Origin of the sequence: Streptomyces sp. NPDC050433, assembly GCF_044458565.1 — a bacterium.
Lineage (GTDB): Bacteria > Actinomycetota > Actinomycetes > Streptomycetales > Streptomycetaceae > Streptomyces.
Genome location: NZ_JBITIB010000001.1, coordinates 56393 through 111493, shown reverse-complemented (window position 1 = coordinate 111493; position 55101 = coordinate 56393). Strand labels below are relative to the sequence as shown.

The following is a 55101-nucleotide window of genomic DNA, read 5'->3' as shown; positions in this document are numbered from 1 at the left end:
GCCAGGCGGCTGTTGATGATGGTGGAGATCTTGGTGCCCGGCGCGGTGACGTCCTTGGTGTCCTTCACGTACTTGAACAGTTTCCAGGAGTTACTCAGGGTCCCGCCGACCGCGGCGGCGAAAGCGCCGGCGGTGATCGTGCCCTTCTGGACGGCGGCGAAAAGGTCCGCCAGCCGCTTACTGCCGGTCCCCTTCTCCACAACCTCCCTCTGGAGACGCTGAATGTAGTCGTCCAGGGTCTCGTTGTCCCGCATCCCCAGCGAAGCGAGCTCCATGCGCTCCCGCTTCTGCTGGTCGTCCGCCTTCGCGACGTTGTCGGCGTTGCCGTTGAAGCCGCCCGCTGTGCCGTCGTTCTTGGCGCCACCGCTGTCCTTGACAACGGCTTCGAGGTCCTTCTGGAAGTCCTTGTCCGCGTCGTTGACGGCCTTCACACAGGACTTGATGTAGTCGGCCCAGGACTGCTCGCTGTCCCGGACGCTCTTGGCGTAGTCCGGGTCGTTACGGAGCGCGTTGCGCTCGCTCTCGGTGGCACTCTCGTAGTCGAAGGCGACATTGCCCTGCTCCGAGACCTTCATGCCCGCCTTGATGGCGTCGGCGCGCGCGGTCTCCAGCCGCTTCTTCAACTCGACGAACTGGTCGTGCGCGTTGCGCAGCAGTGTCGACGTCGCTTTCGCCTGCGTCTGGGCGGCCTGGTACTCGTACCGGGTGGCCGCGAAGTTCAAGGACGCCGCGCTCGCGCTCTCCCCCAGCCACACGTCACCGAGCGTGATTTTCTGCACGCCGTCCCGGTAGCGCTTCTCGACCTTCCCGAATTCCTCGGCCATCGACTTCCACATGTCGGCGGCGGAGGAGAGCTTCCCGAAGTCGGTGGTCATGACTTCGCGATATGTCAGCATGCTCATTTCCCCTGGGGCGCTTCAGAGTTCTGCGATGGCGGTGGCCTGCGGTGGCTCACTGGTAACCGTCGAACGCCGACGGTGTCTTGATGCCGTACAGCTCGGAGCGGCGCGCGCTGTCGACCCCCGAGAGGGTGCCGACAGCGCCCTTGAGGCCGTCGCGCTCCTTGCTCAGGCGGCCCAGGAGCGTCTTCACCTGCCCGTCCCACGTGGTTTGGACCTTTTTGAGTGCCCCGGCGGTCGCCCATCCACTGAGCGCGCCGACAGCGCCGGCGTTGGCCTCGTCCGCGTGGTTGCCCGCCTTTTTGGTACTGGTCAGCAGTTCGTTGGCGATGGTGTCGGCGGCGGCCTTCTTCTCGGCCGGCGTCGACACGAGCTTCGACGTGCCGCCGGGGCTTGAGGCGGGGCCGTCCGCGGGAAGCTGGTTCAACCGCGTGGCCGTGGAGCCCTGTTCCGCCGCCTCGGCCCGCTGCCCGGGCCCATCCTCGCCGAAGCTCATGGTGCGCCAACCCCCGATGTTGCTGATCACGATTCCGCGTCGCTCATATGTCCGGCACCGCAGGGCACCGGAATCGATCACGCGCGGAACTCGCCTTCGGTTCCAGCCCGGACACCCCGGTCTTCCGACCTACCCTGGGCCCTCACGTGACCCACCCCACCCCCACAACCTCCGCCCCACCCCCGACAATGGCCACGTGATCACACCGTCTTCGTCAACGCCGCCGCCGAGCGCCCAGCGCCGGGCCGAGCACGGGCCGACCCCCTTCGTCGACCTCAGCCGTGCCGAGTGGAGCGCGCTGCGTGACAAGACGCCGCTGCCGCTCAGTGCCGAGGAGGTCGAGCGGCTGCGCGGGCTCGGCGACGTCATCGATCTGGACGAGGTGCGGGACGTCTATCTGCCGCTCTCCCGGCTGCTCAACCTGTACGTGCAGGCCACCGGCCAACTCCGGGGCGCGCTCAACACGTTCCTCGGGGAGGCCGGCAACGGCCACGGCGCCCAGCGCGGTACGCCCTTCGTGATCGGCGTCGCCGGGAGCGTCGCCGTCGGGAAGTCGACCGTCGCACGGCTCCTCCAGGCGCTGCTCGCCCGCTGGCCGGAGCACCCGCGCGTGGAGCGCGTGACCACCGACGGGTTCCTGCTGCCGATGAAGGAGTTGCAGGCGCGCGGGCTGATGTCGAGGAAGGGTTTCCCGGAGTCGTACGACCGCCGGGCCCTCACCCGCTTCGTCGCCGATATCAAGGCCGGCAAGGACGAGGTGACCGCGCCCGTCTACTCCCATCTGAAGTACGACATCGTGCCGGACGAGCGGCTGACCGTACGGCGCCCCGACATCCTCATCGTCGAGGGCCTGAACGTCCTCCAGCCCGCCCTGCCCGGCCAGGACGGCCGCACCCGCGTCGGGCTCGCGGACTTCTTCGACTTCAGCGTGTACGTCGACGCACGGGCCGAGGACATCGAGAGCTGGTATCTGAACCGCTTCCGCGAGCTGCGCCAGACCGCCTTCCAGAATCCGTCCTCGTACTTCCGGAAGTACACCCAGGTCACGGAGGAGGAGGCCCTCGACTACGCGCGCACCACCTGGCGCACCGTCAACCGGCTCAATCTGCTGGAGAACGTCGCGCCCACCCGCGGCCGTGCCACTCTGGTCCTCCGCAAGGGCCCGGACCACAAGGTCCAGCGCCTGTCACTCCGCAAGCTCTGACAACTCCAACCGAGCGTCTGAGAGCCACCGTGCTGCATCTGCGCCTGATCGTCCCCGCCGACCTGACCGACGAGGTCGTAGGTACGGTGGAGAGCACCGTCGGCACCACCCACCTGGTCGTCCTCCCCGGCGCCGCCCGCGACCCGGCGGGCGATCTCGTCCTGTGCGACGTCGCGCGCGAGGCGGGCGACGGACTTATCGCCGACCTGTGCGACCTCGGCATCGACAAGAGCGGCTCGATCGCCGTCGAGGACATCGGGCTTTCACTGTCCCGCCGCGCCGACAAGGCGGAGGCCGACGCTCCGGGCGAGGGCGCGGACGCCGTGCTGTGGGAGCACCTGGCGGAGGCGACCCACGAGGAGTCCACCCTCTCGGTCACGTATCTCGCGTTCCTCACCCTCGCGACGATGATCGCCGCGTGCGGTGTGGTGCTGGACAACGCGATCCTGATCGTCGGCGCGATGGCCGTGGGGCCGGAGTTCGGGCCGCTCGCCGGACTCTGTACGGCGGTGGTACGGCGCTCCGCGCGGCTCGCCCTGCGCGCGCTGGCCGCGCTGCTGGTCGGGTTCGCCGCCGCGATGATACTGACGACGGGCTTCAGCCTGCTGATGAACGCGTTCGGCCTGTTCAGCGAGTCCATGCTGGAGGCGCCCCGTCCAAGCACCGCCTTCATCTACGCGCCGGACCTGTTCTCGTTCGTGGTCGCGATCCTGGCCGGCGTCGCCGGCATGCTCTCGCTGACCTCGGCGAAGTCCGGACTGCTGGTCGGTGTCGCCATCTCCGTCACCACGGTCCCCGCCGCCGCGAACGCGGCGGTCGCTCTCGGCTACGGGGACCTCGACCAAGTGTGGGGCTCCAGCGTCCAACTCCTCATCAACCTGGGCGGCATCGTCCTCGCGGGAACGCTCACGCTGCTGATCCAGAGGTACCTCTGGAAGAGGACCGGGGGGACGCGGGCCTGATCCGCCGTCGGAGGCCGAACCGAACTCCCGGGCCCAGTACCCGGGTCGGCCATTCGGCCGACCCGCCGGACGGCCCGCGTCGGCTAGTCTCCGCGTGGTGAACGCGCATTCCCCGCTGACCGCGGACCCGCCGAAGACCGCCCCGCCTCCCTCTTCGCCCGTCCACAGAGCCCTGTCCGTCGCGCTGTACGCGGTGCTCGCCGCGGTGTGGCTCGGGGACGTGGTGGCCACCGGGGGGCTGCGCACCTCCGAGCGTGGCTGGCTGCTGCCTCTGGTGTCCGGGCCGGTGGCAGCTGTACTGCTGCAGCTGCCCTACCGGTGGCTGTCCCTGGAGCGGCGTGCCTGGGCCGCGGCGTGCGGTTCGCTGGTGGTGACGGGGGTGATGGCGCTCAGGGATCTCAAGGCCGGCGGAGGCTGGGGGATGCTGGAGTCGGCATGCCTGCTCATCCTGATCGCCCGGACCTGCCGGCGGGCCGGTCGGCCGTACGTCACCGTCGCGCTGGGGATCGCGGTGCTCCTCGGCCCGGTACGGCTGAACAACCCGGGCATGCTGGCGGGCTCCTACTCGCTCGCTTTCGGCGTCGGTGCGGTGGTCGCCCTCGGCTGCTTCCTCCGCATGCAGGACAGGAGCCAGGCCCGCGCGATGGACAGCGTCCGCCAGGCGGAGCGGATGGAGCTGGCCCGCGACCTGCATGACTTCGTCGCCCACCATGTGACCGGCATCGTCGTGCAGGCGAACGCCGGGCTGGCCATCCGGGCGACGGCGCCGGAACACATCGAACCGATCCTGGAGAGCATCCAGAAGTCCGGTATGGAGACGCTGGATTCCATGCGCCGCCTGGTGCGGGTGCTGCGGGAGGTCGACGGCACACCGCAGCGGCCCGGCGAACTGTTCACCGAACTGGCCGGCATGGTCTCCGGCTTCTCCGGTGGCGAGGACGGCATGGACGCCACGCTCTCGGTGGCCGCCCCCGCCCGCTCGGCGCGACTCGCACCCGAGGTGGAGCTCTCCGTGCACCGCGTGGTGCAGGAGTCGCTGACCAACGCGCGGCGGCACGCCCCCGGAACGCTGGTGGCCGTACGGGTGGACGCGGAGGACGGACAACTGCGAGTGGAGATCAACAACACGCCCTCGGCCGCGCCGCCCGCACCGTCACCGGTCGGAGGCCGTGGGGGCTTCGGGATGGTGGGGCTCCAGGAGCGGGTGGCAGCGGTCGAAGGGCTGTTGGAGGCGGGCAGGACACCGGACGGCGGCTGGCGGGTCGTCGGCGTCTTCCCCGTGCTGGACATGGCCGGATCAGCCGCCTGAGGCGGACATGGCAGGATCGGCCAGGTGAGTGAGACGACGGCAGCAGACGTCACCGCGTCCTCGGTGACCAGGGTGCTCATCGCCGACGACCAGCATCTGGTCCGTACGGGATTCCGGCTGATCCTGGACGCCCAGCCGGGTATCGAGGTGGTGGGCGAGGCGGCCGACGGTGCCACCTGCGTGGAGATGGCCAGACGGCTGCGGCCGGACGTGTGCCTCGTCGACATCAGGATGCCCGCGCTCGACGGCCTGGAGGTCACACGCATCCTGGCCGGACCCGAGTCGGCCGACCGGATGCGCGTCGTCGTGATCACCACCTTCGACCAGGACGACTACGTCAGCCGGGCGCTGCGGCACGGCGCCTGCGGGTTTCTGCTGAAGGACGCCAGCCCCGCGCTGCTCGTCGAGGCGGTACGGGCCGCGCGACGCGGGGACGCGCTGATCTCCCCGGCGGTCACGGTACGGCTGCTGCGTCAACTGGAGGGCCGGCGCGGTCCGTCCGCCTCCGGCGGCCGTGACCCGGGAGCGGCGCTGACGGCGCGTGAGCTGGACGTCGCGCGGCTCGTCGCGGTGGGGCGCACCAACCAGGAGATCTGCGGGGACCTGTTTCTGTCGCTCGGGACCGTCAAGACGCATCTGACGAACATCCAGTCCAAGCTGGCCGTGCGCAACCGGGTGGAGATCGCCGCGTGGGCGTGGGCGACGGGCACGGTCTCGGGGCATTCCGGCCTCCCGGAGTGAAACGGTCCCCGGAGGCGGAGGCAGGGGCAGCCCCGGGGAGGAGCCCGTATCGGCCGTCCGGCCGATGGGGAACGGCCATCCGGCCGAAGTGCCGTACGGTGCCGCTGCCGCACCGTGAACACCATGAACACCACGACCTCGACCGACCAGGCCACCGCCCAGGAACCCGCCGCGCGGGCGTCACGCCGGATCACCGCGCTGGACTCACTGCGCGGCTTCGCGCTCTGCGGCATCCTTCTGGTCAATCTCCCGTATCAGATGATGGAGATGTCCAAACGCGACGACGCTCTCAATGTCTATCCGGTCCCCGCGTTCCTGGACTACTTCGTCCATCAGCGGTTCTTCCCCATTTTCGCGTTCCTCTTCGGACTGAGCTTCGCGATCTTCCTGGACAGCGCGGCACGCCGGTCGCCCCGCCCCCGGCTGCTGCTGGTGCGCCGACTGGTGGTCCTGGGCCTGCTGGGCCTCGCGCACCAGCAGCTGCAACCCGGCGAGGCGCTGCTTCCGTACGCGGTCTTCGGGCTGCTGATCCTGTTGCCCGCCTCGTGGCTGCCGACCTGGGTGGTACTTCCCGCGGGGCTGCTCGGGCTCGTCGCCTCGGTCACCCTCGCCGGGGGTGGGCTGGCGACCAACCCGGGGCTGGTCCTGCTCGGGCTCGCCGTCGCCCGCCTCGGTGTCGCCCGCACGCTGGACCGCCGTACCGGGCAACTCGCCGTCGTACTCGTCCTGGCCGCCGTCGGTACGGTCGCCGTCAGCTGGTGGGAGCACATCTACCCGTCCGCCGGACCGTACGCCACGCGGATCGCCGCGGCGGCCGGTCTCCTGGGCGCCGCCGCGTACGCCACCGCGCTGCTGCTCGTCCTGCGCACCCGGCTGGGCCGGCCGCTGTCGGCAGTCCTCGAACCGCTCGGCAGGATGGCGCTGACCAACTACCTCACCGCGACGCTCGTCGTGGTCGCCGCAGCCGGTCCGCTGGAGCTGCGGTACTCCTCCCGCTGGGTCACCGCCATGGCCCTGGCGGCGGTCATTCTCACCGCGCAGGCCCTCTTCAGCCGCTGGTGGCTGGCCCGCTTCCGGTACGGGCCGCTGGAGTGGGTCCTGCGCTGCCTGACGTGGTGGAACGTGGTGCCACTGCGCCGCTCGCATCCGTGACTGCCGCGATCAGCCCCGGGCGGCGGTACCGAACAGGAGCCGTTCACCCGCCCGTTGGGGGCTCACCGGGCGCTCCGGCGCCGCGTCCGGGAGGGGGAGCGGGTCACCGTCGCTCCGCTGTGCCCAGTACTCCAGCTCGGCCGGCTCGGCCGCCGGGAGGAGTACGCGAGGCTGCTCGTCCTGCGTGGTGATGCTGCGATCAGGGCGACCAGCCACCCGAAGTCCGCCACGACGTCTACGACCGCGCCCAGAAGGTCTGATCCAGGGAACTGACACGAGGAAGGGGGCCGGCAATCCGGCCCCCACCTCCCCCACCTCAACTCCCGTACCCCAACTCCCCTACCCCAGCGCCGACTTCACCACGTCCGCCAGCCGCCCCGCGACCGCCCGCGCCTGTTCGATGTCGGCCGCCTCCACCATCACCCGTACCAGCGGCTCCGTACCCGACGACCGCAGCAGCACCCGGCCCGTCGACCCGAGCTGCTGCTCGGCCTCCGCCACCGCCGCCGCCAGCTCCGCCGACGTCGTGACCCGCGACTTGTCCACATCCGGCACATTGATCAGCACCTGCGGCAGCCGCCGCATCACACCCGCCAGGTCCGCCAGCGAACGGCCCGTGCTCGCCACGCGCGCCGCCAGCATCAGGCCCGTCAGCGTGCCGTCGCCGGTCGTCGCGTGGTCGAGGACGATGACGTGCCCGGACTGCTCGCCGCCCAGCGCGTAACCGTGCTCCTTCATCGACTCCAGTACGTAACGGTCGCCAACGGCCGTCTGTACGAGGGTGATGCCCTCACGCTCCATCGCGATCTTGAAGCCGAGGTTGGACATGACCGTGCCCACGACCGCGTCACCGCGCAGCGTGCCCGCCTCGCGCATCGCGAGCGCCAGCACGGCGAGAATCTGGTCGCCGTCGACCTCCTCGCCCGCCGCGTCCACGGCGAGGCAGCGGTCGGCGTCGCCGTCGTGCGCGATGCCGAGGTCCGCGCCGTGCTCGACGACCGCGGCCTTCAGCAGCTCCAGATGGGTGGAGCCGCAGCCGTCGTTGATGTTCAGGCCGTCCGGCTCCGCGCCGATCGTGACGATCTCGGCGCCGGCGCGCGTGAACGCCTCCGGCGACACGCGGGCGGCGGCGCCGTGCGCCTCGTCCAGGACGACCTTGAGCCCGTCGAGCCGGTTCGGCAGCACCCCGATCAGATGCGCGACGTACTGGTCGAAGCCCTCGTCGTAGGTACGGACCCGGCCCACGCCCGCACCGGTCGGCCGCTCCCACGGGGCACCCGTGCGGTGCTCGTCATAAACGGCCTCGATCCGGTCCTCCAGCTCGTCGGCCAGCTTGTGACCGCCGCGCGCGAAGAACTTCACGCCGTTGTCCGGCATGGCGTTGTGGCTCGCGGAGAGCATCACGCCGAGGTCGGCGCCCAGCGCACCGGTGAGATACGCCACCGCGGGGGTGGGCAGCACACCGACGCGCAGGACGTCCACGCCCGCGCTCGCGAGACCCGCGACCACCGCGGCCTCCAGGAACTCACCCGACGCACGGGGATCGCGCCCGACCACCGCCGTCGGCCGATGGCCCTCGAACGTGCCCGCCTCGGCGAGTACATGTGCCGCCGCGACCGAGAGGCCGAGCGTCAGCTCCGCCGTCAGATCCGCGTTGGCGATACCGCGCACGCCGTCCGTGCCGAAGAGTCGTCCCACAGCTGTCCCTCCGAAAAGTGCTCAGGTTGTTGCCCCGAAGAGCCCGGAAAACGAACGCCCCGGCAGCACAGAGTGCCGCCGGGGCGAACATATGCCATACATACGCCGTGAAGCCGTAAGGGCCATGGCGTGGTAAGGCCGAGCGAGCGTTTAGCGCTTGCTGTACTGCGGCGCCTTGCGGGCCTTCTTCAGACCGGCCTTCTTACGCTCGACCGCACGGTCGTCGCGGCTCAGGAAGCCGGCCTTCTTCAGCGGACCGCGGTTGTTGTCGACGTCCGCCTCGTTCAGCGAACGGGCCACACCGAGGCGCAGGGCGCCGGCCTGGCCGGAGACGCCGCCACCCGAGATACGGGCGATGACGTCGTAGCGGTTGTCCAGCTCAAGCACCTTGAAGGGCTCGTTGACAGCCTGCTGGTGGACCTTGTTCGGGAAGTAGTCCTCAAGCGTACGCCCGTTGATCTTCCACTTGCCGGTGCCCGGAACGATCCGGACGCGGGCGATGGCGTTCTTACGACGGCCCAGGCCGGCGGCCGGCTGGGGGTCGCCGAAGCGGGAGGCCAGCGACTCGGAGGTGTACTCGCCCTCGACGGGGGTCTCCGACTCGAAAGTCGTCACCTCGGCGAAGGTCTCCTCGCCCTCGGGGGCGTCGACGGGGGTCTCTGCAGTGGTCTCGGCCACGATGTTCCTCAGATTTCTTTTCGTCTTAGGCGGTGGCCGGAATTACTGCGCGACCTGGGTGATCTCGAACGGGACCGGCTGCTGAGCGGCGTGCGGGTGCTGGTCCCCCGCGTAGACCTTCAGCTTCGAGAGCATCTGACGGCCCAGGGTGTTCTTGGGGATCATGCCCTTGATGGCCTTCTCCACGGCCTTCTCGGGGTTCTTGGCCAGCAGCTCGTCGTAGCGGACGGAACGCAGACCACCCGGGTAGCCGGAGTGGCGGTACGCCATCTTCTGGGTCTTCTTGTTGCCGGACAGGTGGACCTTGTCGGCGTTGATGATGACGACGAAGTCGCCCATGTCCATGTGAGGGGCGTAGATCGGCTTGTGCTTGCCCCGGAGGAGGTTCGCTGCCGTAGTCGCCAGACGGCCCAGGACGATGTCCTGCGCGTCGATGATGTGCCACTGGCGCGTGACATCGCCGGGCTTGGGGCTGTACGTACGCACGGTCGTAGCCTTCGCTTCTTCAGTGAGTGGGTCCTGACAAGGCCACCCGGACGATCACGACAGCCCTGGCAGACATACGGGGACGCAACCCGTGCCTGCCGCTGGATCATCGGCCCGGTGGACCGGCGTAAGGGCCTCTCACGTGAGAATGAACAAGCCAATACGCATAACGAACCAGAAGGATACCCAGGGTGCGCCGTACGGGTCAAAACGAGGACGCCGCCCGGGGTTCGGCCCCGGACCCCGGACCTCGAACGCCGGACGGGCTGGAAAAGATCACCGCGCCCGCGCCACCCGCCGCTCGTCCCACACCGGCTCCACCGACTCCCGCACCACCCCGTCCGAACCGAACACCAGATACCGGTCGAAGCTCCTCGCGAACCACCGGTCATGCGTAACCGCCAGCACCGTCCCCTCGTACGCCTCCAGCCCGTCCTGCAACGCCTCCGCCGACTCCAGGTCCAAGTTGTCCGTCGGCTCGTCCAGCAACAGCGCCGTCGTCCCGCCCAGCTCCAGCAGCAGGATCTGGAAGCGCGCCTGCTGCCCGCCCGACAGCTTGTCGAACGGCTGGTCCCCCTGCCGCTCCAGCTCGTACCGCCGCAGCACGCTCATCGCGCCGCCCCGGTCCTTCGCGTGCTCGGTCCACAGGATGTCGACCAGGGGCCGCCCCAGCAGCTCCGGATGCGCGTGCGTCTGCGCGAAGTGGCCGGGCACGACACGCGCGCCCAGCTTCCACTCCCCCGTGTGCGCGACCGACGTGTCGCCCGCGAGCAGCCGCAGGAAGTGCGACTTGCCGGAGCCGTTCGACCCGAGGACCGCGACCCGCTCGCCGTAGTAGATCTCCAGCGAGAACGGCTTCATCAGCCCGGTCAGCTCCAGATCGGTGCACGTCACCGCCCGCACCCCGGTCCGGCCGCCCTTGAGCCGCATCCGGATCTCCTGCTCGCGCGGCGGCTCGGGGGGCGGCCCGGCGTCCTCGAACTTCTTGAAGCGCGTCTGCATCGCCCGGTAGCGCGACGCCATGTCGGGGCTGATCGCCGCCTGCTGCCGCAGCCGGTGCACCAGCGCCTTCAGCCGCGCGTGCTCCTCGTCCCAGCGCCGCTTCAGCTCCTCGAAGCGCGCGAAACGCTCGCGCCGGGCCTCGTGGTACGTACCGAAACCGGCGCCGTGCACCCACACGTCCGACCCGGCCGGGCTCGGCTCCACGCTGACGATCTTCTCCGCCGCCCTGGCCAGCAGCTCCCGGTCGTGGGAGACGAACAGCACCGTCTTACGGGTCTCCCCCAGCCGCTCCTCCAGCCATCGCTTCCCCGGCACGTCGAGATAGTTGTCCGGCTCGTCCAGCAGCAGGACCTCGTCGGGCCCGCGCAGCAGCGCCTCCAGCACCAGCCGCTTCTGCTCGCCGCCCGACAGCGTGGTCAGCGCGCGGAACTGCGCCTTCTCGTACGGGACACCCAGCGCGGCCGTCGTGCACACGTCCCACAGGGTCTCGGCCTCGTACCCGCGCGCCTCCGCCCAGTCGCTGAGCGCCTGCGCGTACCGCATCTGCGCGGCCTCGTCGTCGACCGTCATGATCAGGTGCTCGGCCTCGTCCACCGCGCGGGCCGCCTCGCGGATCCGCGGCTGCGCGACCGAGACCAGCAGGTCACGGACCGTACGGTCGTCGCGCACCGAGCCCACGAACTGCGGCATGACGCCGAGCCCGCCGCTGACGGTCACCGTGCCGCCGTGCGGCTGCAGCTCCCCCGCGATCAGCCGCAGCAGCGTCGTCTTCCCCGCGCCGTTGGCACCCACGAGCGCCACGACGGCGCCCTCGCCCACCCGGAACGAGGCGTCGCCGAGGAGCACCCGCCCGTCCGGAAGGTAGTACTCAAGGTGCGCGGCCTCCAGATGTCCCATGCCTCGCATTGTCACCGCCAAGGTCCCACTCTCCAACCGAATTCCGCTTACGGCGGCGGCCGGGTCCGGCGGTAAACTCCCGCCATGAGCTTTGGTCAAGGGGGGCCTTACGGGCCGCCCCCACAGGGGCCGTACGGACCGAGTGACCCGCAGGGGCAGACACCGGACTGGGCCGCGCTCGCCGACGCCTCGGCACAGCGGACCCGCCGCAGGCGGTGGATGCTGATCGGCGGCGGTGTGCTGGCGACCGCCGCCGTCGCGGCGATCGTCGCGACGGCCGTCGTGTCCATGAACGGCGACGGCGGGGACCGGGCGAACGACAAGAACGCGAGCGACCTGCCCGCGGCGCCCGGCCTGCCCAGCGAGAGCGCCGAGCCCGAGCCGTCCTTCTCCGACGCGGTGCCGCTGCCGCCGCCGGACCCGATGGACTTCATCTCCACCGAGGACAAGGACACGGCGCCGCTCAGCGCCGACACCCTCTTCCCCGGCTCGAAGCTGACGAAGGGCGACCGCGACTACACCAAGGGCGCGACGAACCGCACCACGAACTGCGCGGGCGCGACCCAGGGCGCCCTCGGCTCGATCCTCGCCGCCAACACCTGCGACCAGGTCATCCGCGCGACGTACACCCGCGGCGACACGGCGGTGACCGTCGGCGTCGCCGTCTTCTCCACGGAGACGCAGGCGCTGAAGGCGAAGAAGGAGGCGCGCGGCGGTCTGGCGTCGCTCTCCGGGTCGGGTGTCGAGACGTTCTGCCGGGGCGGCACGATCTGCCGCAAGACCACCAACTCCATCGGCCGGTACGTGTACTTCACGGTCGGCGGCTTCACCAACGGCAAGGACGTCGTCAAGAGCGACAAGGACGTCTACACCATCGGCGACGACGTCGCGGAGTTCACCTTCCTCCAGATCCGCGAGCGCGGCGAGACCCAGGCGTCAGCAGCAGCCACCGCACCCGTCGAGGACTGACGCCGTGGTGCCGGCGGCCGGCAGGGTCCGCTTGTTGCGGGCCAGCCGGTTGCGCGCGGCGAGCTGGTCGTCGGCCGGGTAGCCGACCTCCTCCAGGGTGAGGCCGTGCGGCCGTACGACATGGACGGCCGAGTCCCGTACCCCGGCGGCCAGCACCTTCGCGGGCCACTCCACGGGCCGGTGCCCGTCGCCGACGAACAACAGCGCGCCGACGAGCGAGCGCACCATGTTGTGGCAGAAGGCATCGGCCCGCACGGTCGCGGTGACGACGCCGTGCGCGTCCCGCTCCCAGTCCAGCCGCTGGAGGGTGCGGATCGTCGTCGCGCCCTCGCGGCGCTTGCAGTACGCGGCGAAGTCGTGCTCGCCGAGCAGCCCGGCCGATGCCGCGTTCATCGCGTCCACGTCCAACGCCCAGTCGTGCCACAGGACATGGCTGCGCAGCAGCGGGTCGACGCCTCCCGGATCGTCGGTGACCCGGTAGGCGTACCGCCGCCAGATCGCCGAGAAACGGGCGTTGAAGCCCTCGGGCGCCTCCTCGACCCTCCACACCCGTACGTCGTGCGCGAGGCGCCCCGCGAGGCGCCTCAGCAGCTTCTCCCGGTGCTCGGCCCACAGCTCGGCGGGCAGATCGACGTGCGCGACCTGCCCGCGGGCGTGCACGCCCGCGTCCGTACGCCCCGCGACGGTCAGGTCGTACGTCCGCGCCGACCGCGTCACGACCTTCAGCGCGTCCTCGATGTCCCCCTGGACGGTCCGCCGGGTGGCCTGCCGCGCCCAGCCGGAGAAGTCCTTCCCGTCGTAACTCAGATCGAGCCGCACCCGTACGAACCCGGGCGCCGCACCCTCGATGTCCTCACTCACCCGCAGCTCCTCTCGAAACGGGACGGGCCCGCACCGCCCCTACGGGGAGATGCGGGCCCGTCCTGCGACCTGGAAAACGGTCAGGCGTCCTTGGACTCGTCCTTGGATTCGTCCGTGGACTCCGCCTCGACCGGCTTGGCGTCCTCGACGGGGGCGTCCTCCTTGGCGAGGGCGTCCTTCTTGAGGGCGTCTTCCTTGACGGCGCGCTTCGTCGCGGCCTCGGCCTCACCGGTGGCCTTCTGCGCCACGGTCAGGGCCTCGACCAGCTCGATGACCGCCATCGGGGCGTTGTCGCCACGACGGGGGCCGATCTTGGTGATGCGGGTGTAGCCACCGGGGCGGTTCTCGTAACGCGGAGCGATCTCGGTGAACAGCGTGTGCACGATGCTCTTGTCCGTGATCGTCTGGAGAACGAGGCGACGGTTGTGGATGTCGCCCTTCTTCGCCTTGGTGACCAGACGCTCGGCGACCGGACGCAGCCGGCGGGCCTTGGCCTCGGTCGTCGTGATCTTGCCGTGCTCGAACAGCGCCTTCGCGAGGTTCGCGAGAAGCAGCCGCTCGTGCGCGGCGCTGCCGCCCAGACGGGCACCCTTGGCGGGCTTCGGCATGGTGTTACTCCTTCATATCTGCACCGGCCGTATCAGGTACCGGTGTCAGTTCCCCGCAGACGGTCGTCCACGGAAAGGCTTCAGTACTGCTCGGTCTCCACGAACCCGGCGTCCGCGTCGTCGTCCGCGCCGAACGCGTCCGCCGCGGCCGTCGGGTCGAATCCGGGCGGGCTGTCCTTCAGGGCCAGGCCCATGCCGGCCAGCTTCGCCTTGACCTCGTCGATCGACTTGGCGCCGAAGTTGCGGATGTCGAGCAGGTCCGCCTCGGACCGCGCCACCAGCTCACCCACGGAGTGGATGCCCTCGCGCTTGAGGCAGTTGTACGACCGAACGGTGAGCTCAAGCTCCTCGATCGGCAGGGCGAGATCGGCGGCGAGCGCCGCGTCCGTCGGCGACGGGCCCATGTCGATGCCCTCGGCGTCGATGTTGAGCTCGCGCGCCAGACCGAACAGCTCGACCAGGGTCTTACCGGCGGACGCCATGGCGTCACGCGGGCGCATGGCCTGCTTGGTCTCGACGTCGACGATCAGCTTGTCGAAGTCGGTGCGCTGCTCGACACGGGTCGCCTCGACCTTGTACGTGACCTTGAGCACCGGCGAGTAGATGGAGTCGACCGGGATACGGCCGATCTCCTGGCCCACCTGCTTGTTCTGCACGGCGGAGACGTAGCCGCGACCGCGCTCGACGGTCAGCTCCATCTCCAGCTTGCCCTTGCCGTTCAGCGTCGCCAGGACGAGGTCCGGGTTGTGGACCTCGACACCGGCCGGGGGCGCGATGTCGGCGGCGGTGACCAGGCCGGGGCCCTGCTTGCGCAGGTACATCACGACCGGCTCGTCGTGCTCCGAGGAGACGACGAGCTGCTTGATGTTGAGGATGAGGTCGGTGACGTCCTCCTTGACGCCCGGCACGGTGGTGAACTCGTGCAGGACCCCGTCGATCCGGATGCTGGTGACAGCGGCTCCGGGGATCGAGGAGAGGAGCGTACGACGCAGAGAGTTACCGAGCGTGTAGCCGAAACCCGGCTCCAGGGGCTCGATCACGAACCGCGAGCGGTATTCGTCGACGACCTCTTCGGTCAGCGACGGACGCTGAGCGATAAGCATGGAATTGCCTCCAGTCTTGGCACCCGCTATTTGATGCCAACAGAACAAGGGTACGGGCGGTACGGGACGAAGGCCCCGTACCGCCCGCGATCCGCACCCTCAGGGGGTGCGAAGAATCAAACGCGGCGACGCTTCGGGGGGCGGCAGCCGTTGTGCGGGGTGGGGGTGACGTCCTGGATCGAGCCCACCTCCAGGCCGGTGGCCTGGAGCGAGCGGATCGCGGTCTCACGGCCGGAGCCGGGACCCTTGACGAAGACGTCGACCTTGCGCATGCCGTGCTCCTGCGCGCGGCGGGCGGCCGACTCGGCGGCCATCTGCGCGGCGAAGGGGGTGGACTTGCGCGAGCCCTTGAAGCCGACGTGGCCGGCGGAGGCCCAGGAGATCACGTTGCCCGAGGGGTCCGTGATCGAGACGATGGTGTTGTTGAACGTGCTCTTGATGTGGGCGTGCCCGTGAGCGACGTTCTTCTTTTCCTTGCGGCGCACCTTCTTGGCAGCGCCCTGACGACCCTTGGGGGGCATCTATTACTCCTACGGGAGGTGGTCGGTCCTACAGCGAAGACCGCTGATGAGCGTCCGCTGAGGACTACTTCTTGCCCGGCTTCTTCTTGCCGGCGATGGCGCGACGCGGACCCTTGCGGGTACGGGCGTTCGTGCTCGTGCGCTGGCCGTGGACCGGCAGGCCGCGACGGTGGCGCAGACCCTGGTAGCTGCCGATCTCGACCTTGCGGCGGATGTCGGCCTGGATCTCGCGACGGAGGTCACCCTCGGTCTTGAGGTTGTTGTCCACGTACTCACGGATCTTGACGAGGTCTTCCTCGGCAAGGTCGCGGACGCGGACGTTGGGGTCGACGCCGGTGGCGGCGAGGGTCTCCTTGGACCGGGTGCGCCCGATGCCGAAGACATAGGTGAGGGCGACCTCGACGCGCTTTTCGCGCGGGAGGTCAACGCCTGCGAGGCGTGCCATGCATGGCTCCTGGGTGATTTCGGAGGTCTTCCGCAGTGACTCTCCCGGACGTTCTCTCCGGGTCTCCGGCCTCCGCCGGGGGTGTCGGCGCCATCAGCTGGTGCGGATGACGTCGGACACTGCGTATATACGTTTTCGCTCGCGTCGCGCGAAGTACTGCGAGAGGCAGGGGGTCGTGCGTCAGCCCTGGCGCTGCTTGTGGCGCAGGTTGTCGCAGATGACCATGACCCGGCCGTGACGGCGGATCACCTTGCACTTGTCGCAGATCTTCTTGACGCTCGGCTTGACCTTCATGGTGTGAGGTTCTCCGGGTCAGTGCCGGCACCCCGTGAGGCGGGGTGAGGCAAGATCTACTTGTATCGGTAGACGATCCGGCCACGCGTCAGGTCGTAGGGAGACAGCTCCACCACGACCCGGTCATCAGGGAGGATCCGGATGTAGTGCATCCGCATCTTGCCGCTGATGTGCGCGAGGACCTTGTGACCGTTCTGGAGCTCCACCTTGAACATGGCGTTCGGGAGGGACTCGATCACGGTGCCCTCAATTTCGATGGCACCTTGCTTCTTGGCCACGCTTCGCCCTTCGAATCGGCTACCTTGATCGATTCTGGACACCGTATGTGGGCACACGGATACACCAGAGCCGACGAGTCAGTCTACGGCAGGGCCCTCGAAAAGACGAATCCGTTGAGTTTGCCCACGCTCGGAGATCGTCAATCCTTGGACACCCCGGTGCGCCCCATACGGCTCACCCCAAAGGCCGCCGATCACCCCAGCGGATCCGGCGCCGCCGTGACGCCCAGCTCCGCCAGCTTCGCCTTACCGCCGTCGACCGCCGTCAACACCAGGGGGCCGTCCTCCGTCAGCGCGACCGAGTGCTCCCAGTGCGAGGACCAGGTGCCGTCGGTCGTGATGACCGTCCACTCGTCGGCCAGGACCTCCGTCTGCGCCGTGCCGAGCGACACCATCGGCTCGATCGCCAGGCAGAAGCCGGGCACCAGCTTCGGGCCCTTGCCGCGCTTGCGTGAGACGTAGTTCAGCAGGTGCGGGTCCATATGCATCTGGCTGCCGATGCCGTGCCCGCCGTAGTCCTCGACGATGCCGTACTTCCCGCCGCCCGGCTTCGGCTGGCGGCGGATGTACGTCTCGATCGCCCGCGACACGTCGACCAGCCGGTTACCGAGCCGCATCGCGGCGATCCCCGCCCACATCGACTCCTCCGTCACGCGGGACAGCTCGATCAGCTCCGGTGCGTGACCGTCGCCGACGAACGCGGTGAAGGCCGCGTCGCCGTGCCAGCCGTCCACGATCGCGCCGGCGTCGACGGAGATGATGTCGCCGTCCTTCAGCACGGTCTTGGTGTCCGGGATCCCGTGCACCACGACCTCGTTGACCGAGGTGCAGATCGTCGCGGGGAACCCGCCGTAGCCAAGGAAGTTGGGCTTCGCGCCGTGGTCGGCGAGGACCTTGCGCGCGACCTCGTCCAGGTCCTTCGTGGTGGCGCCGGGTACCGCGGCCTCGCCGGTGGCCGCGTGGATCGCGGCCACGACCAGCCCCGCCTCACGCATCTTCGCGATCTGCTCGGGGGTCTTGATCTCCACCATGCCGGCGGCCTGCCTCACTCGGTCGATGAATCGCTGGGTCGGTCAATTGTCGTCGTCCGCGGCGCTCGCGGCGGGACATCCACGGTAGTCCCCGGACAGCAGTACGGCCGTGGTGCCCCATCGGGGGCGCCCCGGCCGTATCACTGTGCCGTACTTGATGAAGCGCGGTGAACCGGACCTATGCGGCCCGGCCCCCTTCCTCCAGAGCCGCCATCGCGCGCTTGGTCACCTCGGCGACCTTGCCCAGCGCGGAGATGGTGACCACAAGGCCCTGCTCACGGTAGTGGTCGATGATCGGCTCGGTCTGCGTGTGGTAGACCTCCAGCCGCGTGCGGACCGTCTCCTCGGAGTCGTCGTCCCGCTGGTACAGCTCGCCGCCGCACACGTCGCACACGCCCTGCTCCTCCGGCGGGCTGTATGTGACGTGGAAGACGTGCGAGCTGTCGTTGCGGCAGATGCGCCGACCGGCGATCCGCTTGACCACTTCGTCCTCGTCGACCTCCAGATCCAGCACGGCGTCCAGGTGCAACCCCTCGGCCGTGAGCGCCTTGTCGAGCGCTTCGGCCTGCGAGACGTTGCGGGGAAAGCCGTCCAGAAGGAAGCCGTTCGTGGCGTCCGGCTGCCCCATCCGATCCAGCGCCATCGCGATGGTGACCTCGTCGGGAACCAGGTTCCCGACGTCCATGTAGCTCTTCGCCTGCTTGCCGAGGTCGGTGCCCTGGCTGATGTTGGCGCGGAAGAGGTCACCTGTGGAGATGTGCGGAATGGAGAGGTTCTCGGCGAGGTACGCAGCCTGCGTTCCCTTGCCGGCACCGGGCGGTCCGACGAGGACGATTCGCATCAGCGGAGGAACCCTTCGTAATTACGCTGCTGGAGCTGGCTCTCGATCTGCTTCACGGTCTCCAGACCCACACCCACGATGATCAGGATGCTTGTCCCGCCGAACGGGAAGTTCTGGTTCGCGCCACCGAAGCCTGCCAACGCCATCGTTGGTACGAGAGCGATCAACCCCAGGTACAGCGAGCCCGGCCAAGTGATCCGGTTGAGTACGTAACTCAGATACTCGGCAGTAGGTCGACCTGCCCGGATGCCCGGGATGAAGCCACCATACTTCTTCATGTTGTCCGCGACTTCTTCGGGGTTGAACGTGATCGCCACGTAGAAGAAGGCGAAGAACACGACCAGTACGAAGTAGGTCGCGATGTAGTACGGGTGGTCACCCTTGATGAAGTGGGCTTCGATCCAGGTCTTCCAGCCGGACTGCGAGCTGGAGAACTGCGCGATCAGCGCCGGGATGTAGAGCAGCGACGACGCGAAGATGACGGGAATCACACCCGCCTGGTTGACCTTCAGCGGGATGTACGTGGACGTACCGCCGTAGGACCTGCGCCCGATCATGCGCTTCGCGTACTGGACGGGGATCCGGCGCTGAGCCTGCTCGACGAAGACGACCAGTCCCACCATCACGAAGCCGATGAGAATGACCGTGCCGAACTCGATCCAGCCCTGAGCGAGCTTGCCGCTCTCCTTGATGGCCCACAGCGCGCCGGGGAAGCCGGCGGCGATGGAGATGAACATCAGGATGGACATGCCGTTGCCGATGCCCTTGTCGGTGATCATCTCACCGAGCCACATGACGGCGGCCGTACCGGCGGTCATCGTGATGACCATCGTGACGGTGATGAAGATCGACTGGTCGGGGACGATCTCCGAGGCGACCGGGCAGCCGCTGAAGAGCGCGCCGCTGCGGGCGGTCGCCACCAGGCCGGTGCCCTGGAGCACCGCGAGGGCGACTGTCAGGTATCGGGTGTACTGGGTGATCTTGGCCTGACCGGACTGCCCTTCCTTCTTGAGGGCTTCGAGTCGGGGGATGACCACAGTCAGCAGCTGCAGGATGATGCTTGCCGTGATGTACGGCATGATGCCGAGCGCGAAGATCGTAATCTGCAGCAGCGCTCCGCCGCTGAACATGTTCACCAGCCCGAACAGGCTGTTGTTGCCCTTCTGCGCTGCGTCGACGCACGTCTGGACATTCTCGTAACTGACGCCGGGTACGGGGATGTGCGCCCCGAACCGGTACAGCACGATGATGAACAGCGTGAAGAGCAGCTTCTTGCGCAGGTCGGGCGTCTTGAACGCCCGGGCGAACGCGGTGAGCACGGTGCCTCCTGCGACCCCCGCGCTCGCGCGTCAAGGGTGACGGTCTTGAGGATCGACGGATACATATCAGGCAAAAAGCCACGCGCCCACCCCTGCGGAGAGTCCGCGTGGCTCGGGGTCCGGGGGCGGACCCCCGGGGTTCAATACAGCAACAGTGCACGCCACCTTACCGGCGTACCTGCCCCCCTAGGAACGACCAACCGGGGATGCCCCTTTTGAGAGGCATCCCCGGTCGGGTGTTCAGTCCATCAACTTGTCCGAGACGTGTCAGACAAGCTCGGTGACGGAGCCGCCCGCGGCGGCAATCTTCTCCTTGGCGGAGCCGGAAGCGGCGTCAACCGAAACCGTCAGTGCCACGGAGATCTCGCCCTGGCCCAGGACCTTGACGAGGCTGTTCTTGCGGACCGCACCCTTGTCGACCAGATCGGCCACCGTGACCTCGCCACCCTGCGGGTAGAGCTCGGCCAGCTTGTCCAGGTTCACGACCTGGTACTCGGTACGGAACGGGTTCTTGAAGCCCTTGAGCTTCGGGAGACGCATGTGGAGGGGCATCTGCCCGCCCTCGAAGCGCTCCGGAACCTGGTAACGGGCCTTGGTGCCCTTGGTGCCACGACCCGCGGTCTTGCCCTTGGACGCCTCGCCACGGCCCACACGGGTCTTGGCGGTCTTGGCTCCGGGGGCAGGACGGAGGTTGTGGACCTTCAGCGGCTTCTGCTCCGCCATGTCAGTCGACCTCCTCAACCGTCACGAGGTGCCGCACGGTGTTGGCCATGCCGCGGAACTCGGGACGGTCCTCCTTGACAACCACGTCGTTGAGCCGCTTGAGGCCCAGCGAACGAAGGGTGTCGCGGTGGTTCTGCTTGCTGCCGATGTACGACTTCGTCTGCGTGATCTTGAGACGGGCCATCACGCACCCGCTCCCGCACGCGCACGAAGCAGAGCCGCGGGGGCGACGTCCTCAAGGGGCAGACCGCGGCGGGCCGCGATCTCCTCGGGACGCTGCAGACCCTGGAGGGCCGCCACGGTCGCGTGCACGATGTTGATCGGGTTCGACGAACCGAGCGACTTCGACAGGATGTCGTGGACGCCGGCGCACTCAAGCACGGCACGCACCGGGCCACCGGCGATAACGCCGGTACCGGGGGACGCGGGCTTGAGCAGGACGACGCCAGCCGCCTTCTCACCCTGGATCGGGTGCGGGATGGTGCCCTGGATACGGGGGACCTTGAAGAAGTGCTTCTTGGCCTCCTCAACACCCTTGGCGATGGCGGCCGGCACCTCCTTGGCCTTGCCGTAACCGACACCCACGGTGCCGTCACCGTCGCCCACCACGACCAGCGCGGTGAAGCTGAAGCGACGACCACCCTTCACGACCTTGGCGACACGGTTGATCGCGACGACACGCTCGACGTACGCGGTCTTCTCGGCGGCAGCGCCACCGTCACGGCCCTTCCGGTCCCGCCGCTCGCCGCCACCGGCACCGCTTCCGCGGCGCTGGGGTCCAGCCATTGGATTTACCTCTCTCTGTTACGTCCGCTAGCTCCGGAACCGGGGCTTAGAACTTCAGCCCGGCTTCACGGGCGGCGTCAGCCAGAGCGGCAATCCGCCCGGCGTACTGGTTGCCACCACGGTCGAACACGACAGCCTCGATACCGGCGGCCTTGGCGCGCTCGGCGACCAGGGCACCCACCTGCTGTGCCTGGGCGCTCTTGTCACCGTCGCCGCTGCGGATCGACGTGTCCAGGCTCGACGCCGAAGCGAGCGTGTGGCCCGCGATGTCGTCGATGACCTGGGCCACCATGTGGCGGTTGGAACGCGTCACAACGAGCCGGGGGCGGACCTGCGTGCCCGAGACCTTCTTGCGTACGCGGATGTGACGGCGCTTGATGGCAGCGGCCTTGTAGGCCTTGCCCTTGGCGATTTTTACACCGTATGCCATGGCTACTTACCCGCCTTTCCGACCTTGCGGCGGATGACCTCGCCGGCGTACTTGACGCCCTTGGCCTTGTACGGGTCGGGCTTCCGCAGCTTCCGGATGTTCGCCGCGACCTCGCCGACCTTCTGCTTGTCGATGCCCTCGACACTGAGCTTCGTCGGGGACTCCACCTTGAAGGTGATGCCCTCGGGGGCCTCGACGACGATCGGGTGGCTGTATCCGAGCGCGAACTCCAGGTTGGAGCCCTTCGCCTGGACGCGGTAACCGACACCACTGATTTCGAGCGCCTTGCTGTATCCCTGGGTCACACCGGTGATCATGTTCGCCACCAGCGTGCGGGACAGGCCGTGCAGGGCCTTGTTCTGACGCTCGTCGTTCGGGCGCAGCACCTGGAGGGTGCCGTCGTCGCCCTTGGAGACCTCGATCGGCGCTGCGACGGTGTGCGAGAGGGAACCCTTGGGGCCCTTCACCGCGACCGTACGGCCGTCGATGGTGACGTCCACACCGGTGGGAACCTGGATGGGGAGCTTGCCGATTCGCGACATGAGCTTTTCCTCCGTTCCCGACTACCAGACGTAGGCGAGGACTTCCCCACCTACGCCCTTCTTGCCTGCCTGCTGGCCGGTCAGAAGACCGTGGGACGTGGAGATGATCGCCACGCCCAGGCCGCCGAGCACCTTGGGCAGGTTGGTGGACTTGGCATACACGCGCAGACCCGGCTTGGAGATGCGCTTGATGCCGGCGATCGAACGCTCGCGGTTCGGGCCGAACTTCAGCTCAAGGGTGAGGTTCTTGCCGACCTCGGCGTCCTCGACCTTCCAGCCGGTGATGAAGCCCTCCTGCTGGAGGATCTCCGCGATGTGCGACTTGATCTTGCTGTGCGGCATCACGACGGTGTCGTGATATGCCGAGTTCGCGTTACGCAGACGCGTGAGCATGTCTGCGATGGGATCAGTCATGGTCATGAATTGGCCTTCGGCCTCTCTCGCCGGGGTTTCCTGTATGCGCCATCCCTCTCCCCGCTCAAGGCGGGACGGGTGCGGTGCGGGGACCTACGGCGTAGTAAGTTTCGGGCGACGGACGCCCAACCCCCCAAGCCTACGGCATGAGGAGCGGGGCTTCCGCCGACCAGTTGCTTACCGAGAGCGTCTGGTTGGTTCCGTACCGGTTCGTGTGAACCGGGGAATTACCAGGAGCTCTTGGTGACGCCCGGCAGCTCGCCGCGGTGTGCCATCTCACGAAGGCAGACACGGCAGAGACCGAACTTGCGGTAGACGGAGTGGGGGCGCCCGCAGCGCTGGCAGCGGGTGTAACCGCGCACGCCGAACTTCGGCTTGCGGGCGGCCTTAGCGATCAGAGCCTTCTTCGCCACGGTCAGTTCTCCTTGAACGGGAAGCCGAGGTGACGAAGGAGGGCACGACCCTCGTCGTCGTTGGTCGCCGTGGTCACCACGGTGATGTCCATGCCCCGGACCCGGTCGATCTTGTCCTGGTCGATCTCGTGGAACATGACCTGCTCCGTGAGACCGAAGGTGTAGTTGCCACGGCCGTCGAACTGCTTGGGCGACAGGCCGCGGAAGTCACGGATACGCGGCAGCGCGAGCGACAGCGTACGGTCCAGGAACTCCCACATGCGGTCACCGCGGAGGGTGACGTGGCAGCCGATCGGCTGCCCCTCGCGCAGCTTGAACTGCGCGATCGACTTGCGGGCCTTGGTCACGGCCGGCTTCTGGCCGGTGATCGTGGTGAGGTCCTTGATGGCACCCTCGATCAGCTTGGAGTCGCGGGCGGCGTCGCCCACACCCATGTTGACCACGATCTTGACGAGACCGGGGACCTGCATGACGTTCTCCAGGGAGAACTCCTCACGCAGCTTGCCGGCGATCTCCTCGCGGTAACGCGTCTTGAGGCGCGGCGCAGTGGTGGTCGTCATCAGATGTCCTCACCGGTCCGCTTGGCAACGCGGATCTTGTTGCCCTCGTCGTCAAACCGGTAGCCGACGCGGGTGACGACCTTCTTGCCGTCCTTCTCCACGACCAGCTGAACGTTGCTGACGTGGACAGGCGCTTCGGTCGTCACGATGCCGCCGGTCTGCGAACCACGAGCGGTCTGGCCGGCCTTGGTGTGCTTCTTGACCCGGTTGACACCCTCGACGAGGACGCGGTCCTGCGTGGGGTAGGCCACGATGACCTTGCCCTGCTTGCCCTTGTCCTTACCGGTGATGACCTGAACCAGGTCGCCCTTCTTGATCTTCATGCTTACAGCACCTCCGGCGCGAGCGAGATGATCTTCATGAACTTCTTCTCGCGCAGCTCACGGCCCACCGGGCCGAAGATACGGGTGCCACGAGGGTCGCCGTCGTTCTTCAGAATGACGGCGGCGTTCTCGTCGAAGCGGATGTACGAGCCGTCCTGGCGGCGGCGCTCCTTCACGGTGCGAACGATGACCGCCTTGATGACGTCACCCTTCTTCACGTTGCCACCGGGGATCGCGTCCTTGACGGTGGCGACGATGACGTCACCGATACCCGCGTAGCGGCGACCCGAGCCACCGAGAACACGGATGCAAAGGATCTCCTTGGCACCAGTGTTGTCGGCGACACGCAGTCGCGACTCCTGCTGGATCACGTCTATCTCCTGATCGTCTGCCGGTTCCCGGTGGGGGCCGTGATGTACGTACGGCCCCCACCGAGCCTGGCGGAACTACTCCTAGGGAATGCCCTCGGAGGGATTACTCGGCCTGGATTACTTGGCCTTCTCAAGGATCTCGACGATGCGCCAACGCTTCGTCGCGGACAGCGGCCGGGTCTCCATGAGGAGGACACGGTCGCCGATCCCGGCGGCGTTCTGCTCGTCGTGCGCCTTGAGCTTGTTCGTACGGCGGATGACCTTGCCGTACAGGGCGTGCTTCACACGGTCCTCGACAGCGACGACGACGGTCTTGTCCATCTTGTCGCTGACGACCAGACCCTCGCGGGTCTTGCGGAATCCGCGCTCGCTCTTCTCGGTCGTCTCAGTCACGTTGCTCTCAGTCATCAGGCGCTCTCCACCGTCTCGATGCCCAGCTCGCGCTCACGCATCAGGGTGTAGATCCGCGCGATGTCCTTCCGGACCAGCTTCAGCCGGCCGTGGTTCTCAAGCTGGCCGGTCGCCGCCTGGAAGCGGAGGTTGAACAGCTCTTCCTTGGCCTCGCGAAGCTTGTCGACAAGCTCCTCGCTGCCCAGTTCACGCAGCTCGGACGCCTTGGTAACCGCCGCCATCACGACTCACCTGCCTCGCGCCGAACGATGCGGCACTTCATCGGAAGCTTGTGGGCGGCGCGGGTGAGCGCCTCCTTGGCAACCTTCTCGTTCGGGTAGGACAGCTCGAACATCACCCGACCGGGCTTGACGTTCGCGATCCACCACTCGGGAGAACCCTTACCGGAACCCATGCGGGTCTCGGCGGGCTTCTTCGTGAGGGGACGGTCCGGGTAGATGTTGATCCAGACCTTGCCGCCACGCTTGATGTGACGGGTCATCGCGATACGAGCGGCCTCGATCTGACGGTTCGTCACGTACGCCGGGGTCAGCGCCTGGATGCCGTACTCGCCGAACGCAACCTGCGTGCCACCCTTGGACATACCGCTGCGCTTCGGGTGGTGCTGCTTGCGGTGCTTGACCCTACGAGGGATCAGCATGTCGGTCAGGCCTCCGTTCCGCCGGTAGAAGAGGGCGCGGCCTCAGCGGCCGGAGCAGCCGTCGCGTCAGCCTTGGGGGCCTCGGCGCCGGGAGCCTGCTGCGGCTTGCGGCCACGTCCGCCACGCTCGCCACCGCGGCCACCGCGGCCGGCGGGACGGTCGCTGCCGCCACCACGGGCCGGACGGTTGCCCGCGCGCGCCGCGGCGTTCTCGGCGCGCACCTCGGCGATGTTCTTGACGTCGCCCTTGTAGATCCAGACCTTCACACCGATACGGCCGAAGGTCGTCTTGGCCTCGAAGAAGCCGTAGTCGACGTTGGCACGGAGCGTGTGCAGGGGCACGCGGCCCTCGCGGTAGAACTCCGAGCGCGACATCTCGGCGCCGCCGAGGCGGCCACCGCACTGGATCTTGATGCCCTTGGCGCCGGCCTTCATCGTCGACTGCATGCTCTTACGCATGGCGCGACGGAAGGAGACACGCGAGGACAACTGCTCGGCGACGGCCTGGGCCACCAGCTGAGCGTCCACCTCGGGGTTCTTGACCTCAAGGATGTTCAGCTGGACCTGCTTGCCGGTCAGCTTCTCCAGCTCGCCGCGGATGCGGTCGGCCTCGGCGCCTCGGCGGCCGATGACGATGCCCGGACGTGCGGTGTGGATGTCCACGCGGACGCGGTCACGGGTGCGCTCGATCTCCACCTTGGAGATACCGGCACGCTCCATCCCCTTCGTCATCATGCGACGAATGGCGACGTCTTCCTTGACGTAGTCCTTGTACAGCTTGTCGGCATACCAGCGGGACTTGAAGTCCGTGGTGATACCGAGCCGGAACCCATGCGGGTTAACCTTCTGGCCCATTACCGGGTTCCTTCCTTGCTGCTGACGACCACGGTGATGTGGCTGGTCCGCTTACGGATCCGGTAGGCACGGCCCTGGGCACGCGGCCGGAACCGCTTCAGGGTCGGACCCTCGTCCACGTACGCCTCGCTGATGACCAGCGAAGTGGCGTCTGGGTGGTCGTAGTTGTGCGCGGCGTTGGCAATGGCGCTGTCCAGCACCTTGCCGACCGGCACGCTCGCGGCCTGCGGGGCGAAACGCAGGACCGCCTGAGCCTCCGTGGCGTCCATGCCACGGATGAGGTCCACCACGCGGCGGGCCTTCATGGGCGTGACGCGGATGTACCGCGCCTGGGCCCTGGCTTCCATGGTTGTCCCTTCGGTGTAAGTCATAGTCGTTTCCACCCCGCGGTTAGCGGCGCTTCGACTTCCGGTCGTCCTTGACGTGGCCGCGGAAGGTGCGAGTCGGCGAGAACTCGCCGAGCTTGTGGCCGACCATGGACTCGGTGACGAACACCGGGACATGGATCTTGCCGTTGTGCACCGCGATGGTGTGACCCAGCATTGCCGGGGTGATCATCGAGCGACGGGACCAGGTCTTGATGACGTTCTTGGTGCCAGCTTCGTTCTGGACGTCCACCTTCTTGATGAGGTGGCCGTCGACGAAGGGCCCCTTCTTGAGACTGCGCGGCATCTAAACCCGCTCCTAGCGCTTCTTGTTCGTCTTGCGGCGGCGGACGATGTACTTGTTGCTCGCCTTCTTCGGCGAACGCGTACGACCTTCCTTCTGACCCCACGGGCTGACCGGGTGGCGACCACCGGAGGTCTTGCCCTCACCACCACCGTGCGGGTGGTCAACGGGGTTCATGGCGACACCGCGGACGGTCGGGCGGACGCCCTTCCAGCGCATACGGCCGGCCTTGCCCCAGTTGATGTTCGACTGCTCGGCGTTGCCGACCTCGCCGATGGTGGCGCGGCAGCGGGCGTCGACCAGCCGGATCTCTCCGGACGGCATACGAAGGTGGGCCATGGAGCCCTCCTTCGCCAGCAGCTGTACGGAAGTGCCCGCGGAACGGGCGAACTTCGCGCCGCCGCCGGGACGCAGCTCGATGGCGTGGATGGTCGTACCGACCGGGATGTTGCGCAGCGCCAGGTTGTTGCCGGGCTTGATGTCGGCGGACGGGCCGTTCTCGACACGGCTGCCCTGCGTCAGGCCACGCGGCGCGAGAATGTAGCGCTTCTCGCCGTCCGCGTAGTGCAGGAGCGCGATGCGCGCGGTGCGGTTCGGGTCGTACTCGATGTGCGCGACCTTGGCCGGCACGCCGTCCTTGTCGTGACGACGAAAATCAATCACTCGGAAGGCGCGCTTGTGGCCGCCGCCCTGGTGGCGAACGGTCACACGACCGGCGTTGTTACGGCCGCCCTTGCTGTGCAGGGGGCGGACCAGCGACTTCTCCGGCGTGGACCGCGTGATCTCGACAAAGTCGGCGACGCTGGAGCCACGACGGCCCGGGGTCGTCGGCTTGTACTTGCGGATTCCCATTTCTCAGTCCTCGGAATATTCCGGACTTCGATTCGATCCGACTCCCGTTAGGAAGTCGGGCCGCCGAAGATGTCGATACGGTCGCCCTCTGCGAGGGTCACGATGGCGCGCTTGGTGTCAGCGCGCTTGCCGAAACCGGTGCGGGTGCGCTTGCGCTTGCCCTGCCGGTTGATCGTGTTGACCCCGGTGACCTTGACCGAGAAGACCGCCTCGACGGCCTGCTTGATCTGGGTCTTGTTGGAGCCGGGCGCGACGATGAACGTGTACTTGTTCTCGTCGAGCAGCGCGTAGCTCTTCTCGGACACCACGGGCTTGACGAGAACGTCACGCGGGTCCGTGAAGGTCTTGCTGGTGATCTCGGCCATCAGGCTTCGCTCCCCTCGGTCTCGGCAGTCTGTCGCGCAGCCCCGCCGGACACGAAGGACTCGAAGGCGGCCTTGGTGAAGACCACGTCGTCGGAGACAAGCACGTCGTACGTGTTGAGCTGTCCCGGGTCCAGCAGGTGGACCTCGGGGAGGTTGCGCGCGGACAGCCACGCGGCCTCGTCGCTCCGCTCGACGACCAGGAGCACGTGCTTGCGCTCGCTGACCTTGCCGAGCAGGGTCTTGGCGGCCTTGGTGGACGCCACGCCCTCGACCACGTCGGAGACGACGTGGATACGAGCGTTGCGGGCCCGGTCGGTGAGGGCTCCGCGCAGGGCGGCGACCTTCATCTTCTTCGGGGTCCGCTGCGAGTAGTCACGCGGGGTGGGGCCGTGTACGACGCCACCGCCGGCGAACTGCGGCGCACGGGTCGAACCCTGGCGGGCGCGGCCGGTGCCCTTCTGGCGGTAAGGCTTCTTGCCACCACCGCGGACCTCGCCACGGCGCTTGACCTTGTGCGTGCCCTGACGGGCGGCGGCCAGCTGCGCGACGACGACCTGGTGGATCAGCGGGATGCTGACCTTGGCGTCGAAGATCTCGGCCGGGAGCTCTACGGTCCCGGACTTGTCGCCCGAGGGCGACATGATGTCAATGGTGCTGCTCATGTCTTCAGGCCCCCTTCGCCGCGGTGCGGACCAGGACGAGGCCGCCGTTCGGACCGGGGACCGCGCCCTTGATGAGGAGCAGGCCCTTCTCCGCGTCAACGGCGTGAACGGTCAGGTTCTGGGTGGTGACCCGCTCGTTGCCCATGCGGCCCGCCATGCGGAGGCCCTTGAACACACGGCCCGGAGTGGCGCAGCCACCGATGGAGCCGGGAGAGCGGTGCTTGCGCTGGGTTCCGTGACCGGCGCCGAGGCCCTTGAAGTTGTGACGCTTCATGACACCGGCGAAGCCCTTGCCCTTGCTCTTGCCCGTGACGTCGACCTTGACGCCGGACTCGAACGCGGCAGCGGTGATCTCCTGGCCGAGCGTGTACTCGCCGGCGTCGGAGGTGCGGAGCTCCACCAGGTGGCGGCGGGGGGTCACGTCGGCCTTGGCGAAGTGACCCTTGAGGGGCTTGTTCACCTTGCGCGGGTCGATCTCGCCGAAGGCGATCTGGACCGACTCGTAGCCGTCGGAGTCATTCGTACGGACCTGGGTAACGACGCAGGGTCCGGCCTTGACCACGGTCACCGGGACGACACGGTTGTTCTCGTCCCAGACCTGGGTCATGCCGAGCTTCTCGCCCAGGACACCCTTGATCTGCTTTGCCATCTCTTCCGCGCCTCTCAGAGCTTGATCTCGATGTCGACGCCGGCCGGAAGGTCCAGGCGCATCAACGAGTCAACGGTCTTGGGCGTCGGGTCGAGGATGTCGATCAGGCGCTTGTGCGTGCGCATCTCGAAGTGCTCGCGCGAGTCCTTGTACTTGTGCGGCGACTTGATGACGCAGTACACGTTCTTCTCAGTGGGCAGCGGCACCGGGCCCGCGACCGACGCACCAGTGCGAGTCACCGTCTCGACGATCTTCTTCGCCGAAGAGTCGATGACCTCGTGGTCGTAGGCCTTGAGCCGGATGCGGATCTTCTGTCCCGCCATGGCTACTCAGTAGTCCTGTTCTCTCAAACGCTCTGGCCCCCGGGCGGGCTGTGCACTGCTCTCTACCGACCCACGCGGTCGGGCGTGTCGCATTCCCTCTACGTAAGAATCCCGAAGGATTTCCCTGCCAAGGGGTTGCGGGCCCATACAGACCGCGAGACCGGGGACGAACGCCCACCGGGTGCCTGGCCGGTACCCCGCTGACACTTCCCGGAAGATTCCCGTACGTCCGTCCCAGCGCTGCCGTGAGAGGCAGATGGGCCGACGAGTACTGTGGGACTCGCTTCCGGTCCTCCCGGCGGGAGGCGCGCAGCATCGGCACTCAACCGAGCAACCTGTGCAGTGTGCCATATGGCCCAGAGCCCTGGCCAATCGCGGCCGGAGAGCGTACCCCACGGGGGGACGTCCGAACCGCGCGGCTGACGCGGAAGGCGTGACCGGCCATGACTGCGCTCACGCGGGAGGGCCGCCCCGTCCGCGTCCGGGACGGCCCCCGTCGGCGTTCATTCAGAGGCCGAGACTCTCCGAAGCCATCGCCGTGCCCTGGACACGGGCCGCGATCTTGGCGAAGGCGAGGTCACGCGAGGTCGAGCTGTCGTCCGCGAAGGGCGAGAACCCGCAGTCGTCGCAGGTGCCGAGCCGGTCGGCCGGGATGTACTCGGCGGCGAGCAGGACGCGGTCACGGACCTGCTCGGGGGTCTCCACCTTGGGGTCGATCGGGTCGACGACGCCGACGAACAGCCGCTGGTCCGGCCCGAGATTCTGGGCGGCGATCTCCAGCACACGGCGCGGGTCGGCCTCGCTGGCGAGCTGGATGTAGACGCGCCCCGCCTGAATCCTGAACAGGTCGGGCAGCAGCTCGGCGTAGTCCACGTCGAGGCTGTGGGTGGAGTCCTGGTCGCCGCCGGGGCAGGTGTGAATGCCGATACGAGCCCGCTCCTCGGCCGAAAAGCGTTCCAGCAGGCGGTTGTTGAGGTCGACGAAGGAACGCAGGAGTCCCTTGCCCGGGTCGAGCTTCACCGAGAGTCGCCCCTCGGTGAAGTCGAGTTGCACCACGTGCGCGCCCGCGTCCAGACAACCGCGCACGTCCGCCTCGGCCTGGTCGATCAGGTCGTCCAGGAACTGGTCGCGGCTGTATCCCGGCAGCCCCTCAGCCGGATAGAGAAGACTGAGCGCGGACGGCGCGATCACCGCCTGCTTGACGGGCACGGTCGCATGCTCCTGAGCGGCACGCAGATACCGCTCGGCGTGCACCGCGTAACGGAACGGCCCCGAGGCCAGCCGGGGCAGCTGTCGGGTGTGCCCGTCCTCGAACGGAATGGTGACCCCGTCGGGGGCGAGCTGGTCCGAGCCCTCCAGCGGATAGGTGACGAAGCTCGACTTGGTCTGCTCGCCGTCCGTGACGACCGGGGAACCGGTCGCTTCGAGCCGTTTGATCGTGTCGCGCAGCGAGGCGTCGGCCACCACCGCGAGATCGTCGTCGGAGAGGGTCCCGGCACCGTGTGCCGCCCAGGCGCTGACCAGCTCGGGCGGCCTGGGGATGCTGCCAATTTGCTCCGTCAGAAGACTCATGGTAATGACGCTAGCAACGCGAAACTCCCGTGGCCGGACACTTCCGAAAGACCGCCCGGTCTCGGTAACGATCGGCCGAAAACCGCTCACCCGGAGGCGTACGCGCGTCAGCGCTCCGACGCGTACGCGAGGAAGCTCGCCCACGCGGTGGGGTCGACTGCGAGGCGGGGCCCTTGGACGTTCTTGGAGTCCCGGACGTGTATTGCTCCGGGGGAGGCCGCGATTTCGACGCACGAGTCGCCTTCGCTGCTGTTGCTGTAGCTGCTCTTGAACCAAGCCAGTTCAGAAGCGTCTCCGGCTGAGGTCTTGCGGATCATGTTTCTCCCAGCAGTCGCTCGATGAAGGCGCGCGACTCCCGTGGGTTGAGAGCCTGCGCCCGGATGATGCCATAACGCAGCTCAAGGATCCGGAGCTGCTTCGGATCGGCGACGGGGCGTCCGGCGAACACGCCCTCACCCCGCCCCACCGCCGAACCGTCTGCGAACTTGAGTACCTGGCTCTCCCCGCCCATCCCAGCGTTGTCCTCGCGGTCTGTCGGCATGATCTGAACCTCGACGTTCCGCAACCGGGAAACCTCCAGGAGTCGTTGGAGCTGACGGTGCAGCACCATTCTCCCCCCGATCGGACGCCGGAGGGTCACCTCTTCCTGAACGAAGCTGAGTTCAGGGGCAGGCGACCGCTCGAAAATGGACTGCCGCGCCATACGCCCGGCCACCATCCTCGCCACCTCATCCGAGGAATACGCGGGTCGCCGGGTTTCAATCAACGCACGCGCGTACTCCTGCGTCTGCAACAAGCCATGCAAGTTATGGCTCCCGTACGACAACAACTCGACCGCCCGCGCCTCCAACCTCGCCAGATCCCGAACCCTCTTCGGATAGCGGACCTCCGCCACGTCCTGCTTCATCGCGGAGATCATCCCCTCCGCCCGCAGCACCTTGTCCGCCTTGTCCAGGTACTCCTGGCGGGGAATCCGCGTGCCCGACTCGACCTTGTAGACCAGGTCCTCGCCGTAGCCGATCGCCTGGCCGAACTCCGCCGCGCGAAGGCCGGCCGCCTCGCGTCGGAGTCGTAGCTGTCGGCCCACCGTCGCGACGACCGCCGCGCCCGACTCGTCGTCGGGGTCGACCTCCCAACCAGGCTCGTCCGTCTCCGCACCCTCCGCCTCCACGCTCACCGCACACCCGCCTCCTCGGCCCGCTGCCCCTCCGGACAGGCTGGACATCACTGGACAAGCCCCGGACAGTCACCGTACGTACCGGAGTCATCACTGGTCAGAGTAAGCATGGATCGCCACGCTGAGTGATGTGAATCAACAAACCACCCAACTTGGGCTTTCGGCCCGCCACTTCGGCGTACTCCTCTCCCCCACGCCACGCGGCGCCCGTCTCGCCCGGCGGCTCACCACGGCGCATCTGCTCGCCTGGGACCTGCCGCCCCGGACGATCGAGACGGCGGAACAGGTGACCGCCGAGCTGGCAGCCAACGCCGCGACCCACGGCAGGCTGTCGGGGCGGGACTTCCTGCTGGAGCTGGACCGGACGGACGACGGGCGCGTTCTCCGTATCGAGGTGACCGACACCCGCGGTGACCGCCTCCCCGGACTCAACCCCCAACTGCCGCCCCCGGACGCGGAGTCGGGCAGAGGGCTGCTGCTGGTCGAGGTGCTGGCGGACCGGTGGGGGGTGACGCCGGGCCCGGTGCCGCGCAAGACGGTGTGGGCGGAGCTGGACCTCGTACGGCCACCCTCACCCATGCAGGTGAGTATGCCCAACTGAGCTACGAGCCTGCGCTCCGTTGTCGCTGTGGAAACTCGCCCCGTCCAGGGAGCAATGCTCAAGACCTGTGCATGGCGAAGCATCACGCAACACGATCGCTCACGGTCATGTAATGCGTAGGTCGTCGGTTCGAATCCGACAGGGGGCTCAGCCGAAGCCCAGGTCAGATGCGCCCTGACCTGGGCTTCTGTCGCGTCGGCCGCCGTGCCCGCCGCGTATTCTCGCCTCCCCGGCCCCCGCTCAGTGGCGCAAGCCGGACAGCAGATCCGGGCCGAGGCACCGGATGGTGTCCACGTTGAGCCGGTAGTACACGACGGCCCCGTGTCGGTGTGTGGACACCAGACCGGCCTCGCGCAACTGCCGTAGATGCCGCGAGACCTGCGGCGATGTCATACCGAGCCGGGCCGCCAGCTCCGCCGTGGCCGCGGGGTGGCGCAGGATGTCGCGGCAGATCAGCAGCCGCGTCGGATCCTGCAACACGGCGAGCCGCCTGCGCATCTCCTCGACCGGGACCGCCTCAGCGGCGGGCACCACGGGGTACTGCACGACGACGGCGTAACCGGGGACGTGCTTGACCACCAGGTGCGAGTCCCCGTGCGTGCTGGGTACGAGCACGCACTGCATGTGCGCGTCCAGCCGCACCGTCGCGTGGTAGAGCTTGTCGAAGACCACCCGCGGCGGGTCGTCCACGACGGCACCGATCCCGTCGAAGGCCCCGGTGATGCCGTGCAGCCGCAGCTGCCGCAGCCGGCTCTGCACATCGGGATCCATCGCCGCCCGCACCCGGCGCCACTCCTCGTCGAAGGCCGCGGTGGCGAAGGCGGTCAGGAAGTCCAGCAGCTCGCCCCGGAACCGGACCGGGTCCTCGATCAGGCGCAGGCCCAGCTCGTAGCGCCCCAACGAGATGAGCCGCAGGCGCGGCAGAACACCCTCCGGGTCCTGCGGAAGCCACCCCGAGATGAGGTTCTTGCCGATCAGGGCCTGCACCGTCAGGGCGGTGAAGGCGTCGACCGGCAGGCGCGCGATGCCGTCGAACTCGGCGTCGAGCGAGCGCTCCGCACCGGCGGTGAGGGGAAACAGATAGCGCGCCCGGAAGGCGCCCCACAGCGGCGCCCACACTGTCGAGCGAGTGAGCAGGTCCCCGGTGACGTCGCTGTGCACGGCGGACACCCACGACTGGCTCGCCGGGTGATGTCCCGGCTCGTCCAGGGCGTGCAGCGCGGCGCACAACTCCGCGAGTGGCGAAGGCCGGACGGTGATCCACTCCGGTCGCGCCGCCTCGGTAATCAGGGTTACGGCCATGCCCCAGTATTACCGCCTTGGCGACAATCTTCTTGCCCGGCCCCCGGCCGGTTCGCAGACTCATCGCTCAAACCCCTGTTGCCCCACGGTTTGGAGGACATGTGGCCGGTCATGCACAGCCCGCCGAGTTGGGCGGAGCCGCTCAGTGGAGCGGGCCCGCGCATCCGAGTCGGTTCTACTCAGGTGGCGCTACCACGATCTTTGCCTCGCGCTTCGATCAGCGCTTCTCATTCTGTGCCTACGTGCCGAGCGCGCACGATCCGGACAGTGCCCCGCTGCCGCTCGCGGTGCTCCAGCACGGCACGGGCCGGCGCGGCCCCCAGTACCGCGACAACTTCGCCGAGTGGGCCGAGCGGCACGGCTGTCTGGTGTTGTGCCCGCTGTTTCCCGCGGGTATCGGCGACCCCGACGACCTGCACAATTTCAAGTTCATCGAGTACGGCGGCATCCGCTACGACCAGGTCCTGCTGGAGATGGTCGCGGAGGCCGGTGACCGCTGGAACACGGACACCTCCCGGTTCCTGCTGCACGGCTTCTCCGGCGGCGGGCAGTTCGTCCACCGTTTCGCCTATCTGCACCCGGACCGGCTGACCGGCGTCTCCATCGGCGCCCCGGGGCGGATCACCCACCTCGACTCCGAGCGGCCCTGGTGGGTCGGGCTCAAGGGCTTCGAGGAGAAGTTCGGCCGGCCGCCGCGGCTCGCGGAGCTGCGGGACGTGCCGGTGCAGATGGTCGTCGGCTCCGAGGACATCGAGACCTGGGAAATCAACAACGTCGGCGACACGAACTGGATGGACGGTGCCGACGCCCACGGCCGAACCCGGCTGGAGCGGCTGAAGGCACTGAGCGCGGACTTCGAGCGGCACGGGATCCCGGTGCGCTTCGACGTCGTACCGGGCGTGGGCCACGAGGCGATGTCCGTCCTCGAACCCGTCAAGCAATTCTTCACGTCGATTCTGGAAGGAGGTAGCGGCAGATGAAGAACACGAACACGTACTACCGCACGGCCGCTGTCCTGGTGGCCGCAGGCCTGGTCGGCGGCTGCGCCGTGGGCGCGGCCGACGAGGGCGACGGCGGCGACAAGACCGTGGCGTACCCCACCGAGGGGATCTCCGTGCTCGCTCCCGGCAGCCCCGGTGGTGGCTGGGACACGCGGGCCCGCGGCATGTCGGAGGCCCTCGCCAAGTGCGACCTCATCGACGAGAAGGTCACCGTCAGCAACAAACCGGGTGCGGGCGGCACCATCGGCCTGTCCGAGTTCATCGAGCACAAGGGTGACATGCACCAGCTCATGGTCATGGACACCGTGACGATGCTCGGCGGCATCGCCGTGAACAAGTCCCCGGTCGACATGAAGTCGCTCACCCCGGTGGCCGGACTCACCAGCTCGCCGAGTGCGATCGTGGTTCCGAAGAACTCCCCGTACAACGATCTGAAGAGCCTGCTCGCGGACCTCGAAAAGAAGCCGAAGTCCATCAAATGGACCGGCGGCTCGCTCGGCGGCGCCGACCACATCCAGGCGGCGCTGCTCGGCAAGAGCAGGGGCGTCTCGCCCGACAGGATCAACTACGTGCCGACCGGCGGCGGCGGCGAGACCGTCAGCCAGCTGCTGAGCGGGGCCGCGACCGTGGGGATCTCCACGGTTACCGAACTGCGCGGGCAGATAGAGGCCGGCGAGCTGAAGGTCCTGGCGCTCTCCGAGAAGTCCGAGGGCCAGGAGATCGAGGGCATCGACGCCCCCTCACTGGCCGAACTGGGCCTGGAGGAGGCCGCCGTCGCCAGCGTCGGCGGCGTGCTGGCGCCGTCCGGACTCTCCGACGCCGAACAGCAGGCCGTCGTGGACACGGTGCGGAAGATGCGCGGCTCCAGCTGCTGGAAGGACGTACTGAAACGCAACAACTGGACGGATGCCTGGACACCGGGCGACGAGTTCGGCGACCTGATCCGCAAGCAGGAAGGCCAGGTCAACGGCGTCCTCAAGGAACTCGGACTGGTGAAGTGACGGCTCCCCGGGCCGCCCGGCCACACGAGGGGCAGCAACAACAGCAACAGCAGCTCGGGCCCCGAGCGATGGCGATTTTCATCCTCGCCGTGGGCCTCACGGTGCTGATCGGGGCGTTCCTCATCCCGGAGGGCGGTGGCTACCAGGCGGTGGGGCCGCGGTCTTTCCCGATGCTCGTCGGCGCCTCGGGAACGTTGATCGGCGCGATCGGCGTCGTCCAGACGTTTCTGGGGCCGCGGCGGCCGGCCGCCCAGGCCAAGTCGGCTCAGCCGGAGGACCCCGCCGCGGCGGGGGAGACGGAGCTCGACGCCCCGGCCCCAGCACGCTGGCGGCCGACGGTCATGCTGCTGGCCGCCCTGATCGCGTACGCGCTGCTCATGCCGCCGGTCGGTTACTGGCAGACGACAACCGTCTTCTACGCGGGCGTTGCCCGCATCCAGGGCAGCCGCAAGCCGCTGCGCGATGTCCTGATCGGACTGGTGATGGGCCTGGTCACCTATTTCGTGTTCGACCGGTTGTTCGGCATCGACCTTCCGCCCGGCTACCTGCGATTGGCCATCTGACAGTCATGGAAGTTCTCAGCAATCTCGGCGACGGTTTCGCGAGCGCCCTCAGCCTGCAGAACCTGCTTCTGGCCCTGGCAGGCGTGACCCTGGGCACGCTGGTCGGCGTGCTGCCCGGCCTCGGCCCGGCGACGACGGTGGCACTGCTGCTGCCGCTCACCTTCGTCTTCGACCCGGTCGGCGCCTTCGTGCTGTTCGCGGGCATCTACTACGGCGGCATGTACGGCGGGTCCACGACCGCCATCCTGCTCAACGTCCCCGGCGAGACCGCCTCGGTGCCGACCACCCTCGAAGGCCATCCCATGGCCAGGATGGGACGCGCGGGCCCGGCCCTGGCCACCGCCGCGATCGGCTCCTTTGTCGCGGGCACCATCTCGACGGTCGTGATCACCTTCCTCGCCCCCGGCATGTCCGCCGTGGCGAAACTGGTCCAGCCGGCCGAATACTTCGCCATCATCGTGCTGGCCTTCGTGACCGTGACCTCGCTGATCGGCGACTCCCTGATCCGCGGCCTGTCCAGCCTCTTCCTCGGCCTCGCGGTCGGGCTCGTCGGCATCGACGCGCTGACCGGCCAGGTCCGCTACGCCTTCGGCGTGCCGCAGCTGTACGACGGCATACCCGTGGTGGCCCTCGCCGTCGGCCTCTTCGCCATCGCCGAGGTGCTGTACACCACCTGCACCCCCGACAAATCCGAACAGGTCGCCTCGCTCAGCGGCTCCGTCGGCATGACGCGCGACGACTGGCGCCGCTCCTGGCGGCCGTGGCTGCGCGGCACGGCCCTCGGCCTGCCCTTCGGCGCGATGCCCGCGGGCGGCGCGGAGATCCCGACGTTCCTCAGCTACAACATCGAGCGTCGGCTGGCCAAGCGCGGAGAGGAGCGCGGGAAGCGGAAGGACGAGTTCGGCAACGGCGCCATCGAGGGCGTGGCAGGCCCCGAGGCCGCCAACAACGCGGCCTTCTCCGGCGTACTGATGCCGCTCCTCACCCTCGGCATCCCCACCTCCGCCACAGCGGGCGTGCTGCTCATCGCCTTCCAGATCTACAACATCCAGCCCGGACCGCAGCTGTTCGACCAGCAGTCCGCTCTGGTGTGGACACTGATCGCGAGCCTCTACATCGGCAACGTCATGCTGCTCGTGCTCAACCTCCCCATGATCCGGATCTGGGTCAAGCTCCTGCGGCTCCCGGCGCCGGTGCTCAGCGCGGGCATCCTGTGCTTCGCGCTGCTCGGCGTGTACGCCATCTCGCAGAGCATCTTCGAGGTGATGCTCGCCATCGGCATCGCCGCCCTCGGCCTCTTCATGCGGCGAACCGGCTATCCCATCGCGCCCCTGATCCTCGGCGCGGTACTGGGGCCGCTCATGGAAGCTCAGTTCCGCCGGGCCCTGGCATTCAGCGAGGGCGACCCGACGGTCTTTCTCACCCGGCCGGCGTCGGCGGCCATCCTCGCGCTGGCGCTGACCGCGTTGGTGGCGCCGGTGCTGCTGCGGCGGCGCACCCGGGTCCGCCTCCCGGAACCGGCGTGACCGAGCCCGGCCCCGGTGCCGGCCGCGCGTTCGCGCCCCATCCCTTGTCCCGTCCCCATCCCTGTCCCGGTCCTCGTCCACGCAGTCCCCGTCCCCGCAGAGCGGGCAAGGGTTTCTCTTTCCCCCCGGTCGGGGACCCGGCCGGGGGGAAAGAGGTCATGCCGCTTGAGCGTGGTGGGCCAGGGCGGTGTGCGGGATCTCCTCGGCCGTGTGCGTCGGGTCCGGGTGGATCAGGGCGGCGGTCAGGCGAGGGACGGCGTGGAGCAGGGGGCGTGCTCGGCGTCGACGGCGACCCGGTGAGCGGAGGACAGGGGGCAGTGAGCCGTCGATGACGACGGCGGCCTCGGCCCGCAGTTGGTGGCCGATCCACCGCATCCGCAGCTCGCCGACCTCCACCACGCCGGGTACCTCGCGCAGCGCCGCTTCGGCGGTGTTGACCAGGGCCGGGTCGACGACGTCCATGAGGCGGCGGAAGACTTCCTTCACATCCTGTACGGCACGATCGGCCGGGTCCTGCTGGCGATGTTCGTGACCTCCACGTACCGCAGCGCCAAACACACCCCTCGGCTCACGGCGGTGAGCAACGCCGCCAACGGCACCCTGCACATCTGTCCGGCGGGACTTCTTGGTTAGCTACTACGGAAGTGAAGGAAATACCTCTTCCCACACTTTCATCCGCCCATCAACCTCTCTGGGTACCAGCCTCGCGAGACTCAGACCAGGCGAAACGAGATTCTTGACAGCCCGCAGAAGTCGAATCTGTTCAATGTCGAGAGCACGCCAATCTACCGATCGATCCCGAGCCTCTTCGACCGACATCGGAAGCTCTTGAAATAGCAGGCCGATCAGATGACCTGGATTCAGGATGTCAACTTCAGCATTCGAAGAAACCCGCTGCAGGAGGGCCACGGAGAGATTCAGTCGGCGAATCACGCTCTCACGCTCATCGATAGATCCCGAGGCCACTGCGGCTTCGAGGGCGTATGAGAGCGCCGACGAACAGGTAGCCCAGGACTCCACAGGCAAGGAGCCGCACTCGTCCGTCAGGCGCATCGTCATCAGCTCAACGACGCCAAGCCACTCACCACGCCCCAGCTCAGGGACCGTCGGAGCGTGTGTGGCCAGGACCTCAGAGAGCGACCGCAGGTCAAGCGATGCCAGTTTCTCGAATCTGTTCATCAGAAATGAACTCCCGCCGCAGCAAAAGCATCGCTACCGATTTGCAGACTCTCACTCGATGGCAAGAAGTGACCACTGTGGTTGTTGATATCCAACCCAAAGAACCCGTCTCCCGATGAGCCAGCAATATCAGCCTCGCCGGCCGCGCGAACCGGGGCCCCTCGGGTGAGAGCCGCGTGTGAAATCTCTTGACCATCGACAAATTTCGGTACGACCACGAGGCTTCCGTCCTCCCGAACCGCCCATTTGACTGTCCCCGAACCGACTGCCGAATCAAAACCGGCGGATCCAGCACCAGAAGGCGTAACGCCCAGCCTGTCCGCCAGGGCGAGCTCCCTGTCAAGAGTTCCTGGCATTGAATTGGGGAACAGTCCACAATCCGGACTGGCATTATGCACGAGCACCGGCGTATTTCCGGCGAGTACATAGTACGTGTGGATGCCTTCGACAGTCAGGTCGTACGTCCGCTGCCTCTTGTCGAAGGGACGTACCGCCTCGACCTCGGCAGCCTCGCCTTCTGCGGTGCGGAGCGTCATGCCAGGCTTGAGGTTGCCGGCGTCGACCCAACTTTCCGAGGACTCCACCCAGAACGGGTGGGTCACCGTCGAGATCAGCTCGGAGGAATCACCGTCCGCCGAGCGCACCGTCAGGTCGACGAAGCGTTTGTCGTCCTCGGTGACGATGGTGGCCACAACCTTGCGGTTCGTGGTCTCGCCAGTCAGTGGATCGGTGACGGTAATTGCGTCACCCAGCTCGACGTCTTCGATCAGCTTGGTGGTGCCGTCCGCCAGGAGGACCTCAGTTCCCGGCAGGAAACTGTGCGGCGTAGCGCAAGCGAGCCTCGCCGCGCCCGCGTTGTCGCCCTTCTTCAGAAGCTTCGCGGCGGTGCCGATCTTCCCGACCGGAATGAGACCGGCCACCGTCCAGACACACGCGCTGACGCTTCCGCCGTAGCATCTCTGTGCGTCACGCACCCCGATCACTTCGAGGAAATCCTTGCTCGTACGGCACCTCGTCCGTGTAACCGTCCTCAGCCGGCCAGCCCGCCCCGCCGTTGCACGAGTCACACCACAGGCCGGTCGGATCGGACCAGGTCAGCGGGTTGTTGTTGGCATAGGCATAGCCGTGGATCTGCTGCGGATCGGCGAGGTCCATCACCGGGTCGACCGACAGGAAGCGGCCCGTCGACGGGTCGTACTCCCGGGCGCCCAGGTGGGTGAGGCCCGTGGCGGCGTCCAGGATGCCGCCCACGAATCCCCTGGTGCCCGGCCACGGCCCCGATTCCTCACCGCGGGTACCGCCGAAGGGCAGAGTGCGGCGCTGGGTGAGCTGCTGGGTCGCCGCGTCGACGGCGAGTTGAGCGGTGCCGTGGTGGTCCGCGATCGTCAGCGAGATGGCTCCGGTGTCCTGCTGCACGGCCTGGTGGCCGCCGCCGAGGTCGACGTAGCGGGTCGCCTTCGGCGTGGTCGATCCCTTGGCCAGCACGATCTCGGTGGTGCCCAGGTAGAGCGTGGTCTCTTCCGCGGTGCGACCGATCAGACGGTTGCCGTCGGCGTCGTACAGATACGACGTGACCTTCGCAGATCCGCCCTCGACGGGCTCGGACACAGTGGCCAGCCGGCCCTCGGCGTCCCAGGTGAGGGCCTGCTCGTCACCGGCCACCGTCCGGCTGGTGGTGCTGCCGTTGTCGTCGTATCCGAAGGTGTCCCGTGCCGTCCCGGTCGGTCCCTCCTGAGTGATCGAGGTGAGCTTGTGCGGCTGAGGGGTCCCGGGCTCGGGATAGGCGTACGTACGGAGGGTGTCCTTGGCGCTGTCGTCGGCCGGGTCATGGATGGCTTCGGTCAGGCGGTTGCCGACCTTGTCGTAGGTGTACGAGTGCCGGTACGGCGCGGGGCCCCCGGCGGCTCCGCCAGCGGGCTCCGCCGGACAGGTGGACTGCCCCTGCGCCCACGCCTCGGTAAGGCGGCGCAGGTAGTCGTACGTGAAGCACTGCGTGTCGTTGCCCGCGCGCGAAGTGTCCGAGACAGACAGGACGTTGCCCGCCTCGTCGTAGCGGAAGGTACTGAACTGGTCGACCCCGGCGATGTCTTCCCGGTCCACCCGGGAGGTGGCCAGCCGCTGGGTGCCCCACTCGTACGTGTTGGTCGCCTGAGTGGCCTTCCCCCCGGCGGAGAGCCGGAACTGAAGCGGCTTGCCGGTCAGGCTGTAGGTGGCGGTGGACGACAGTCCGCCCATGCCGGTCACCGAGAGAAGCCGCTCCGTGGCGTCCTCGTACGCGTAGCCGACAACTGCCGGCGCCAACGCCCCCGCCTTGGGGTAACCAACACTCTGCACGGAACCGGAGACGTTGTACTCGGTGCCGCTCACATAGGTGCCTGCCAGCTCGTCCTCCGCACCGGGGATCGTGATGCTGGAGCGCTGCACCCGGTACCGCCGGTCGTACGCGACGACCTTGGACGTGTACTGCTCCCCGCCCGCGTACCGGATGGATTCGGCAAGGTGTCCCTTGGCGCCGCTGATCGTGTCGTAGAGCCACTTCGCACGCAGCGCACCGCTGTTGGAGCCCTCACGCAGCTCCGTCTGGCGGCCGAGGCCGTCGTAGACGTACGCGAGTGTGGTGTCCTCGGCATCGGTGGTCGACGTGCGCAGCCCGCGGTCGTCGTAGGTGCTGGTGGTGGTGCCCTTGTCCGGATCGACGCTCTCGATCTGCCGGCCGAGCATGTCGTAGGTGTAACTCCAGCGGTTGCCCGCGGCGTCGGTGACCTTCGCCAGCTCGTCACGCGGCGTGTACTGGTACGCCATCGTGTCGTACGCCGAGCCGACGGATCGTTGGTGATGCTGGCGCAGCTCCGTCGTTCTGTCCCGCGCGTCCCTCAGGGTCGTGGTGGCCGTACCGCCCGCCGGTGGGATCACCGTGACGCGATCGCCGCCGTAGATGGTCTTGGTGGTGCTCACCACCGCGCCGCCGTCACCGTTTCCCGCGATCTGCCGCGCCTCGGTCTCACGTCCCAGACCGTCGAAGGTGTGACGGGACTGCGTTTCCACGGAGAGGGCGTTGTCCGGCTCGAAGAGTGCGGTGGTGGGCGCTTCCGTGACGTAGTAGGGCGCGAATCTCTTTGCCGTCAGGCCCCGTTCGTCGTAGAAGACGTCGGTGAGGATGCGCCCGCCGTCGGGGCCCGGCTCCTGCGCCTGGCGTTCCCGCATCAGCCCGTCGAAGATCGTGTAGGACGTGCGCTGAACGCCCCTGTTTCCGAGCAGTTTGGTCCCGACCGCGACCGGATGGCCTTCGGCCATGCGATAGGTGAACTCGTACGCCGGCGTCTGTCCGGTCAACTGGTCCGCCAGCCAGACCTTGGTGGAGCGGCCGAGTGCGTCGTAGGCGAAAGAAGTCACCTTGCCGTTGGTGTCCGTCTGTGTCAGTGGCAGGCCGCGCGAGACCTCGAAGGTGCTCGTCGTCTTCTGCGCCGTCGTCGAGTCCCCGGTCTTCGCCGGCGGGCCGGTCACGGTGGTGTCGGTGGCGATGCCCGTGGCGGGCGTGCGCACGGTGGTGGTGGTCCGACCGTCGGTGCGTGGTGTCCGCACCACCACACCCGACGCGTTCACAGTCACATCGGCCGTGATGTCGGTGCTGGTGAGGACACGGCCGTAACTGTCGTAGGTCGCGCCCGACTCCAGGTAGGCGGGAGCAGTTCCGTCGTACTTCTTCAGCACCGCGGTCGCGGTGGCATCACCCTTGTCCGGTGCGGCGTCGTAGGCACCTCCGTCGTACGCGGTGCGCGAGTCGGACAGCACATCGGTGGGGCGCTCCGTGGCTGCCTCGCAGGAAGTGGCGACGGTCTCTGACCGGGAGGGCAGCGAGAGGATGTTTTTCTCGGTGTTCGTGGCGTAGGTGGTCCGGACGCACTTGTTGTCGGCGGAGGTCGAGTCGTCCCCGAAGTCGTCGGACGCGGTGACCCGGCCGGCGACGGTGTCGTACTCCGCGCCCGTTGATGTTGTACGCCACTCCGTGCCGGCTCCGTCGTCGAGCGATGTCCACTTCTTCGACGCGGTGGTCCCTGTGAAGTTCGCGGTGACGGTGCCCCAGTCCCGTTCCTTTTTGGCGGTCTGGTGGTGCCACGGCCGGTTGACCGTCTTGGCCAGGATCTTGCCGCCCGGTCCGGAGTAAGTGACTGTCTTGTACGCGAAACCGGCAGCCGACTCGTGATCGGTGATCGGGTCGCCCTCACCTGTCGAAAGGGTGACGGACACGCTCTTTGTGCCGCCGGACGGTTCCTTGCGGTCACCGTCCATGCCCCGCAGGAAGTAGTGGTCCTGCTGGGACTTCATCGCGTCCGCGCCGCCCTGGCCACCGGTCAGGACCCGTACCTGTCCGTACCCCCGCCACTGTGACCAGGTCTTGTGCTTCTCCTTGGTCAGACCGTCGTCATCGTCGTAGTGCCAAGCGGCGTCGCCGAGGTACTGGTAGCGGGTGACCTGATCCGGCGCGCCACCGGTCCGGTCTGACGCCGTGACGGAATCGACCACGTACTTGTTGAACCACTGGCGTTCCGGATCGTCGGAGGAACTGCCCCCGATGTACTGGGGAAAGCAGCGCGTCGTGTTCGACTGAGGTGTCGGCAGAGCATCCCAGTCGCAGGCGGACGCCGTGTAGCTGATGGCGATCTGACCGCCCGTCGGGTCATCGACCGAGGACAGTCGGCTCTTGATGAACGGGGCGTACCCGTCGCCGGTCTTGTCGAGACGGTTGGCGTGCTGGGTATACGCGAAGGTGGTCTTGGGAAGAGTGATCGCCGGGCTGGCCGAGTGACCGGTGCGCTGGATCGAGTCGAGCAGCAACTGGTAGTCGATGTCGGCCATGCCCCATCGATGGGTCAGCTTCCACGAGTCGACGCTCTGGTACGCGCCGGCCACCAGGATCTGAGTGGTGATGGCGGTCAGCCGCTTACGGGTGAAGAAGGCCGGAGACAGTCGGCCTTCGTCGCAGTCCTCGCCCGTGTCACAATTCAGATCCCACGGAGTGTCGTACCAATAAGCCGAATCCGTGGTGATGGACCCGCAATCCGTCTGCGTGTTCTGGATGCACCTCTCCGAGCTGGTGAAGTCCACCTGGGCGAGCGCTTTGGTGCCGTACATCGACGACGACTTGAGGCCGTACTCGATGCGGTCGAGGTAACCGCCACGTGCGTAGCGGGTGTTGTCGGCGGCTTCGAGGTTACGGCCGTAGGAGTTCTCTTCCTTGTCGTAGTAGTAGGCGACGGCGTTGCCCCGCGTGTCCACGACGTAGTCGAGATTCCACCGCCAGGCCCGCTGGCACCAGGCGTCGGCGAAGGTCGCCGCATGGCACGGCTCACCCGCGTCATCGCCGAACACTGGTGCTGTCCAGGCGGAGTCGGTGGCTTCCTTGCCCTCGGACCAGCCGGGGAGCCTGTGGTAGCCGAAGTAGTAGCGAACGCCCTGCGGGTCGGTCAGCCGCCAGTACTCACCGTCGGCGTCGCCGTTGCCCCGGTTGGTGGACGTGAGGCGATCGATCTTCGTACCGTCATCGCCCTTCAGCTTCCAGACGTCCTTGCCCGCCGGGACAAGTTCACCGCCCTTGCCGTTGAAGGAAATGAACGCGTTGTCATAGGCCCAGCACTGATCGCCTGGTTCGTTGCCGTCGGCGTGCTTGACGCCGTCCTCGGCGCACGGTTTATAGCGTCGCTCGATGAATCCGGGGGAAAGGTCGAATCCGTCTCCCACCCACGACGACTGGTTGTTCGTCGAACCCGTGCGGCCGTCGATGGCACCTGAGGCGTACGAGAGTCCGAAGCTGGGCTTCAGGCTGCCCGGCACATCCGGTACGGGAATGTCGTCGGACCAGTTGAAGTCGCCGGTGTTGAGGTTGGTGCTCCAGGTGGCTGACGGGGAGAGCGGGGTGGCCTTGTACGTGCCGGTCCCGCCCTCCGCATCGGCCACTGCGGCGAGGACGGTCGGTACGCCGACCCGGAGGCCGACACGCTCTGCGGTAAGAGTGCGCTTCTCCGTGTCGTTGACGGTCGGCACCGCTTTTCCGGTACGGCACTCCGCCTTCTCCGGTGTCGACGCCGCGCACGCGGGGAGTTCGACGAGGGTGAGGCGGGACGCGTACCCGCCGCCGTAGGCCTGGGCGAAGGTGGAGTAGTCGATGCGGGCCTTCACGTCCCCGGCCGGGGATGTCGCACCCCGTTCGTCCTCGACCGCTCCATCGGCCTTCCCGGACACGGGTCTCAGGGCGAACAGCGGCCCCTTCAGTCCCGCCCGCTCACTCGTCTTCCGCTCCAGTACGCGGACCTCGACCTCGCCACGCGCCCTCACTCCGTCCGTGCCCTTCGGGACGCCCAACGCGACGGGCAGCCCTGCGGACGAAGCGACGGCGGCGCTGCTGGAGGCGGCGGGCAGCTTCAGGTGATCGGACGCGGCCTTGGGCCACGACTCGTCAGGACGCTTCTTGGGCGTCCGTGGCTCCTTCATCGCCGTGCGTGGTTCGACCGAGCCGGCACTGCCCTCGATCGGGCTCTCCGAGGCGGGGATGTCCTCCACCACACCGCGGTCGTCCGCCGCGGCGACAACGGGTTGAGCGGCTCCCTGGAGCAGGGTTCCGATCAGGACCACCGAGGAAGCGAGCGCGACGCGCCCCCGCCAGTGCCGAAAACGTGAGCTCGGTCTACCGTCCATGCCGTCCTTCAATTCCTCACTACGGGCATTCGGTGAGATTCCGAATGGCGTTCCGAACTGGAAGATGTGCCGTTCAACAACGCCTGCGGATCAGCTGATCGCTGGGACTTCCGTCGGCAGGCCGGGCATTCCGTACGCAAGCTGAATTACCTGGTCCGCGGTCAGAGTTCCTTGGAATGCCCAGACATCGGAGAGGACACCGGGCCAGTACTGCCCCCAGGACGTTCCGCTCTTGAGCCTGCCGATTTGCAGAGGCTGGGTGGCCTTGAACGAGATCACGTTGTCGGACCACGAGATCCTGTCGGTGCAGGCGCCGTCGTCATTCTCGCCGTTGCCGTCGGCATCGAGGCAGGCCGATTCCTCCAGCTCTCCGTTCACGTAGAGCTGCAGCCGCTTGGCGAATCCGTCGTAGACGAGTGCGAGGTGGGTCCAGTCGGCCGCGCTGTAGAACTGGCCGTTCTCGACATCGGCGGATCCGGCGCCCGTGGCGTCCTGATCCGGGACGGAGATCCGCCAGCGTCCCGGATCCGTCTCAGGTGTCGCGCTCGGCAGATACCGGACCGCGAAGGCGTTCTGCTGTGTCCCGGGCATACTCAGCAACGTCACGCCGGACTGCGGCACGGCCGCGGCCTGGGCCCACGCGGTCACGGTGAAGCTGGTGCTCGTGTCCACCGGGGCCGCCGCGCTGGAGGCGTAGTCGTTGACTCCGTCGAGGACCAGGCCTCCGTCCACCCAGCCGGACCCGATCTGCGTGCCACCGCCCAGCGTCAGGTCGTTCCCCTCGCCGGAGTCGTCCGGTGATGTTGTCGCTCCGGGCTGGTCGAACTTCCAGCGTGCCTTGACGAGCGGACGCTGTTGGAACAGCTGCCGTACTTCGTCGTCGGCCACCGGACGGTCGAAGAAGCGGATGTCGTCGATGGTGCCGGGGAAGTGCTGGATCAGATCACCCCCGTCGATGGTCAGCGCGCCGACCTGGACCCGCCCGCCCGCGTACCAGGCGGCGGACTGAGCGACACTGGCGGACTTCACGCCGTTGACGTACAGGGTCAGCGTGTTGGCGGTCGCGTCGTGCACACCGACGAGATGGACCCACTCCCCCACTCGTGCGGAGGTCCCTTCGGGCTCAACGGCCCGGACTTGCGTCGCACCCGGGACGTCGCCCGAGTACTGGGTGAATCCCCAGCGGTTGAAGGTCTTGGAGTAGTACAGCTCGAAGCCCGGCCGGTTCTGCCCCAGTTGCGCGACAACAGTGGCCCCCTGGCCCGGGATGCGATCGAGCTTCGCCCACGCCGAGACCGTGAACGGGCGCTGTGTGTCGACGTGTGGGGCTTCGGTGTGCGCGTAGTCCCCGGTTCCGTCAAGTTTCAGTGCCTTCCCCGCCACCCCGGCCTCTCCGAGCCGTGCGTCGTCCACGAGACTGAGCGGTTGGGTGTCCGCGCGCCCGGTCACTTCCACGGCACCGGCGGGTTCGTCGAGGGGGAAGACCGTACGGGCCGTCCGGCCGGTGCCGATCGACTCGTGACGCAGCAGACGCCCCACCTCGGTGGCACTGACCGGCTTGTCGAATATCCGCACCTCGTCGATCTCGCCGGGCAGGAACGAGCCCGGACTTCCGCTGTAGGAGCCGGCGCCGATCTGCAGACCGCGCCTGGCGTCCCAAGCCGTGGAGTACGGCGTGGACCCCGCCAACGCGCCGTCGACGTAGAGGCGCAGGTCCTCCGTGCTCCCGCTGTAGACACCCACCAGATGCGTCCACCGGCCGGCCACCACACCGCCCGGCTGTGGAGCCATCGCCCGCGCGACGGGGGCGCCAGGCGTGTCCGAGGTGTACTGGTTGAACACCCAACGGCCGTAGGAGTGGGAGTAGTAGAGCTCGAAGCCCGGTGAGTGGTTGCCGGGCTGGGCAGCGATGATCGCCGCGTGGTCGGGCACGTTGGACAACTTCACCCACGCCGATACGGAGAAGCCGATCTCGGTGTTCACCGTGGGAATGTCCGTGACGGCGTAGTCGTCCACCCCGTCGAAGGACACCGCGCTCCCCTTCACACCGGGGACGCCGGTGACCGGACCGCCGCGCAGCGCGGCCACACGGGCGCCGGAGGAGCCTTGCGCCGCTGTCGCTTCCGTGCTCTCGTCGAGTTGCCAGGCAGCGCGCTCCGGTTGGCCCGCCTTGACGCGGTACTGATAGGTGCGGATCTCGCTGCCGTTGCCTGCGGCGTCGAAAGCCTGGGCGGTGACGAAGTTGAGTCCGGGCTCCGCCGGCAGCACCTGCAAGTTCTTCACAGCACCGCTCGACGTGGTCAGGGCGTTCTTCGAACTCGGGTCACCGTTGACGCCGTACCAGTACTTCGTCACGTCGGAGTCGGCCGCTTGCAGAGAGAACGTTCCGTACTTGCCCACTCCGTCGAACCACGGGTCGTCAGGGTCCTCGGGGTCGGACAACGGGTACTCGCCGGACGACACGGCGGGAGCCTTCGGGACACTGGTGTCGTAGACGAAATAGCAACCAGTCGGGTCGTCGCCCGCGTACGACCAGGGCGAGTACTGCGCGCCATCGTATGTCCGCGCCTACCAGTTGACCTGCTTGTTGGTCGGCACCGACGAGGGCAGCGTGATCGAGAAACTCGAACCCGACTTCTTCGCGGTGGTCAGCGCCGGGCTCCAGCGGGCGATCAACCCCTTGCCGTCGCCGGAGTCCCACTTGGCCTGGAACTGCACCCGAACGCTGTCACCGTCCGGATCCGTCACCTTGTTCGCGTAGATCTTTCCCAGCGTGCGTACGCGCGCAGCCGACGCCGGCTTCTTGCAGGTGCCCCCGTACTCCATCGCCAACTGCGACATCTTGATCTGGGAAGGCGCGCGGTTGTACTCCACTCGCAGAAACGCATTCTCCGAGAAACGCTTCCACGCCACGCGATCGTCCTCACTGGCGGCCCGTAGCCCGAAGGTCATGGTCGACCACTTCTTGTCCGCGGCTTCCTGCACCGCGGACTTGACGCTGAACTCCGCGTCCTTGGCCGCGCACCCCTCGTATCCATAGGCGAACGACTTCGCGCTCAACTCCTTGATCCAGAAACCGGAGGCGTTTTGCGAGTTCCACGTGGTCGACGACGAGATGTCCTTGGTGCGCCACAGCTCCACACTGCGGTCCGTACACGACGCAGACCACGTGTTCCGCACCACGAACTCGGCGCTGAGAACGGACTTTCCAGCGAACTTGGAGACGGGGATCCGGTAAAAGAGCCGTTTGGTGTCGTGCGGCGCGCAGTAGTCCCAGCCGCAGTACCCCAAGCCTCGTCGGACTTGCCGTTGAACTTCCACTGCGGCGACGAGGCCCAGTACTTGGAGGCCATCGTCCAGGCCGAAGCCTTGGGCGAATACCACTGCGGATCAATGAAGACCGGATACACCGTGTCCTCACCCGTGAGGACATCGGCGTCGGGCCTGAGCAACAACTCATCGCCGTCGGCGGTGACTTCGACACCGACGGGCGCGAGCTTCCCCGACTCGCCGGGGCCGGGCTCCCCCTCGCCGGTTGCGTCCGATTTGTCGGCTGTACGCGAGCGCGGGGCCACCGTCTCGCCGGCTCCTGCGCTCGGGCTGGAGTCCCACATCACCGGTGTCGCGGCCTCGAAGACGGTTCCCGCGGCGCCTGCATCCACCGCTTCCAGGCCGCCGGAAGCAGTCGTTCGTACGTGCATGCCCTCGGTCGCCAGAGACAGCCTCAGTTCCGCGAGTGCCTCGGTCTGCGCCGCCTCGGCCGACTTGACCACCAGCAGTTGAGTGAAGCCGTCCTCCTGCGCACCGAGGCGCAGATCCACGTCAGGCAGGATCTCCCGGTAGGTGGCCGTCGCACCGTCCATCTCCGGTACGGGCACTTCCCCCAGGGGCCAGGACAGCGCCAGCGCCCGGCCCGCCCGCTCCATCTGTACCAGCGGGCCTTCGCCACCGCCGGAGAAGGCCAGCCCAACTGTCGTCGCCCCAGGCCGGATCGTGCCATCGTCGGACGACCGGGCCAGATCGGTGTCGACAGGCTTCCATTCGCCGCTCACGCGGGTCCAGACCGGGCGCAGATACTCCCGTGCCTCAAGGCTTCCCTCGGGGGTCGCGAACGTCTCGCTGCTTTCGCCACGCAGGGATACGACCTCGACGTCCTCGCCGGACTGCTTGGCCCGGGCGAACGCGTCCGCCTCCGAGAGTGCTGGTGTCTCGGCGTCGACCCTCTCCACTGCCGCGGTCGCCCGGCTGGGGTGCACCGATGACGCGGACGCCACGGAAGGGAACCACCCCAGGACCATTCCGACGCTCAACGCGACGGCCAGCGCACCTCGCAAGCTACGCACACGGATTCACCCCCCGGACACGACCACACACCCCACCCACAAAAATGAAGTGGGCCCCGCACCAACTTCGGTGCGGGGCCCACTTCTTGGTTGCTCGGGTCGGATCTACCAGGTCGGGTCCAGAGCAGCGACTACTTGCTGATCTTGGTGACCTGACCGGCGCCCACGGTCCGACCACCCTCACGGATGGTGAACTTCAGGCCCTCCTCCACGGCGACCGGCTGGATCAGCGAGACCGTCATGAGGGTGTTGTCGCCCGGCATGACCGTCTCGGTGCCCTCGGGGAGGGTCGCGACGCCGGTCACGCCAGTCGTCCTGCTGGAGCTGCACCGGACGGACGGCGGGCGCGTTCTCCGTATCGAGGTGACCGACACCCGCGGCGACCGCCTACCCGGACTCAACCCCCAACCGCCGCCCCCGGACGCGGAGTCGGGGCGGGGATTACTGCTGGTCGAGGTGCTGGCGGACCGGTGGGGGGGATGACGCCGGGCCGGTGCCACGCAAGACGGTGTGGGCGGAGCTGGACCTCGTACGGCCACCCTCACCCCTGCGGGTGAAAATGCCCAACTGAGCTACAGCCAGGGCGGATTGTCTGCTTATGCTCTGCGAAATCGAAGTCATGGCATGTGCCAGAGGCAAACTCCACTCATCCCCCACAGGAACCCGCATGGTCAGCTCGCCCTATGAGGCGATGCATCGCATCTTTCAGGACTATCCAGGCCTCCTCTCCGGTGTCTCCGAAGTGCTCGGGGTCGACTTCGGCCCACTCGTCGGGGTCACCGTCCTGCCCACGGACCTCACCGAGGCTCGGCCCGTCGAGCGGCGTGTGGACACGCTGTTACGGGTCGAGACCGAGGACGGCGCGTCCTATCTCCTCGCGATCGAGGCTCAAGGGAAGAAGGACCCGGCCAAGCCCGCAAGCTGGGCCTACTACCTGTCGTATCTGCACACGAAGTACCGGTTGCCGCCAGTACTGCTGGTCGTCTGCCAGGACCGGGCCACGGCTGAATGGGCCGCGCGCCCCGTCGACATCGGCCTCCCGCAGTGGGCGGCAATCACGTTGCGCCCGCTGGTGGTGGGCCCGCACAACATGCCGGTGATCACTGACGCGGCCGAGGTCCGAAAGGACCTCGCGCTCGCCACGCTGTCACTCATTACGCACGGTGCCGATCGGGACCACGGTGCCATACTCAAAGCGATGACGACCGCGCTGCGGGAGACCCCGGACGACATCAAGAACCCGATTGCCGAACTCATCTCACAGGGCCTGGGTAACCTGCCCGCCGCAGCACTCTGGAGGAAACTGGTGGCCGTGGACCTTTCTTTCTACAAGTCGCCGCTCTCGGAGGAAATCCGGGACGAAGGCCGGGCTCAGCAAGCCGCCAGAATGCTCTTCCTCGTCCTGGAAAGGCGCGACATCTACGTCCCCGACGAGGCGCGCGAGCGCATCACCGGTTGCGACGACGTCGACCTCTTGGAGCAGTGGCACAGCCGTGCCATCACCGCTGCTTCCACTGAGGAGATCTTCCAGGATGAGTAGTCCCGCCTGTCACGACGCGGCAGCCGAGCAGGCAGCCTCGAAACCGCTGACCGACACGGCGATCTCGGGCAGAAGACATCCTGCTCGTCCTGGAAAACCGAGGCATCGCCGTCCCTGACGACGTGCGCGCACGCATCACCGGCTGCCAGGAGCGAGAGGTGATGCGCCCTTGGCTCCTGTCCGCTGTCACTGCCCGTTCCGCCCAGGAAATCTTCGGAGGGGTGTAGCACCCACAAGCGGCCACCACTCCCAGCCGGGCTGTCAGTGCCGTGTACCACCATGGGTCCTCGGAACAGCGCGCCCGAGAAGGAGACCGTGGTGGATGCGATCAAGGCCCTTGCCGACCCCGACCTGCGGGAGGCGGCGAGGGACAGTCTGGCCGCGAGGGGCAGCGCGGCGGTGGGGCCGCTGCTTGAGGAGTTGCTGGACGAGACGTCGCCCGTCCGTCCTTGGGACATCGAGTTCGTGCTGGCCAAGCGGATCGGACCGGCCGCCTTCGACGAGGTGACGACGGCGCTGGCCGCGGCCACGGAGGAGGAGTCACGCCGCCGGGTCAGTCGCGTGTTCACCGCATTCCGCGCGGTCGGCCTCTATGTCAATGCGCTGTCGCACCCGGCCGCCGAGGTACGGAGCTCCGCCGCCTACGGAATCCAGAACGCCTGCTCGGTGGCCTTCGGCAGAGAGCCGAATCCCGACGTGGACTACCCCGTGGTGATCGACGCGTTGACTCCGTTGCTCGCGGATCCGGACCCGTACGTCGCCCAGCGGGCCGAATGGGCGCTGACGATGCTGGGGCCCGGCGTTGTGGAACGTATGCGCGCCGTACGCGTTCATGGACCCGCCAACCTACGGTCACGCGCCCTGACCGTCCTCACGGCGGTCGGCGGCGAGGAGGCTCTGTCGCCGGCGGACCGTGCCTCCGTGGAACGGCTGATACGTATCAAGTCGCTGGACGACCAGGCCCAGCCCCTGGACACCTGCTTCACGTCCTGGATAGCCGTGGCCAGTGGCGACCAGCAGGGAATCATGGAACTGCTCGGCCTGTACGAGACACGGCCCGCGACGTTCGCGCTGGGGCTGAGCGTCGGACTGCACGACAGCCACGACGGCGCCGAACACGGCAGGGTCTACGTCACTCCGGAGGTCGACGGATGGACGCTGGTGCTCGGCCCCTGGTGCAACCCCGGCGACCCGGAACGCGCGGAGGACGTGCTGCGCGTCGTCACCGAGTTGAGCCGCCGGTATGGCCGGGCCCAGGCGTACTACTCCGGCGAGTACGGAGATTCGGGCTGGCTCGTCGCCGAGAACGGGAACATCCTGCGCCGTTTCCGTGCCTCCGGGAAGCAGGACGACGCGGAGTACACGCTGGGCGAACCCCTGCCCGAGGAGCGCGCCGCCTGTGTCGAAGAGGGCATTACCCCGGTGGGGGATGCCGACGCCGACGAGGAGGAGTGGAGGGAACTCGCCGCGTACCTCGCATCGCAGCTTGCGGAGCAACTGGGCGTAAGTCCCCTGGAGTTGGGCCCGCACAACACCGTGCGCGGAGTCGGGGCGGTGGCTCTCACCCCGTACGCACGCGAACACGGAAGGCCGAACACGGGCGCCTACGCCATCTAGCCGTCGGGGCCCGTCGGCTGCGGCTCAGCGTGGCCAGGTCGCCACAAGGTCACGGTAGGCCGGGAAGCGAGGGCCGGGAACCGTGTCCTGGATCGGCTGGCCGTTGAGCCAGCAGATGTGGAACGTGTCGCTCTCGGTGTCGAGCAGGCAGCACACGCCGCCGCTGGCGGCGGTGAGACCGTTGAACACCGCTCGGACGGCCGCAGACCGCTGGAACAGCCGACTCATCCCCGATGTGGCCGCGGTGAACTCCAGCGCGGCGTAGCCAGGGTGCAGCTCGGACGCGAACCGCACCCTGAGGTAGATGTACCCGATCTCGACTCTCCCGAGCTCGTCGAGTTCGAGGCCACGGCCTTGGACGTACTCGCACACCGCGTCGTCCACGCCGAACATGATTGAGGTGTCGAGTTCAAGCGTGCTGCTCGCGGAGCAATCGACCGGCTCACTCTTAAAGTTGGACGTGAACGGTACGGAGAGCTGGGCACCGCCGGGCATGGTGAGCACGAGCGGCTGCACTTGACGGGTTCGCGGCGCCAGCTCGGCAAGCGCGACCAGCGCCCTGTCGACGTTCTGAGCAGGCACGAATATCTCGTATCCGTAGTCAAGCCCCATACGCCCCACCCCCTGTAGGTCCGAAGGAATCCTTCCACGACATGTCTGTACGGGGCTCCTGGGTTTCTGCCGCGTCGGCTACTTCGCACGGGAGCGGATCCGCGAGCGTACGTGACGCTCCCGGACCCGCTCCCTGACGTACCGCTGCCGCGTGGACGCGTCAGCCCGCCAGTGGCAGTGCCTTACGTGACGGCACCGCGTTCAGCAGTTCCGCTCCCACCGGCTCCCCGCTGTCCGCGTCCAGGAAGGTGACGCGGACGGCCGGGTCGCCGGGGGTGTCGCGGGTGGAGGTCGCGTCGAGTGCGAACACCACGGAGACCGGCCGGGCGGCCTCCGTCGTCTCGTACACGCCCGAGAACAGGAGGAGGCGCCAGCCGTCCTCCTCCCAGTGGTCCAGCAGGGCCGACCGGACCACGGGTGAAGCCGCCTGCCAGGCAAGGGAGTTCTCCAGCAGTTCGACGCTGGCGGCGACCGGCACCCGGTCTTCCGTCCCGGTGCCGAAGAGCGGATGCCCGAAGACACGCAGCCTCGCCCGGCGCAGCGGCAGCAGCCACCACCGGTCGAGATCGGCCGACAGCGCGATCAGTACGACC

Annotated in this window: 62 protein-coding genes and 3 pseudogenes (2 of these 65 only partly in view); 14 read left to right on the top strand and 51 right to left on the bottom strand. The window is 67.7% G+C overall.

Going from position 1 to position 55101, the window contains the following annotated elements; translation table 11 throughout:
- Together ACIBLA_RS00605 and ACIBLA_RS00600 are read right to left on the bottom strand one after the other, a co-directional pair.
- Window positions 1-896, bottom strand: partial view of a hypothetical protein gene (locus ACIBLA_RS00605; RefSeq protein ID WP_363240199.1) — the 5' portion only. It extends 556 nt beyond the left edge of the window; the window shows 896 of its 1452 coding nt (coding positions 1-896); its start codon is at window positions 894-896; its stop codon lies beyond the left edge, outside the window.
- A 55-nt stretch (window positions 897-951) separates the two neighbouring features.
- A complete protein-coding gene (locus tag ACIBLA_RS00600) occupies window positions 952-1425 on the bottom strand; it encodes a hypothetical protein (protein ID WP_399197407.1) in 474 nt (157 codons plus the stop codon).
- Between the two features lie 166 nt (window positions 1426-1591).
- Between ACIBLA_RS00600 and coaA the strand changes: the two genes are divergently transcribed.
- The 5 genes from coaA to ACIBLA_RS00575 all read left to right on the top strand — a co-directional run bounded on the left by coaA (window position 1592) and on the right by ACIBLA_RS00575 (window position 6763).
- On the top strand, window positions 1592-2599 hold the full coding sequence (gene coaA, locus ACIBLA_RS00595; protein ID WP_399197406.1) for a type I pantothenate kinase: 1008 nt from the start codon (window positions 1592-1594) through the stop codon (window positions 2597-2599).
- Between the two features lie 29 nt (window positions 2600-2628).
- Window positions 2629-3561, top strand: a complete 933-nt coding sequence (locus ACIBLA_RS00590) for a DUF389 domain-containing protein (RefSeq protein ID WP_399197405.1) — start codon at window positions 2629-2631, stop codon at window positions 3559-3561.
- A gap of 97 nt (window positions 3562-3658) precedes the next feature.
- Window positions 3659-4870 (top strand): sensor histidine kinase, encoded by a 1212-nt coding sequence (locus ACIBLA_RS00585; protein WP_399197404.1) that lies wholly within the window; start codon window positions 3659-3661, stop codon window positions 4868-4870.
- 24 nt (window positions 4871-4894) lie between these two features.
- Window positions 4895-5611, top strand: a complete 717-nt coding sequence (locus ACIBLA_RS00580; RefSeq protein WP_363240204.1) for a response regulator transcription factor — start codon at window positions 4895-4897, stop codon at window positions 5609-5611.
- A gap of 123 nt (window positions 5612-5734) precedes the next feature.
- Window positions 5735-6763 (top strand): DUF418 domain-containing protein, encoded by a 1029-nt coding sequence (locus ACIBLA_RS00575; RefSeq protein ID WP_363240205.1) that lies wholly within the window; start codon window positions 5735-5737, stop codon window positions 6761-6763.
- Between the two features lie 9 nt (window positions 6764-6772).
- On the opposite strand, the gene ACIBLA_RS00570 is transcribed toward ACIBLA_RS00575, so the two are convergent.
- The 5 genes from ACIBLA_RS00570 to ACIBLA_RS00550 form a co-directional block, all read right to left on the bottom strand.
- Window positions 6773-6979, bottom strand: a complete 207-nt coding sequence (locus ACIBLA_RS00570) for a hypothetical protein (protein ID WP_363240206.1) — start codon at window positions 6977-6979, stop codon at window positions 6773-6775.
- A gap of 123 nt (window positions 6980-7102) precedes the next feature.
- Window positions 7103-8461, bottom strand: a complete 1359-nt coding sequence (gene glmM / locus ACIBLA_RS00565) for a phosphoglucosamine mutase (protein ID WP_363240207.1) — start codon at window positions 8459-8461, stop codon at window positions 7103-7105.
- A gap of 150 nt (window positions 8462-8611) precedes the next feature.
- Window positions 8612-9139 (bottom strand): 30S ribosomal protein S9, encoded by a 528-nt coding sequence (gene rpsI, locus ACIBLA_RS00560; RefSeq protein WP_363240208.1) that lies wholly within the window; start codon window positions 9137-9139, stop codon window positions 8612-8614.
- A 42-nt stretch (window positions 9140-9181) separates the two neighbouring features.
- Window positions 9182-9625, bottom strand: coding sequence for a 50S ribosomal protein L13 (gene rplM / locus ACIBLA_RS00555; protein WP_023539319.1), 444 nt, complete (start codon window positions 9623-9625; stop codon window positions 9182-9184).
- A gap of 276 nt (window positions 9626-9901) precedes the next feature.
- Complete coding sequence (locus ACIBLA_RS00550) at window positions 9902-11533, bottom strand: ATP-binding cassette domain-containing protein (protein ID WP_363240288.1); 1632 nt, start codon at window positions 11531-11533, stop codon at window positions 9902-9904.
- 75 nt (window positions 11534-11608) lie between these two features.
- On the opposite strand from ACIBLA_RS00550, the gene ACIBLA_RS00545 reads away from it, so the two are divergent.
- Window positions 11609-12493 (top strand): hypothetical protein, encoded by an 885-nt coding sequence (locus tag ACIBLA_RS00545; protein WP_363240209.1) that lies wholly within the window; start codon window positions 11609-11611, stop codon window positions 12491-12493.
- On the opposite strand, the gene truA is transcribed toward ACIBLA_RS00545, so the two are convergent.
- From truA to ACIBLA_RS00375, 34 genes are all read right to left on the bottom strand, one after another.
- On the bottom strand, window positions 12461-13354 hold the full coding sequence (truA, locus tag ACIBLA_RS00540) for a tRNA pseudouridine(38-40) synthase TruA (protein WP_363240210.1): 894 nt from the start codon (window positions 13352-13354) through the stop codon (window positions 12461-12463). The two genes, ACIBLA_RS00545 and truA, sit on opposite strands and share 33 nt — an antisense overlap.
- An 80-nt stretch (window positions 13355-13434) precedes the next feature.
- Window positions 13435-13962: a 50S ribosomal protein L17 gene (gene rplQ, locus ACIBLA_RS00535; RefSeq protein WP_363240211.1), complete on the bottom strand. Its 528-nt coding sequence runs from the start codon at window positions 13960-13962 to the stop codon at window positions 13435-13437.
- An 80-nt stretch (window positions 13963-14042) separates the two neighbouring features.
- Window positions 14043-15065 carry a DNA-directed RNA polymerase subunit alpha gene (locus ACIBLA_RS00530; protein ID WP_003956430.1) on the bottom strand — a complete coding sequence of 341 codons (1023 nt, stop codon included), beginning with the start codon at window positions 15063-15065 and terminating at the stop codon, window positions 14043-14045.
- Window positions 15066-15181: 116 nt separating this feature from the next.
- On the bottom strand, window positions 15182-15586 hold the full coding sequence (rpsK, locus tag ACIBLA_RS00525; protein ID WP_003956432.1) for a 30S ribosomal protein S11: 405 nt from the start codon (window positions 15584-15586) through the stop codon (window positions 15182-15184).
- A gap of 64 nt (window positions 15587-15650) precedes the next feature.
- A complete protein-coding gene (gene rpsM / locus ACIBLA_RS00520; protein WP_363240212.1) occupies window positions 15651-16031 on the bottom strand; it encodes a 30S ribosomal protein S13 in 381 nt (126 codons plus the stop codon).
- Window positions 16032-16211: 180 nt separating this feature from the next.
- A complete protein-coding gene (rpmJ, locus tag ACIBLA_RS00515) occupies window positions 16212-16325 on the bottom strand; it encodes a 50S ribosomal protein L36 (RefSeq protein ID WP_003956441.1) in 114 nt (37 codons plus the stop codon).
- 56 nt (window positions 16326-16381) lie between these two features.
- Window positions 16382-16603, bottom strand: coding sequence for a translation initiation factor IF-1 (gene infA / locus ACIBLA_RS00510; RefSeq protein WP_003956442.1), 222 nt, complete (start codon window positions 16601-16603; stop codon window positions 16382-16384).
- Between the two features lie 194 nt (window positions 16604-16797).
- Window positions 16798-17634, bottom strand: coding sequence for a type I methionyl aminopeptidase (map, locus tag ACIBLA_RS00505; protein ID WP_363240289.1), 837 nt, complete (start codon window positions 17632-17634; stop codon window positions 16798-16800).
- Window positions 17635-17812: 178 nt separating this feature from the next.
- Window positions 17813-18475 (bottom strand): adenylate kinase, encoded by a 663-nt coding sequence (locus tag ACIBLA_RS00500; protein WP_363240213.1) that lies wholly within the window; start codon window positions 18473-18475, stop codon window positions 17813-17815.
- Window positions 18475-19794 (bottom strand): preprotein translocase subunit SecY, encoded by a 1320-nt coding sequence (gene secY / locus ACIBLA_RS00495; protein ID WP_078075536.1) that lies wholly within the window; start codon window positions 19792-19794, stop codon window positions 18475-18477. The genes ACIBLA_RS00500 and secY overlap by 1 nt, the downstream gene beginning before the upstream one ends.
- A 267-nt stretch (window positions 19795-20061) precedes the next feature.
- A complete protein-coding gene (gene rplO / locus ACIBLA_RS00490; RefSeq protein ID WP_023539328.1) occupies window positions 20062-20517 on the bottom strand; it encodes a 50S ribosomal protein L15 in 456 nt (151 codons plus the stop codon).
- Window position 20518: 1 nt separating this feature from the next.
- Window positions 20519-20701: a 50S ribosomal protein L30 gene (gene rpmD / locus ACIBLA_RS00485; protein ID WP_041985698.1), complete on the bottom strand. Its 183-nt coding sequence runs from the start codon at window positions 20699-20701 to the stop codon at window positions 20519-20521.
- Window positions 20701-21303 carry a 30S ribosomal protein S5 gene (gene rpsE / locus ACIBLA_RS00480; protein ID WP_023539330.1) on the bottom strand — a complete coding sequence of 201 codons (603 nt, stop codon included), beginning with the start codon at window positions 21301-21303 and terminating at the stop codon, window positions 20701-20703. Before rpsE ends, rpmD begins: the two co-directional genes overlap by 1 nt.
- Window positions 21304-21349: 46 nt before the next feature.
- Window positions 21350-21733 carry a 50S ribosomal protein L18 gene (rplR, locus tag ACIBLA_RS00475; RefSeq protein WP_363240214.1) on the bottom strand — a complete coding sequence of 128 codons (384 nt, stop codon included), beginning with the start codon at window positions 21731-21733 and terminating at the stop codon, window positions 21350-21352.
- Between the two features lie 2 nt (window positions 21734-21735).
- A complete protein-coding gene (gene rplF, locus ACIBLA_RS00470) occupies window positions 21736-22275 on the bottom strand; it encodes a 50S ribosomal protein L6 (RefSeq protein ID WP_363240215.1) in 540 nt (179 codons plus the stop codon).
- 21 nt (window positions 22276-22296) lie between these two features.
- Window positions 22297-22695: a 30S ribosomal protein S8 gene (gene rpsH, locus ACIBLA_RS00465; RefSeq protein WP_329463564.1), complete on the bottom strand. Its 399-nt coding sequence runs from the start codon at window positions 22693-22695 to the stop codon at window positions 22297-22299.
- 221 nt (window positions 22696-22916) lie between these two features.
- Window positions 22917-23102 (bottom strand): type Z 30S ribosomal protein S14, encoded by a 186-nt coding sequence (locus ACIBLA_RS00460; RefSeq protein ID WP_003948630.1) that lies wholly within the window; start codon window positions 23100-23102, stop codon window positions 22917-22919.
- 2 nt (window positions 23103-23104) lie between these two features.
- Window positions 23105-23662, bottom strand: coding sequence for a 50S ribosomal protein L5 (rplE, locus tag ACIBLA_RS00455; RefSeq protein WP_330174136.1), 558 nt, complete (start codon window positions 23660-23662; stop codon window positions 23105-23107).
- Complete coding sequence (gene rplX / locus ACIBLA_RS00450) at window positions 23662-23985, bottom strand: 50S ribosomal protein L24 (protein ID WP_114659657.1); 324 nt, start codon at window positions 23983-23985, stop codon at window positions 23662-23664. Before rplX ends, rplE begins: the two co-directional genes overlap by 1 nt.
- Window positions 23986-23987: 2 nt before the next feature.
- Window positions 23988-24356, bottom strand: a complete 369-nt coding sequence (gene rplN, locus ACIBLA_RS00445; RefSeq protein ID WP_023539336.1) for a 50S ribosomal protein L14 — start codon at window positions 24354-24356, stop codon at window positions 23988-23990.
- 117 nt (window positions 24357-24473) lie between these two features.
- Window positions 24474-24764, bottom strand: coding sequence for a 30S ribosomal protein S17 (gene rpsQ / locus ACIBLA_RS00440; RefSeq protein ID WP_078075544.1), 291 nt, complete (start codon window positions 24762-24764; stop codon window positions 24474-24476).
- Window positions 24764-24988, bottom strand: coding sequence for a 50S ribosomal protein L29 (rpmC, locus tag ACIBLA_RS00435; protein WP_354607257.1), 225 nt, complete (start codon window positions 24986-24988; stop codon window positions 24764-24766). The genes rpsQ and rpmC overlap by 1 nt, the downstream gene beginning before the upstream one ends.
- Entirely contained in the window at window positions 24988-25407 is a 420-nt protein-coding gene (gene rplP, locus ACIBLA_RS00430; RefSeq protein WP_023539339.1) for a 50S ribosomal protein L16, read from the bottom strand. Before rplP ends, rpmC begins: the two co-directional genes overlap by 1 nt.
- 5 nt (window positions 25408-25412) lie before the next feature.
- Window positions 25413-26261: a 30S ribosomal protein S3 gene (gene rpsC / locus ACIBLA_RS00425; protein ID WP_399197403.1), complete on the bottom strand. Its 849-nt coding sequence runs from the start codon at window positions 26259-26261 to the stop codon at window positions 25413-25415.
- Entirely contained in the window at window positions 26261-26608 is a 348-nt protein-coding gene (rplV, locus tag ACIBLA_RS00420) for a 50S ribosomal protein L22 (protein ID WP_147874529.1), read from the bottom strand. The genes rpsC and rplV overlap by 1 nt, the downstream gene beginning before the upstream one ends.
- A 43-nt stretch (window positions 26609-26651) precedes the next feature.
- Entirely contained in the window at window positions 26652-26933 is a 282-nt protein-coding gene (gene rpsS / locus ACIBLA_RS00415) for a 30S ribosomal protein S19 (RefSeq protein ID WP_356502578.1), read from the bottom strand.
- A gap of 12 nt (window positions 26934-26945) precedes the next feature.
- Complete coding sequence (gene rplB / locus ACIBLA_RS00410) at window positions 26946-27782, bottom strand: 50S ribosomal protein L2 (protein ID WP_363240218.1); 837 nt, start codon at window positions 27780-27782, stop codon at window positions 26946-26948.
- Between the two features lie 47 nt (window positions 27783-27829).
- Complete coding sequence (gene rplW, locus ACIBLA_RS00405; RefSeq protein ID WP_147874344.1) at window positions 27830-28147, bottom strand: 50S ribosomal protein L23; 318 nt, start codon at window positions 28145-28147, stop codon at window positions 27830-27832.
- Entirely contained in the window at window positions 28147-28809 is a 663-nt protein-coding gene (gene rplD, locus ACIBLA_RS00400) for a 50S ribosomal protein L4 (protein ID WP_363240219.1), read from the bottom strand. The genes rplW and rplD overlap by 1 nt, the downstream gene beginning before the upstream one ends.
- Window positions 28810-28813: 4 nt before the next feature.
- Window positions 28814-29458, bottom strand: coding sequence for a 50S ribosomal protein L3 (gene rplC / locus ACIBLA_RS00395; protein ID WP_329383132.1), 645 nt, complete (start codon window positions 29456-29458; stop codon window positions 28814-28816).
- Window positions 29459-29472: 14 nt separating this feature from the next.
- Complete coding sequence (gene rpsJ, locus ACIBLA_RS00390) at window positions 29473-29781, bottom strand: 30S ribosomal protein S10 (protein WP_003948644.1); 309 nt, start codon at window positions 29779-29781, stop codon at window positions 29473-29475.
- A 507-nt stretch (window positions 29782-30288) separates the two neighbouring features.
- On the bottom strand, window positions 30289-31353 hold the full coding sequence (locus tag ACIBLA_RS00385) for a cobalamin-independent methionine synthase II family protein (protein WP_399197402.1): 1065 nt from the start codon (window positions 31351-31353) through the stop codon (window positions 30289-30291).
- Between the two features lie 107 nt (window positions 31354-31460).
- Window positions 31461-31670, bottom strand: coding sequence for a DUF397 domain-containing protein (locus tag ACIBLA_RS00380; protein ID WP_399197401.1), 210 nt, complete (start codon window positions 31668-31670; stop codon window positions 31461-31463).
- Window positions 31667-32530: a helix-turn-helix domain-containing protein gene (locus ACIBLA_RS00375; protein ID WP_399197400.1), complete on the bottom strand. Its 864-nt coding sequence runs from the start codon at window positions 32528-32530 to the stop codon at window positions 31667-31669. Before ACIBLA_RS00375 ends, ACIBLA_RS00380 begins: the two co-directional genes overlap by 4 nt.
- A 130-nt stretch (window positions 32531-32660) precedes the next feature.
- On the opposite strand from ACIBLA_RS00375, the gene ACIBLA_RS00370 reads away from it, so the two are divergent.
- On the top strand, window positions 32661-33131 hold the full coding sequence (locus ACIBLA_RS00370) for an ATP-binding protein (RefSeq protein WP_399197399.1): 471 nt from the start codon (window positions 32661-32663) through the stop codon (window positions 33129-33131).
- 240 nt (window positions 33132-33371) lie between these two features.
- Here the strand turns inward: ACIBLA_RS00370 and ACIBLA_RS00365 are convergent, their stop codons facing one another.
- On the bottom strand, window positions 33372-34433 hold the full coding sequence (locus tag ACIBLA_RS00365; protein ID WP_363240224.1) for a DUF5937 family protein: 1062 nt from the start codon (window positions 34431-34433) through the stop codon (window positions 33372-33374).
- 242 nt (window positions 34434-34675) lie between these two features.
- Between ACIBLA_RS00365 and ACIBLA_RS00360 the strand changes: the two genes are divergently transcribed.
- From ACIBLA_RS00360 to ACIBLA_RS00345, 4 genes are all read left to right on the top strand, one after another.
- Window positions 34676-35413 carry an alpha/beta hydrolase gene (locus tag ACIBLA_RS00360; protein ID WP_363240225.1) on the top strand — a complete coding sequence of 246 codons (738 nt, stop codon included), beginning with the start codon at window positions 34676-34678 and terminating at the stop codon, window positions 35411-35413.
- Window positions 35410-36435: a Bug family tripartite tricarboxylate transporter substrate binding protein gene (locus tag ACIBLA_RS00355; RefSeq protein ID WP_399197398.1), complete on the top strand. Its 1026-nt coding sequence runs from the start codon at window positions 35410-35412 to the stop codon at window positions 36433-36435. Before ACIBLA_RS00360 ends, ACIBLA_RS00355 begins: the two co-directional genes overlap by 4 nt.
- A gap of 68 nt (window positions 36436-36503) precedes the next feature.
- Window positions 36504-36998, top strand: coding sequence for a tripartite tricarboxylate transporter TctB family protein (locus ACIBLA_RS00350; RefSeq protein ID WP_399197397.1), 495 nt, complete (start codon window positions 36504-36506; stop codon window positions 36996-36998).
- 5 nt (window positions 36999-37003) lie between these two features.
- Window positions 37004-38524 (top strand): tripartite tricarboxylate transporter permease, encoded by a 1521-nt coding sequence (locus tag ACIBLA_RS00345; protein ID WP_399197396.1) that lies wholly within the window; start codon window positions 37004-37006, stop codon window positions 38522-38524.
- Between the two features lie 156 nt (window positions 38525-38680).
- On the opposite strand, the pseudogene ACIBLA_RS00340 reads toward ACIBLA_RS00345, so the two are convergent.
- The 7 genes and pseudogenes from ACIBLA_RS00340 to ACIBLA_RS00310 form a co-directional block, all read right to left on the bottom strand.
- Window positions 38681-39007 (bottom strand): annotated as a pseudogene (locus tag ACIBLA_RS00340) (cation transporter dimerization domain-containing protein); the annotation flags it as partial.
- A 153-nt stretch (window positions 39008-39160) separates the two neighbouring features.
- Window positions 39161-39703, bottom strand: a complete 543-nt coding sequence (locus ACIBLA_RS00335; protein ID WP_363240229.1) for a hypothetical protein — start codon at window positions 39701-39703, stop codon at window positions 39161-39163.
- Window positions 39703-40623, bottom strand: coding sequence for a polymorphic toxin-type HINT domain-containing protein (locus ACIBLA_RS00330; RefSeq protein WP_399197395.1), 921 nt, complete (start codon window positions 40621-40623; stop codon window positions 39703-39705). Before ACIBLA_RS00330 ends, ACIBLA_RS00335 begins: the two co-directional genes overlap by 1 nt.
- Window positions 40624-40669: 46 nt before the next feature.
- Entirely contained in the window at window positions 40670-46396 is a 5727-nt protein-coding gene (locus ACIBLA_RS00325; protein WP_399197394.1) for an RHS repeat-associated core domain-containing protein, read from the bottom strand.
- A 90-nt stretch (window positions 46397-46486) separates the two neighbouring features.
- Entirely contained in the window at window positions 46487-48859 is a 2373-nt protein-coding gene (locus ACIBLA_RS00320; RefSeq protein WP_399197393.1) for a LamG domain-containing protein, read from the bottom strand.
- 105 nt (window positions 48860-48964) lie between these two features.
- Complete coding sequence (locus tag ACIBLA_RS00315; RefSeq protein WP_399197392.1) at window positions 48965-49717, bottom strand: hypothetical protein; 753 nt, start codon at window positions 49715-49717, stop codon at window positions 48965-48967.
- Between the two features lie 1153 nt (window positions 49718-50870).
- Window positions 50871-51056, bottom strand: a pseudogene (locus ACIBLA_RS00310) (elongation factor Tu); the annotation flags it as partial.
- Between the two features lie 25 nt (window positions 51057-51081).
- Between ACIBLA_RS00310 and ACIBLA_RS00305 the strand changes: the two are divergent.
- From ACIBLA_RS00305 to ACIBLA_RS00295, 3 genes and pseudogenes are all read left to right on the top strand, one after another.
- Window positions 51082-51310 (top strand): annotated as a pseudogene (locus ACIBLA_RS00305) (ATP-binding protein); the annotation flags it as partial.
- A 96-nt stretch (window positions 51311-51406) separates the two neighbouring features.
- Window positions 51407-52279 (top strand): hypothetical protein, encoded by an 873-nt coding sequence (locus ACIBLA_RS00300; RefSeq protein WP_399197391.1) that lies wholly within the window; start codon window positions 51407-51409, stop codon window positions 52277-52279.
- Between the two features lie 318 nt (window positions 52280-52597).
- On the top strand, window positions 52598-53896 hold the full coding sequence (locus ACIBLA_RS00295) for a hypothetical protein (protein ID WP_399197390.1): 1299 nt from the start codon (window positions 52598-52600) through the stop codon (window positions 53894-53896).
- Between the two features lie 24 nt (window positions 53897-53920).
- Here the strand turns inward: ACIBLA_RS00295 and ACIBLA_RS00290 are convergent, their stop codons facing one another.
- Together ACIBLA_RS00290 and ACIBLA_RS00285 are read right to left on the bottom strand one after the other, a co-directional pair.
- A complete protein-coding gene (locus ACIBLA_RS00290; protein ID WP_399197389.1) occupies window positions 53921-54508 on the bottom strand; it encodes a hypothetical protein in 588 nt (195 codons plus the stop codon).
- Between the two features lie 160 nt (window positions 54509-54668).
- Window positions 54669-55101, bottom strand: the final stretch of a protein-coding gene (locus ACIBLA_RS00285; protein WP_363240235.1) for a MauE/DoxX family redox-associated membrane protein. It continues 470 nt past the right edge of the window; 433 of the gene's 903 nt are visible here — the last part of the coding sequence; the start codon falls outside the window, past its right edge — the gene reads right to left on this strand; its stop codon occupies window positions 54669-54671.

Excerpts from the sequence above, each read along its gene's own strand:
- rplF (WP_363240215.1), bottom strand. The coding sequence starts at position 22,275 with ATGTCGCGAATCGGCAAGCTCCCCATCCAGGTTCCCACCGGTGTGGAC.
- rplQ (WP_363240211.1), bottom strand. The coding sequence starts at position 13,962 with ATGCCGAAGCCCGCCAAGGGTGCCCGTCTGGGCGGCAGCGCCGCGCAC.
- rpmC (WP_354607257.1), bottom strand. The coding sequence starts at position 24,988 with ATGGCGGCGGTTACCAAGGCGTCCGAGCTGCGTGAACTGGGCAGCGAG.
- ACIBLA_RS00385 (WP_399197402.1), bottom strand. The coding sequence starts at position 31,353 with ATGAGTCTTCTGACGGAGCAAATTGGCAGCATCCCCAGGCCGCCCGAG.
- rplX (WP_114659657.1), bottom strand. The coding sequence starts at position 23,985 with ATGAAGATCAAGAAGGGCGACCTGGTTCAGGTCATCACCGGTAAGGAC.
- rplE (WP_330174136.1), bottom strand. The coding sequence starts at position 23,662 with ATGACGACCACCACTGCGCCGCGCCTCAAGACGCGTTACCGCGAGGAG.
- ACIBLA_RS00575 (WP_363240205.1), top strand. The coding sequence starts at position 5,735 with ATGAACACCACGACCTCGACCGACCAGGCCACCGCCCAGGAACCCGCC.
- rplC (WP_329383132.1), bottom strand. The coding sequence starts at position 29,458 with ATGGCAAAGCAGATCAAGGGTGTCCTGGGCGAGAAGCTCGGCATGACC.
- rpsK (WP_003956432.1), bottom strand. The coding sequence starts at position 15,586 with ATGCCCCCCAAGGGTCGTCAGGGCGCTGCCAAGAAGGTGCGCCGCAAG.
- rplB (WP_363240218.1), bottom strand. The coding sequence starts at position 27,782 with ATGGGAATCCGCAAGTACAAGCCGACGACCCCGGGCCGTCGTGGCTCC.
- ACIBLA_RS00545 (WP_363240209.1), top strand. The coding sequence starts at position 11,609 with ATGAGCTTTGGTCAAGGGGGGCCTTACGGGCCGCCCCCACAGGGGCCG.
- rpmD (WP_041985698.1), bottom strand. The coding sequence starts at position 20,701 with ATGGCCCGTCTCAAGATCACGCAGACGAAGTCGTACATCGGCAGCAAG.
- rpmJ (WP_003956441.1), bottom strand. The coding sequence starts at position 16,325 with ATGAAGGTCAAGCCGAGCGTCAAGAAGATCTGCGACAAGTGCAAGGTG.
- rplR (WP_363240214.1), bottom strand. The coding sequence starts at position 21,733 with ATGGCATACGGTGTAAAAATCGCCAAGGGCAAGGCCTACAAGGCCGCT.
- rplP (WP_023539339.1), bottom strand. The coding sequence starts at position 25,407 with ATGCTGATCCCTCGTAGGGTCAAGCACCGCAAGCAGCACCACCCGAAG.
- ACIBLA_RS00365 (WP_363240224.1), bottom strand. The coding sequence starts at position 34,433 with ATGGCCGTAACCCTGATTACCGAGGCGGCGCGACCGGAGTGGATCACC.
- ACIBLA_RS00380 (WP_399197401.1), bottom strand. The coding sequence starts at position 31,670 with ATGATCCGCAAGACCTCAGCCGGAGACGCTTCTGAACTGGCTTGGTTC.
- ACIBLA_RS00355 (WP_399197398.1), top strand. The coding sequence starts at position 35,410 with ATGAAGAACACGAACACGTACTACCGCACGGCCGCTGTCCTGGTGGCC.
- ACIBLA_RS00335 (WP_363240229.1), bottom strand. The coding sequence starts at position 39,703 with ATGAACAGATTCGAGAAACTGGCATCGCTTGACCTGCGGTCGCTCTCT.
- rplD (WP_363240219.1), bottom strand. The coding sequence starts at position 28,809 with ATGAGCAGCACCATTGACATCATGTCGCCCTCGGGCGACAAGTCCGGG.
- rpsM (WP_363240212.1), bottom strand. The coding sequence starts at position 16,031 with ATGGCACGCCTCGCAGGCGTTGACCTCCCGCGCGAAAAGCGCGTCGAG.
- rpsJ (WP_003948644.1), bottom strand. The coding sequence starts at position 29,781 with ATGGCGGGACAGAAGATCCGCATCCGGCTCAAGGCCTACGACCACGAG.
- rpsQ (WP_078075544.1), bottom strand. The coding sequence starts at position 24,764 with ATGACTGAGAGCAACGTGACTGAGACGACCGAGAAGAGCGAGCGCGGA.
- ACIBLA_RS00500 (WP_363240213.1), bottom strand. The coding sequence starts at position 18,475 with ATGCGAATCGTCCTCGTCGGACCGCCCGGTGCCGGCAAGGGAACGCAG.
- rplW (WP_147874344.1), bottom strand. The coding sequence starts at position 28,147 with ATGGCCGAGATCACCAGCAAGACCTTCACGGACCCGCGTGACGTTCTC.
- ACIBLA_RS00530 (WP_003956430.1), bottom strand. The coding sequence starts at position 15,065 with ATGCTTATCGCTCAGCGTCCGTCGCTGACCGAAGAGGTCGTCGACGAA.
- rplV (WP_147874529.1), bottom strand. The coding sequence starts at position 26,608 with ATGGAAGCCAGGGCCCAGGCGCGGTACATCCGCGTCACGCCCATGAAG.
- ACIBLA_RS00350 (WP_399197397.1), top strand. The coding sequence starts at position 36,504 with ATGGCGATTTTCATCCTCGCCGTGGGCCTCACGGTGCTGATCGGGGCG.
- rpsH (WP_329463564.1), bottom strand. The coding sequence starts at position 22,695 with ATGACCATGACTGATCCCATCGCAGACATGCTCACGCGTCTGCGTAAC.
- ACIBLA_RS00325 (WP_399197394.1), bottom strand. The coding sequence starts at position 46,396 with ATGGACGGTAGACCGAGCTCACGTTTTCGGCACTGGCGGGGGCGCGTC.
- map (WP_363240289.1), bottom strand. The coding sequence starts at position 17,634 with ATGGTGGAGATCAAGACCCCCGAGCAGATCGCGAAGATGCGTGAGGCG.
- ACIBLA_RS00300 (WP_399197391.1), top strand. The coding sequence starts at position 51,407 with ATGGTCAGCTCGCCCTATGAGGCGATGCATCGCATCTTTCAGGACTAT.
- ACIBLA_RS00345 (WP_399197396.1), top strand. The coding sequence starts at position 37,004 with ATGGAAGTTCTCAGCAATCTCGGCGACGGTTTCGCGAGCGCCCTCAGC.
- rpsC (WP_399197403.1), bottom strand. The coding sequence starts at position 26,261 with ATGGGCCAGAAGGTTAACCCGCATGGGTTCCGGCTCGGTATCACCACG.
- ACIBLA_RS00290 (WP_399197389.1), bottom strand. The coding sequence starts at position 54,508 with ATGGGGCTTGACTACGGATACGAGATATTCGTGCCTGCTCAGAACGTC.
- ACIBLA_RS00550 (WP_363240288.1), bottom strand. The coding sequence starts at position 11,533 with ATGCGAGGCATGGGACATCTGGAGGCCGCGCACCTTGAGTACTACCTT.
- rplO (WP_023539328.1), bottom strand. The coding sequence starts at position 20,517 with ATGGCGGAGCAGAAGCCGCTGAAGGTCCACAACCTCCGTCCTGCCCCC.
- rpsE (WP_023539330.1), bottom strand. The coding sequence starts at position 21,303 with ATGGCTGGACCCCAGCGCCGCGGAAGCGGTGCCGGTGGCGGCGAGCGG.
- rpsS (WP_356502578.1), bottom strand. The coding sequence starts at position 26,933 with ATGCCGCGCAGTCTCAAGAAGGGGCCCTTCGTCGACGGCCACCTCATC.